The sequence below is a fragment of the Achromobacter sp. Root565 genome (assembly GCF_001427425.1).
In the GTDB taxonomy this organism is placed as follows: domain Bacteria; phylum Pseudomonadota; class Gammaproteobacteria; order Burkholderiales; family Burkholderiaceae_B; genus Achromobacter; species Achromobacter spanius_D.
Window position 1 is genome coordinate 851,048 of sequence record NZ_LMGO01000001.1, and the last position, 57,671, is coordinate 908,718.

Genomic DNA, 57,671 nt, shown 5'->3' on the forward strand with positions numbered 1-57,671 from the left:
TGTTGCCCTTCACCCGCAGCTGCAACCGATCCCCAGCCACGCAATCCTAGCCGTGGCGCTGACCAGGAATACCCATGACTGCATACCGCACTGTAGCGGCCGCACTGACGCTTGCAGCGCTGTCTGGCTGCTCCGCGCTCCAATCGACAGACCGCGTCAGCGCCCGTGCTGACCACGAAGGTTCAAAGGGCGCTTTCGCTATGGACGCCTTCAAAGGCATGGCAGGCGACACCGACCGGGCCAAAGGCCAGGTCGTCGAACTGCCATGGATCGCAGGCCGGCCCCAACCGCTTGCCCGCGATGTCACCCTGCCGCCGGCGCTGCGCGCTAACGTCAACACGACGCTGCTGTTCGAAAACAGCGCGGCCGACCTCAAAACCCTTGCCGACCGCATCCAACTCGCAACGGGAATCCTCACCCACGTGTCTGCCGACGCTTTGCTGCCGGCCGAGTATTTCCTTCCGCGCCTGGCGGTAGAACAAGGCGGTGCTACAGCAAGTGCGAACTTTGCTGCCGCGACGGCGGACACGCTGGTTCCAGCCCTTGTACCCGGGATTGCCGTCGACCGGATCGCAGGCCCCGTCCTGCCCCAAGGCGTTGCCCGCACGGAGATGGCCCCCCTGCCCCCGGGCCAAGCGCCCCTCGCCACCGTACTGGACTCGATTGCTCTGCGGTTGGGCGTCTACTGGCGCTACGACGAGAAAATCGGCGCGCTTCGCTTCTATCGCACGGAGACGAAAAGCTACGTCGTGCGCACGCCGACCCAGGCGGCTGAAGAGAACCTTCAGCGCGATATTAAGTCGGCAAATTCGACGCTCGCGGACAAGTCGACCAACAGTTCCAAGGAAGAGGCCCGCGAGCTCGCGGCGGTCGTCACCAAGGTCAGTCAATTCCTCAGTCGCGCCGGCGTGATCAAGTCTGCGGACGGCGCGGCCAACACCATCGTCGTCACTGACACAAAGGACGCGCAGGACCGGATCGGCGAATTTCTTGACGCGGAGAACCGCCAGATGACACGTCGCGTGCGGCTCGTCTTCGAAGAAATCACGGTCCAACGCGACCGACTCAACCAAGGGAGCATCGACTGGAAGATTCTGTTCAACAGCCTTGGGCGCGAAAACACTGCATCGGCAATTGGCGTCGGCCCCTTGCTCGACGCGGCCAAAGCTGCCGGCAGCGTGGGCGCATCGGTGGGCAGTGGTCCATTCGCCGGCACCAACATCGCACTGAGCGCGCTTTCGCAGCTCGGTTCGATCGTCAATCACAAGAGCATTCCGCTTCTCTCGCAAAACCGCCGACCCGCGAAGTACGACACGCGAAACACCTTTCAGTACATCAAGGATCTGCAACAAACTCAGAGCACGTCCGACAGCTCGGCTCCCACGGTCACGGTTACGCAAGACGAAAAGACGGTCGGCACCTTCCTCACCGTCGTACCCGATGCGCAGGACGACGGCCAGGTGCTCTTGACGATTGCCTACGACGACACCCGACTCATCGAAATGAAGAAAGAGCCGGTGGGGTCGCGTGATGATCAATCGTTCGTGCAGCAGACCAACATCGGTGGCCAAGGGCGCGTACAGCAGGTAATGGTTCGCCCCGGAGAGCAAGTGGTCATTGGCGGATATCAACAGTCTGCCGACAGTTCGACCCGCCGCCGTCTGGACGACAAGGCACCGATGCTCATGGGCGGGTCTGACGCCTCGCAAGAGCAGCAACTGCTGACTGTGGTGTTGGTAACCGCAATTCCAGAAGAAGGATTCTGACCGTGGCAACGCGACAGAAAGTCGCTCGGCGCACGAGCTACAAGCTCGTCGCGATACCGGGCTCGCCGAATCAACTTGTCCTCGGGCTCAAGTGGCGCACCGTCCTCGGGGAAGACCTGGAAAAGCTTGCCCTCAAGACCGCCCGCAAAGCACGGGCAACGCACTTTGTGCAAAGTGATGCGCGCAGTTCGTCGGTCGGCTTGTTGGCCGCCAAAGGAAGCGAAACGCGTGCAAAGAGCAGAGCAACGCTTTTCTCTGGCGCCTCTGCTTTTGCGCAGATGCATCGACATGGCACGCATATCGTTGCGTGCACGCTCCCCGACCAATCCGTATGGTTGGCGGTGGTCGTCGACGGGGTGGTGCAGACGGGCGGCGACACGATATTCCCCGACCAGGAAAAAGCAAAGAACGCTGTCGAAGAACTGACTGCGCGCTACCGGGAACACCAGGTCCACAGCAACTACATCACGCAAGCGCGTTTGTTCTCGTTGCAACAGCTCACTGCACACGTAAATGGACAGTCTGCTTTGCGCAGGGCGTCCTTTAGGCTGTTCATGGTGTCGCCCATATGGTGGGTGCTCATAGCTGCGTTCGTCGCCTATGAGGCATGGGACTACGGATCCGCTTGGTGGGACGAACGGCAGGCAAAACTTCAAGAAGAGGCCCAGGCGGCGCAGCCCCATTTCGACGCCAATGCGCTATGGGAAAGCGCTATCAGCGCTTGGGCTAAGTCGGTAAAGACCCAGGGCGGCGCGGGCATGACCGAACTTCTCAATGTCATCCTGACGGTACCAGTAGAGCCCGGGCGCTGGCGGTTGACGGAAGTCGACTGCCGACCGAGCGCGGGGTCGTGCACCGCCACATACCGCCGTACACGTCTGGCCGACAACCATACGCTGCGGGCAGCACTGGCCGAATCGTTTCGCATCGTCCATCCGGATTTGGATACTGCTACTGCAACATGGCCACTTCCGAAGGGGCGCTCGGCGCCAACTGTGGCCTTGCGGGACCTCCCGACGGCAGCTGCGATCCAGACAACGTGGGAACCAAGCTGGCAAGCGCTTCGGCCCGCATTGCAAGACTTCACGCTGGCAAAGCCGGCGAGCGTGCAGATTCTCGTGCCCAACATCAAGTTGCCCAACGGCCTGGAAGAACCTGTGCCGATGCCATCGGGCACGAAGCTGCCCGCTAGCCGCGCACTGGTGATCAATGCACCCCTGCGCTCGCTCTATGGCCTGGCCTTGCCGACGACAACCCAGATAACGCAGTTGCATGTGCGTTACCAGCCGGACTCAGCCCCCGGACTCGCCGCGAGCGCGTTCTCGGCCACCTTGAAAGGAGATATCTATGTACTCGCGCCGTGAAACTTCGCTGCGCAATCGGCCTGCCCTGTGTCTGGCGGGCCTCGCCCTGGCAATTGCCCTACCTGCCGGCGTATCGGCGCAATCCGACACTCTCGCCGTGGCGCCTGAAGCTCCGGCTGCGCCGCCAAGCCACCTGGTGCGCGAGCTGCTGGAGCATGACGCAAAACAGGCGCTCGCCATTGAACGCGAGAAGTCGAAGACTGCCTTTGCTGGCTCGCCGCTCGCAGTGCCGTCCGTGACAGGAATCACTCCGGCGGATGCGGAACAGGCAGCCGCGCCCTCAGCATCACCGCCGAAACGACGCCTGGCGCGGCTAATTGCCATCGTGGGCGTTGGAAGCCACCTCGCAGCGCATGTGCAACTGGAAAACAGACAGGCCGTCTATCTGACCGGGAAAGCAGCACCGGTCACAGGCGCAGGCCAGGGCTTGCGTCTGCTGGAGATTTCCTCTCCCTGCGCCACGTTCCTGTCTCAAGAGGAAGAGACGTTCACCTATTGCCTAGACGAGAGGGCACCATGAAGTTCAGCGTTTTCCAATGGGCTCGGCGAATAACGCGCATGTTGCGCGTCGGCTTTCGCGAAGAAGAGCCGGCGCCAGTCCTGAGCATGTCGCTGACGCCTATCCAAACTGACGATTCTCCGGAAGGCCATCTTGACTCTTTCGAAGACGTCGAGAACATGCGCCCCGCGTTCGAGCTGCTCCGCGTCGATTGGTGCGGTTCCGAAGCTGCCGCTAAAGCGTGTGTGGCAGAACTCGAAGGCGAGCGGTACGTAGTCTTCGTCAAACAAGGGGAACAGGACTCCGACCTGTTCCGTGCCGTTCTCCAACGCGCTCGGGAGGCCACAGGGCGTGGCAACGTGGACGTGTACACAGTTAACCCCGTCGTGTTGCTTGCATTAGTACGGGAGCGCATGCAGGCCAAGGACGTTAAGCAGCGCACTTCCAAGACGCGAGCGCTCGGCGCACGCTCCGCGGTGCGCGTCGGGTTCCATGACTTGGCCGCGTGGGCCGTCCGTAACGGTGCGAGCGACATGCACTTGAACATCGACACCACGGCGGCAATCTCTCACGTAAGCGTGACGATCGATGGGCAATACACAACGCCCAAACAGTTGGCGATGCCGACCGAACGCCTCATCGAAATGGGCAACGTCGCCTGGTTGGACGTCCACGGCGGCAGCGGGCTATTCCTCGATATGACCAATGAGCAGCAGGGTCGGCTTTACGAAGTTGTGGACGACCGCTCTTACATGCTGCGCTGGGGATCATTTGTGGCGGACAAGGGACCGTCCATCACCCTGCGGATTCTGGACATGGACGCCAAAGTTGAGCCGGTGGACATGGAAACCCTGGGCTTCCTGCCTTCGCACGTCGCAAAATTTCAACGCTGCCTGCAAAGCATGGGCGGCGCCATCGTGACGGGCGGCATTCCGGGATCGGGCAAAACCGTCACCAACGCCCAATTGATTGTGCGGTTGCCCGCGACACGCAAGGTCATGACGATCGAGGATCCCGTCGAACTGACCATTCCGCGCGCGTTGGCCGCCAGTGTCTCTCGATCGCTTGATGGCTCGGACCGCGACACGATGCGGTCCAAGCTCATGGCACTCAAGCGGGCTGCTGCGAGCGACGTGTTTCTTGGCGAAATCCGCGATTCACTCACCGGATCGGCGTTTCAGGACATCGTCTTGTCGGGAAGCAGTCTCTATACAACGACGCACGTTGGCCACGCGCTCTCAATTCCGCAGCGATTTGCTTCCAGCGAAATCGGCGTTCCGCGAACCACTTTGGGCACGCCCGGCGTTCTGAAGCTGCTCTCGCACCAAGCACTGATGCCGGTCACCTGCGACTGCGCACTGCCGGCAGATTCACTGCTGGAAGGCGCCGCCGATAGACTGGGATTGCGCCGATCACGCGATGACTGGGCCCGCTACCTGGACGTTATCCAAACCCTGTATGACTTCGGGAGCGGTCGCATCAAAGTTCGCAATCCGGACGGTTGCGAGAAATGTCGAATCAAAGGAATTCCGGAGCTGTTCGGATACGCCGGTCGGACAGTTGTCGCTGAAATGTTCGAACCGTCGTCAGATCCAGAAGCGCTTCGCGCCATCAGCAGCGGCGATGAGCTACGTCTACGGGAGATTTACGCCGGTCACAGGACGGCCGCATATGACCACCCCGACATGGAAGGCAAGACCACCATGGACTGCGCTGTCTACAAAATGAGTCAAGGCCTGATCGATCCACGGGACATCGAGCCGCATTTCCAGGCTTTTGCGACGCTATTACGTGAAAGGAAACCGGAATGAAACTGCCGTTCGTACTCACAAGAGTTGGGCAAGCTGCGCGAAAGTTCGCTCGAAAGCGAGCCGACTGGTATGAGTACCTGGCGGACATAGCCGAGGACACCCAGGGAAAGCGCACGATCTTGAACATTCTTGACGGAGACGCCCAGCGCTATGGGCGGAGCGCCCGGGGGGTCCTTTCGGCATACTGGGCACACAAGATTGTCGAAACGGGCAACATCGGGAAAACGCTCCACGGCACGCTCCCCCCAAAGGAAGTCGCCGAATTTGTCTCGTTACAGGGCCAAGACCAAGCGGTCCTATCAAGCGGCCTGCGCGATATGGCCAGCCTTGTACGGTTGAACTCTAAGCTCCGCTGGATCCTGATCACGACGCTGCTGACCTCCTTGATCGCAGTGATCGTGTTATGGCTCGTGATTATGGTCGCGCTTCCCTATGTCACTGCCCCGATGATCGTCGACACGTTACCTGCTGTCCCCCGCGCTTACCTGAGCGCGTCCACCCACGCATTCTTTGATCTTGCCGAATGGATACGGCAAAAGGGCATTCGTCTTTGGTTTGGGGCACTTGTTGTTGGAATTGCATTCAAGCTCTCGTTCCCGTACCTGGACGGTCCGATACGAAGGTTCCTAGATCGCTGGGGGCCCTACCGCCTGTATCGGGACGTTCAGGGCATTGGTGTCATCAGCACTGCGGCAACCGCGGTTAAACCCAGGACCGGAAAGACCATGCAGCTACGTGACGCCATCGAACTCCAGTTCGACGGGGCTTCTCGTTGGCTAACGGGCCGCTTGCAGGCCATTCAGCACCGACTCGAAGACTCGAAATCAGGCGCGCAGGTCTTTGACGTTGGACTGATGGACCGGGAGACCTATTGGTACCTCGAGGATCTTGCTGGCACCCAGGGCTTGGACGCCGCATTGCAGAAGACTCGTGTCCGAATGGAGTCCGTTGTCCTAAAGCATGTCGAAACGCGCGCGAAAGTGCTCCGCTGGGTCATTTTGATCCTCGCCGTCTTGGCAATGGCGGGAATCTTGGGGTGGCATCAAAGCGTGCTCTGGGATATGCAAAACGCCGCATTGCTCGACTCGATGAGCTAGCGTGCCCGACCCTCAATTCTGATCGCGGCCATCTTGCAGATGGTCACCACAAATCCTGAGTATCTGGAAATCAACATGAAGCACACCATCCTGCAACTGCAAGTCGTCAATACACGCGTTGCCCGCCAGCGCCTCCGCCAAGGAGGATTCACCCTTGTTGAACTCGCCGCGGTGCTCGTGCTTATCGGCGTCCTCATCATGATAAGCATGCCCTCCATCAAAGGATTCTTCGTCCAAACCCGGGTCGGGCCGGCGGCTGCCGAACTCCAGCGCTTCATGACGGCGACGCGCTTGCTGGGCGAAGGCGACTCCGTCACGCCTTACGCAGCCATCAACAATGCGTCCAATCTGGCGCCTGCAATGGCCGAGTCTTCCGTCTTCAAGGTGAACGGCGCCACGGTGGCGCACCGCCTGGGCGGCTCTGGCGTGGGCTCGAACGGAACCATCACAATCGGGCCGGTGGCTCTCGGGGGTGGTGCTATGGGCAGCGGTCTGGGGCTGACGCTAACCAATGTGAACCACAGGGCCTGCCCCGGTTTGGCCACCACGTTGAACTCCGTCTCCGAGATGATCAGTGTGAACGGAACAGCAGCAAAAACGCTAGGCACAAACAACGAACCAGGCTCCTTCAATGCGGTAACTGCTCAAGACCTATGCGTGAAGGGCGACAACAATACGTTTGTCTTCGCCACGCGATAAATCCGTAAACCCGCGAGCCGGGCCTGGCTTTGCCTCGCCTGGCATTGCATTGATGACGAAGCTGCCATGTGTCCTTCTGACGTTTCCGTGCCTCGATCAATACCCCGCCAGGCTGGCTTCACGCTTATCGAACTGATGGTAGTGATCGCGCTCGTCACGCTCGCCATCGTCCTTGGCGGACCGGCCCTTAAGCGACAAGTTGACGCGACCGCTGCGGAATCCACCGGCCGCTACCTTGCGCAACTTCGCGGTGCAGTAGTAGACCTTCAGGTCAAGCACGAAGCCTGGCTGCGCGGTGAGAATATCGCCAGCGCCCCAGCTGGCACCTACCCCCCACCACCAGCACTTAGCTGGGTCGCCGCCCCAGGAGCCCAGGTCGCACGAGGTGGTGTCGCGGATCTCGCAACGCTAGGCCTGCTGCCGCCTAGCACGCCACGCTTCCCATCCCTCGGAGAAACCGCCCGCTTCATCCTTGTCCGCGAAGGAACTTGCCCCGGCGAAAACTGCCGCACGGGCGCTTACGTATATACCTGCCAACCGATCAGCGATGTGCGGAGTCGTCGACTCAATGACACCTGCACCGCACCTGCCGGCAAGGCTGCGCGGTTCAATCAAGTTCTGCTTGGCAAGGTGATGGCGGCGTCCAATGGCTATGGCGGTCATGACGCCAACGGCGGGGCCAATGTGCGCGGTCCGCTTATGAACATTCCGCGCGGCTGGTTCGACTTCGGAGCAGAGCCCGGCCACGCCGTCCTGGCGGCAGGTTTGAGTGCCACGCCGTTCGGTCAGTTTGTCCGCCACGGAGAAACCAGACCAGTCACGTTCAACAACACCCTGACGGTGACCGGTGCGATTCAGACCAACACGGGCCTCCTGCTCAACACGGCCGTTGCACCTGGCTCGGCGTGCACGCCGGAAGGGTTATACGCATCTACCGCAAACAAGCTGCTTGCCGTGTGCACCGGTGGAGTGTGGTTCGCCCAAACCGGCCACGTCATTACCGGCACGTACGGCGATCTTCCCAACGACGCTGCAATCCCGGCTCTCACATGCCCGGCAGGGCTGTCGCGCTGGCGGCAAGTCGCTCTACAGGCGACCGACGCCACGGCACGCGGCAGCGACATCAATATCGGTGGCGCGATTGGCGGCAGCATCCAAGGCTCAGGCTACGTCAATGCAGCCGGTGCCGTGTCGGTTGGCGGCTCCTTCAGTGGCACATTCCAGAACTCGGGAAATAGCTACGTCCGCATGGCGCAGCGCGCCAGCATCGCCGGTGACCGCGTCGTGATTTCACCCCCAGACATGGGCGCCCGCGCCTCGGTGATTCAAGGCTGCAAGAACTAGCTCCTCCAGCAGGTCTTTCCCACAGGCCGCATATCGAGCGGCAAATCTATCGGAGATATCCATGTTCCTTCCCTCCACGCGAGGACAGGGCCGGGCTTTGCTCGCCCTGCTGTTCGCGCTGCTCGTGCCCACGGTCAGCCAGGCGTCTACCCCGAAACAGGCAGACGTACAGTTGCAGACCGATCTGAATACGATGGTCGTGCGTGTCGACCAAGGTGCGCCGCTACCGCCAGGCGGCTGCGTCGGTGGCTACTCCTGGCACACGACCTACGGCGGGTGCCGAATCGCCCAGACGCAGGCGGAGTATTCGCAGTGCCCTGCCGGGTACACCGGCAATCAAGTCCGCTACAGGACCTACTACGTTCTACAAGCCAACGCGAACGATGTGGCCTACGAGGGATGGGGGCCGTGGCAAGACAGCTGCACGGCATCCCGCGCCGGCGGCGTACTCGATGTTGTGATCGCGAAAGCCCGTGGCAACGAGACGGGCGAGACGTTCGACAACAGTTTGGGCGGGACGATAGCCGCACAGATGCAGGTCAACTACGGCACGATGTTCGGCGCCACCATCTATCGCCCCACCGCCGAACTGAACTGCATCCACGCTTCGGGCACGACGTCAGGGGACACCGCGCGGGTCTGGATGGGCCAGCTGATGCCGCCCGGCACTTCAGTGACCAAGGGCGTGTCCGGCTACTGCCAGCTCTCCAACGGAAACCGGACCGCCACTTTGTTCGGCAGCTGCGACACAGGAAGCGGTGGTGACGCTGACGTCTGCCAGGGCGCGACACGCGTGGTCAACATCACGGCTGTAAGCGGCTGCACGGTGACAACCGAGACTCGCTTGCGCGGCCAGCTCATCGCTGTCGGCAACTACGGCATCTGCAACTAACTAGGGAGAACCAATATGCGGTCTTTTCGCCGCCTGCTGACAATATTCCTCGTGGCGCTCTACCCTGCGCTTCCTTCGGTTGCTACCGCGCAGGGGACTGGTGATTTCGATCTGCTTGAGGGTGAAAAGAGGCTCGCTTGCGAGGCATTGATTTGCCTCTCCAGCGGGAATCGGCCCTCGGAATGCGACCCCGCGCTGTCGCACTTCTACGGGATCAAGAAGAAAAAGCTCTCCGACACATTGGATGCACGGCATGACTTTTTGTCGCTATGCCCGTCATCCAATCAATCCAAAGAAATGGCGTCTCTTGCTGACGCCATCGCTCGGGGCGCGGGTCGCTGCGATGCGGCCGCATTAAACGCGGGTCTGGGCGCGTGGCGGGGAACCGGCGACGATGGTTATCCGATCATTAGCAACAAGCGACCGGGGTACTGCAGCGTCTACGCTTCGCATGAGTACACAGCCTTTGATGACGACCTACCCCGCTATGTGGGCACGCCGGAAGAGCACGGCTACTGGGTCGAAGCGAAGGACTACGACCTGGAACTGGCCAAGTACGAAAAGGCACTTGCCGAGCGCAAAGAGCGTGAACAAAGCGACAAGGGCCCGGGCTTTGGCATGGTGGGGAATTGAAGCATGGACTTTCCCACCCTCGCCCGGCAATGCGCGCCTGACGTGCATATCAGTACGCTGAGCGCTGTAGTGCGACACGAGTCAGCCTTCAACCCGCTCGCCATTGGTGTCAACGCCAGACCGCATGTAAGCATCCGCCCGAAGTCCAAGGAGGAGGCAATCCAGGCTGTGCGCGATCTGATGGCTAAAGGCGTGGATTTCGACGTCGGCTACGGCCAGATCAATGTGCGGAACTGGAAGTGGCTCGGTGTCACACCCGAGAGCATCTTCGACCCGTGCGTCAACCTTGCATCTGCCCAGCGCGTCCTCGTTGATTGCTACAAGCGCGCCGCCAAGCTGCACGGCCCCGGACAGAACGCGCTGTATGCGGCATTCAGTTGCTACAACACGGGCAACCTGACCTCGGGCTTCAGGAATGGCTATGTCGGCAAGGTCATCGCCGGCGCTGGCCTGGCTGTACCGGCCATCGTGAAGGAGGGCGGCGCGCCCGCCAATGCTGACACCAAGACGCGTAGCCCCCCGCGTCCAAAGCCGTCCAAACCCGATGCCTTTCAGAAGTCGCGCGACGACGCTTTTGTGGCGCCGCGCAAAGACGCATTCGAACCGCGCCCAGATGCCACATTCGGCAGGCCGATCCCAACGCCGTCCTCGCGCCTGCCGGCGCAGTAGAAGCGCATCCCTCGCCAGTGTTTAACAGTTAAACACCGGCCCTCTCATCTACCTCAACGAATGCCGCCCCGCTCATCAGCCGGGTGGCGTCACCCATTGGAGTTTCAAATGACCGCAGCATCCAATATCTCCCCTGGCGACTCGCAGCCCAAGAGCTGCAGCACGCTTGTCGCCCTGGCATACGCGACCCTTGCATTGCTCCTCCTGCTCCAACCGGAACTGGCGATGGCGCAGTTCGAGAAGGCCACCACTACCGTGCAGAAGGTCAAAGACTGGCTGTGGCTCATCATCCCCGTCATCGGCCTTGTTTCCGCCGGCATTATCGGCATCCTTTATTCGTTCGACGTGATTCGCAAGGAAACCGCCTATCAGTGGGCAGTGGGTATCGTCTTTTCCGGTGCCATCGCCGGCGGCATCATTAAGCTGGTCTTCGGTTGATGGCCACCTCGCCCAAGCAAAAGGCCAAAGCCCCACCTGCAGCCGCCCCAGTCGCGGTGGGGTCGCACGCCCCCCCCAACCGCTTCCCCCTTTTCAAGGGTGCCACCCGCGTCGCCACCGTCCCCGGGGGAGTGCCCACACGGGCATTTGCTGGACTGGTCTTTGTGACCGTCACCGCCGCTTCATTCACGCTGTGGGGCTGGCTGCTCTTTCCCGTCCTTTATCCAGTGATGGCCATTCTGAGCCGCCATGATGACCGCGCCTTCTGGATCTGGGAGCTTTGGGTCAAGACGAAGTTCTTGGCTAAGAACATGCGCTTTTGGGGTGCGATATCCCTCACGCCAACACCCTACAGCCGGCGGCGCCCATGGGCCCGCTGGCTCGGAGTACACGACCGATGAAACAACAATCCATCGTGACGTTGCCGGCGTATGAGCCGCCGGTCAGCACGTACGTTCCCTACTCGCATCACGTCACGCCCACCATCATCGCAACCCGCGACTGGGAGTACCTCTCGGTCTGGCGCATCGACGGGCGCACCTTTCAAGGCTACAGCGATGAGGAGCACTACCGCTGGGTCGAGGAGCTCAACAACGTGTTCCGGGGGTTCCCAACGGGATTCGGGATCTGGTCGCACCTTGTCCGTCGCAGGGTCTTCGAGTACCCCGAAAGCGACTATCCGGACCAGTTCTCCCGCGATCACGATGCCGCGTATCGCAAGGTCTTCGCCGGTAAGCCGCCGATGATCAATGAGATGTACTTGACCGTACTGACACGGGCGCAGATCGATCCCGCCTTGCGCTTGCTGTCTAACTTCGAAAAGCGAACGGCGCGCTCGGCGCTTGCGTGGCAGAACCAGGCGATCGAACAGCTCGATGACGTCAACCGCAAACTTCGCGGATCGCTCAAGCTCTATTCACCGGAGCTGCTAACTATTGTCGAGCGGGAGTCTCCGCACGACATAGGCGGCGAGGAGTCTCCGCATGACATGAGCGGCGAGGAGGCTCCGCGCCGGAAATCGCGGTTCTCAGAACCGGCTGAATTCCTCGGCTTTCTGCTCAACGGCAAGATGCAGCCGGTGCCGTTGGTGAACGCGCGCCTGTACAACTATCTGCCCACCAGTCGTCAGTTCTTCTCCACGCATGGCGAACTCGCCGAGATGCGGGGGCCTGACTGGACACGCCGCTACGTGATGCTGGAACTTCGGGAGTACTCCAACAACACCAAAGCCGGCCACCTGAACTGCCTACTCAACCAGCCGCACGAGTTTGTGCTGGCGCAGTCCTTTGGCGCGATGTCCAAGCCTGATGGGCTCAAGGCGCTTTCGCGTCAGATCAAGTGGCTGGAAGACTCGGGCGACTACTCGGCGTCACAGATCGAAGATCTGAAGAAGGCCCGTGACGAGCTGGCCGCGGGTCGCTTTGTCATGGGAGACCACCACGCCACCATCCAGGTGTTCGGCGAAGACAGCGAGAGTGCCCTACGGGCTGCTGCGAGTATCAGCGGTGCGCTGGCTGACGAAGAGATCATCGGTCGTCTGTGTGATCGGTCTTCCTTGGCCGCGTGGGCCGCCCAGTTCCCGGGCAACTGGAAATGGCGCCCTCGCCCGGCACCGATCACCTCGCTGAACTTCTTGAGCTTTTCCTCGATGCACAACTACCTCTTCGGAAAGCCCGCAGGAAATCCGTGGGGGCCGGCGGTCACGATGCTCAAGACGACGGGCGGCACGCCTTACTACTTGAACTTTCACGCCTCGCTTCAGGACGTTGACGAAACCGGCAAACGCCGCCTCGGGAACACGTCCATCATCGGCCAGTCCGGCGCCGGCAAGACGGTCCTCTTGGGTCATCTGATCACCCAGGCACGCAAGTTCGACTACACGGGCATCGTGTTCGACAAGGATCGCGGCATGCAGGTGACCGTCATGGCGATGGGCGGCAAGTATTTCCCGCTGCGCCTGGGCGTGAAAACCGGCTGGAACTACCTGCAACTGCCTGACACCGCTTCAAACGTCGCGTTCATGGCCAGCATGACGAAGCTGTTGGGGGCAAACGGGGACGAGGAGGCCAGTCCTTCCGAGCAGAAGCAAATCGCCATGGCCGTCAACCAGCTTGTGAAGCACATCGACCTGGAGGATCGATGCCTGTCCAACTTGGTTAATTTTCTCCCCGCCGCGCCTGCACCTGAAGGTCAGCTGAGCCTGAAAGAGCGCCTCAAACGCTGGTGCGTGGGCGGCGAGTATGGGTGGTTGTTCGACAACCCCAAAGACGAACTTGACCTGGCGGCTAACAACCTCTTTGGCTTTGACTTGACGGAGTTCCTCGAACAAGGCCCCGTCCGTGACGCAGCAATAACGTACTTGCTTTACCGAACGGACCAGATGATGGACGGGCGGCGAATCGCCCTTTTCTTTGACGAAGTTCAGCACCCTCTAAAAGTGCCCTACTTCCAGGCGTCGATGCAGGATGCCAGCCGCACGGTTCGTAAGAAAAACGGCGTCCTGGTCTTCGCGACGCAGGAGCCCGCCGCGATCCTGGAGAACCCTGTAGGTCGCTCGCTTATTCAGCAGTCCGCGACCGCCATGTTTCTCGAGAATCCCAAGGCCACTGCCGAGGACTACGTTGACGGATTCAAGCTGTCTCCCGCTGTCTTCAAGATGGTCAAGGATCTGCCGCCGTTCAGCCGCCAGTTCGTCGTCAAACAAAACGAGTCTGCGGTCACGGCCGAACTGGACCTCGCCTCATGTCCCGAAGCGCTGCTGGTGTTCTCCGGATCCGAAGACCTGGCCGAAATCGCCGAAGCGGCAGTTGCCAAGCATGGTGACGACCCCGCCCTCTGGCTGCCCCACTACCTCAAGCTCGCCCAAGAGGCGACAAGGAGCTGATCATGTCCCAGACGCACACCCCCAACCACCGCCCGAACCGCGCCCTGCGCGCGCGGCTTACCGCATTCCTGGCTGCTGTCCTTCTCACCAACTCCCTGACGCCTGTCCACGCAAGTGGCATCCCGGTCGTGGACGCAGCGAGCATCATGGACCGCGCTCTCAAGCACGCCGAGACACTGGCCAAGTACGCGGAACAAATCACCATTCTCAGGAACCAGCTTGAAAGCCAGAAACGGCAGCTCGAAGCGCTCACGGGCACGCGTAACCTCGGCGATATCCTGAACAACCCGGCGATTCGCGATGCGCTGCCGGCAGATGCCCGGGATATTCTTCGCGCCTCCAACGGTGGTCTGGGTGGAATCTCGGACGTTGTAGAGCGCATTGAGCGCGAGGAACGGTTAACTGGCAACTACGAACAGGACAAAAAGAACCTGGACGCCCGTGCCGACAAGCTCGCCGTTCGCAGCCAGGCGATGATGGAGCAGACCCAGAAGGCGATGACTGCACGCGTCAAGCAGGTGGACCAGCTCCAGGCCAAGATCAATCAGGCACAGGATCCGAAGGCCATCGCTGACCTGCAGGCCCGGCTGCTCGTCGAGCAGGCGAACATCCAGGCCGACCAAACCCGAGCCGACATGCTCACCCGCCAGATTGAAGCGGAGCAGGCCCTGATGGAGCAGCAAGCCGAAAAGCTGGCAGACAGCTCCTTCAGCCTTGGTGCAATCCGCGCGCCGCTTCCTGGAGCGAGATAATGGCCACCACCGCGGTCAGTCTGGCCAGTCTTGGCGGGATCGCGAACTGGATCGACCAGTCGGTGACTAAGATGCTAACGAGCGTCATCACGCCAATGGTCGCGTCGGTCACCGCCAAACTATTGCCGTTCGTGTCCATTTCTCTGTCCGTCGCGCTGGTTTGGTACGGGTGGCTCATCTGCTCGGGCGCCATTCAAACTCCCGTCCTCCACGCATGTCGAAGAGTTGTCAACATCGCGATCATCGTGAGCATCGCCAGCGCAAATGGGCTGTACCAACAGCAGATTGTCGGCGTCATGCTGGACTTACCTACCTCCGTGGCTAAGGTGTTCACGGGCACCGTCAAAACTCCATCCGAAATGATGGACGACGCGGCGAACAATGGCGCAGAGATCGGCACACGGTTGCAGGAGCGCGCACCAAGCGGTCTCAAGAAAATAGCGCAGGCTTTCGTATTCGTCGTGGTCTCCGTAATCATTACGATCGTCTCGGCAGTTATGAGCGCAATCGGGATGCTCGTCTTGATTACGGTGAAGGTCGGCATGGGGCTGGTCGTAGTAGTAGGGCCGTTCTGCATCCTAGCTTTGCTTTTTGACGTCACTAAAGAGTTCTTCAAATCCTGGCTGCGGCAAGCCCTCTACTACTCGATATATGCAGGCCTATTTATGGTCATATTCATGTTCATCATGGGCATGTTCGGCATGCTGCAACAAGGACTGATTGATCTCACGAAGGCGGATCAGATAAACATCTTCTCCATGCTCACCGCGATCGTGTTTTTCATGATGTGTTCCAAGTACATGCTCGAACAGGTCTCCACCGTAGCGGCAAAGGTCACGGGCGGCGGTGGCGGCGGAATTTCCGTTCCGTTCCTCGGCAAGATCGGATAAAATTGATCAATAAATGCGCAAAGAGAGACTGAATCCATGCCTCCGATCACACCGCTGGGTAAGCCGCTATCCCAAAATGCGTTGATGAACTCGAGCGTGCCGCTTTCGCCCGCGTCGACAGTGGCCGCCGACCAGCCGATCTCTGCTTTTCAATGGGTCAGCCTGTTCAAAGCGGCATGGACCTGGATCGTCAGGCCTCTTTGGTACATCTGCTTTAAATGGCCCGCAATGATGGTCCTGCCTTCTGCCGCTTCGCGAGCCGGGCGGGAGGAAAGACTCAATAAGTTTTGGAAGGACCATAATCAACAGATGGACGACGAGTGGCGGCGTGAATACAACGACAGCCTAGATCGGGACCGCAACCGATAGGTTCAGTAGACGGTTCACTCCAGCACCAAATAGAAGTTCTCCAAGGCACAGCACTCGCTGTGCCTTTCTTATTCCGTCCCGCAGCTAGCGGGGCACGTCTGATCTAAATCCCCCATCTCTACGGAGAATCGATGAAGCACGCCATTCTGGCCGCGCTCGCCGCGGCACGCACTTTCACGCCCGTACGAAACGTGCGGCCCCTCAATCTCGTTCGGCAATCGGAGGACCGACATGTCCTTTGAAGACCCGAAGCTTTCGCTTCAGCAAGAGCTGGACAGAAACCGGAGCCTGGATCAAGACCTCCTCACGGAGGTCCTTTCATCCAGAGCGAAAGCATGGCGCGTGGCAGTTGGCGCATTCGTGCTGGCGTTCCTGGCGGTCGGCGCCCTGGCCTCACTGTTGCTGAGCTACACGCCCCAGCCACCTTATGTCGTGCGGGTCAACGATGCGACCGGCGAGGTGGAAAACGTATCCCAGCTCGGCGACGCACAGGAGGACTATGGCCCTCGGATCGCGCGCTACTTCGTCACTCAGTACGTGTTGTCGTGCGAAGGCTACGACTGGCGCACCCTGCAAAACATGTACGACCGCTGCGGACTGTTCAGCTCGCCGGACGTGCAACAGCAGTACCACGCCAAGTTTGAAGACGACCCCAGGACCGGCCGGGAAGCCCTGGACAAGAAGTATGGGGAGCACACACGCCTGGTCATCAACGTGCGGTCGATCACTCCGGGACCCAACCAGACCGCCACGGTCCGGTTTACACGCAGCGAGATGGGCCCCCAGCGCTCACCTAACACTGAGCAGTTCATCGCCACCATCGCCTACAGGTTTGTCAACGCGCCGATGCCGGAAAGCGTGATCCGCGACAACCCGTTGGGCTTTCAAGTCATTTCCTACTCGACCGCTGTCGAAACGCTGAGGTAATCGTCATGCAAAAAGCACAGATCAACGAACTCGCCCGCCGCCTCGAAGATGCAGGGCGCATGAGCAACGCAGAGCGCACGGCACTGTTGCGCGACATCGAACGGTACGCGAAGAGCGATCTCTACGGCGCCGCGCGTCTCTGCAAGGACCATCTTCACAAGGACGCGAACCTTCGTCTTCCCACGCCTGTCTTGGCTGCCGATCGTATCGGCAAGCACTTTGAAGAGCGCATCCGCGAAGCGCGTCGGCCCGTGGAGCTGTACGGCGAGCAGGACCGGCAAATCCGTCAGCCGGAAGATGGGCGCGAGTACAAGGGTCCGATAGTAGGCACAACGCCAAACTGCTTGATCCAGCGTGACAACGAAACGGGGGACCTCATCGTCCATGCCCGCAACACGCTGAACCGATCCTTTGAGATGAGCGGAAAGGAAGAGGCGCTCGCCATCAGCTACCCCTTCAAGGCGGTAGGCGGCGTGGGCCTGGTGCGCGACGCTGACCACGACAAGCAGGCGGGGATGGGGATGGACCATCAACGTACGGACGAGTCGGCGCGCCAACGTGAAAGCAACCTCGAGATGGGACACGCCCGATGAACATCCGCTTCAGGCCTTTGGCCGTGGCGGTGCTGTCGGTCGCGCTTTGCGCGGCCGCAGCGCCTGCCTGGTCGCTTGACCGACCTGCAGCTTCGCCCAAGGATCAGCGAATCCGCTGGACGGACTATGACGCCGCCGACGTCATTCAGGTCGATACAACGCTTGGTGTGGCCACTCAAGTCCAACTGAACGATGATGAGGACTACGTGACGCACGCCTTTGGCGATTCGGCGGCGTACGACTTCCAGCAAGTGGGCAAGCACCTCTTGCTCAAGCCCATCGTCGAGCAAGCCGACACCAACCTCCTTTACATCACCACCAAGCGAAACTACTCGTTCCTGCTGAAGTATGAAAAGGCGCGTAAGAACGGCGGCGTCTTTCGCGTGGTACTGCGTTATCCCGAACTGGAGCAGGCAAAATCTGCGGCCCAGGAGCAGCGCGACCGCGTGCAGCGCGATCTGGCCACTGCCGACGTCGCGATCAACTGGCAGGCCTATTCGATGAGCGGCGACACCAGCCTGGCGCCGGTCGCCGCATGGGATGACGGCGCGCAGACATGGCTTCGGTTTGCTCCTGGACAGGATCTGCCTGCGATCTATTTCGTAGACGCTGACGGCCAGGAAGTGATCGTGAACCGGCATATGGAGGACGAGCAGACCGTCGTGCTTCATCGGGTCGCTAAGCGCTGGCATTTGCGTATTGGAAACCAGGTCTTGGCCGTCCACAACGACGGGGCGCCCGTTACACGCAGTCTGGCCACCGGTACCGTCTCGCCGCAGGTCGAGCGCGTCATTCGTGAGGAAACTGCGCCATGAATCTCTTCAAAAGGCGAAAAAAACCCGGTCAAACCATAGACGCGGTGGCGGAGATCGAAGAGCACCAGGCGCAGATCGAGGGCCGCGGCCGCCCGGACCTGTCGGGTACTGCAAGGCCGATGCAACAGGGTGCGAAGGCCTTCATGTGGCTCATCACGTTGATGGCGTTGATGGTGATCGCCACGATGGGTTGGCGAGCATTCAGTACGCCTGCCGCCGAAGAGGCCGCACCGGCGATGCAAGCCAAGATCGAGAACGTGCTTCCCGGTCTGAAGCTCCGACCCGATCCACCACCACCCCCGCCAGCCCCGCCAGAGCCGCCTGAATCGGCGCCCACGGTGCCCGGGCCGGAAGGCAAGACGGAGCAGAAAGGCACGCTTTCAAACCTGGCAGAGACCGTTGCTGTCGATGCTGTCACACAACGGCGCCTTAGCAGCGGGCTGCGAAACAGCAAGGGAGAGGGGGACCAGCCCTCTGCTCAGCAAAGCTCATCCCAGCCGGAGCCTCGCGAAGCGGACAGCGGCCCGATGGCCGGCAAGCTCACCCCTATGAAGCTCTCCGCTTCTCGGGCTGGCCTGGTTGGCAATCGAGACATGTTGATCACGCAAGGATCAATGATCGATTGTGTGCAGGAAACCAAGCTCGTGACTGCGCAGGCGGGCATGCTCAGCTGCTTTGCGCCGCACGATATCCGCTCGACGAGCGGCCGCGTGGTGCTGATCGACAAGGGGACGCGATTCATCGGCTATCAGCAAGGTGTATTGGCACAAGGCCAGCCGCGTGTCGGCGTAGTGTGGTCACGTCTCGAAACTCCCAAGGGCGTCGTCATCCAGCTAGATTCTCCGGGCACGGGCCCCCTGGGTGAGGCAGGCTTGGATGGCTTCATCGACACGCACTTCGCTGAGCGATTCGGCGGAGCCATCATGGTCAGCTTGATCAGCGATTTGGGTACGTGGGCAACCTCGCGTGGCAGCAGCGACAACAGCCAGGTCCAGTTCAATACCACGGGCGAGGCGGCCACAAACGCAGTAACCACCGTGCTCGACAACACCATCAACATCCCGCCGACGCTTTACCGCAACCAGGGCGGCCGGCTGGGAATTTATGTCGCTCGAGATCTGGACTTCAGCTCGGTCTACACGCTCAGATCCGTCGCTCGGTAGCAGCGCGGTCGCGCGCCGCTACTGACGCCTCGCGCACAGACACCTCTTACTCGACCAAGCGCCTGGCCCCCTGACCATTCGGTCGCGGGTCCAGCGTACATTGACTAGGCATCCCATGAAAGATTCCCGCAACACATCGCCCATCGACTCGGACGGCCGTGACACGGCGTTACGCCAGATGATGCGACCCATCTCCGGCTACATGGCAGATGACGCCGTCCGCGAGATCACCATTACGCGGCCCGGCGTGATCTTTACGCGCTCTCACGGGCAATGGCACGAGCGCCATGATCCGAAGCTGACGTTCAGCTTCCTGGAAGCGCTGGTGTCGGCTATGGCCAGCTATAACAACGTCAACTTCAGCCCCATCATGTCGCTGCTGCTGCCCGACGGTGAGCGCGCTCAGGTGGCCCAGCCGCCGGCCGTGATCGACGGCTCGCTTTCGATCAACATTCGCAAGCACAGCAGTGAGGTTAGGACGCTGGACGAGTACGAAGCGGACGGTGCTTTCGACAACTGGGTGAACGTCAGCGGCGCGGTGGCCAATATGGATGCGCTCTCGCCGCAAGATCTGGAACTGTTGGAAATCTTGGAAAGCCGGGACATGCTGACATTCTTGAAGAAGGCAGTCCTTTACTGCCGCAACATCATCATCTCCGGGAAGACCGGTTCGGGAAAAACAACGGTTGCGCGCAGCCTCATTGAGTGTGTGCCCACGACTGAGCGGTTGCTAACTATCGAAGACGTCCATGAGCTTTTCCTGCCCAACCATCCTAATCGTGTGCACATGATCTACGGGGCCGGCGCTGGCCGAATGTCTGCCACGGACTGCATCGCGGCGGCCATGCGGAGCTCACCTGATCGGATCTTCCTGTCTGAACTGCGCGGTCCGGAGGCATGGGATTCCCTGAATGCGCTCAATACCGGCCACCCCGGATCGGTAACGACCACGCACGCCAACAATGCACGCGGCGCTTATGACCGTGTGGCGCTGCTGGTCAAGCGATCCGTCGCAGGGAATCAAATGGATCTCGACACCATTCGCCAGTACCTATTCTCGACGTTGGACATTTCCCTTTACTTCGCCAACTACAAACTGGTGGAGGTCTACTTCAATCCAGGGCGTGTCATATGACCAAAGGCGTTGACCTCCGGGTTCCATTCATATCGCCGGTAGGGCTGCCAGGTGTTCTGCGGCTCCGGCACGAATGCAGCAACGGAAAAACCGCACTTCTTTCCATGGAGTGCCGTGACATGCTTGGCGGGCCGACTGGATCCGCATCCCTTACCACTGCCGACATGCACCAACTTGTAGACGGATTGATGGAAGCGATCCACGCCATCGAACGCGAAGACCGGCTCTCAAGCTAACCCTCGCCAGAGCCCGTTTTTGGGCGCCTACCGCAGACGAGCACTGTTCAGCGCACGTTCTCTGTCCGGCCGTCCATGCACCCAAGTGCGTTTCAACGCTTTTTCCTTGTCCCTCCTCCTGCACCAAACGGCCCTCGCTAGCCGTGGAGAAAACCATGTTGAACAAGATCAAAAACCCCCTCATGTTCTGGCCAAGCCCAGCCGCGCTCGCATTGCTGCTCGTCTTCGCCGTGGGCACGGCCTTCGGCCTGCCGATGGTCGGCTTCGGAGCATGCGTGGCTAGTTTCGGCTTTATCTCGTACTTCGTCGCGGCGAACTATGACCGCCAGCTCGGAGTGCGCATTACGCAACCGCAACCTTGGGAATGGATAGTCCACGTGAATGGGGTCGAGGTCGGGACTATCCGCGATGTGGATTACGCCGCCATCCTGAGGAAAGTCCTACGCGACGACTACGTGGCAATCGATCAGCTGGCTTCTTTCCTGAAATGGGCTATAGCCATTGCCGCAAAGACAATGATCTACGTGCCCGTGATGGTGTTCTGGACGCTCGCGCTCATCGCTGCTGCCTTGCCCGATGAACTCGTGCCGTTCTTGCAAAAATTGTCTGCCGAGTGGCACGCCCGTCCGTCTGACGGCGTATTGCTGGGCAACATTATTGGCGTTATGGGTGTGTTTTCCGTTTTCTCTGCGTTCCTCACCACGCCAGCGCGCTCGCGGTGCTACACGCAAGCCGTCAACCTCTTGATACGCCAACATTTCGACATGCCTGCTGACGGAAGTGTGTGGGTTTATCGGATGCCTGCGCGAGGGACTCATGCGAGCGGCATATGAGAAGTTGCGGAAAGTGGTGCGTGGCAAGGCTACTCCTGGCAGCTTCAAAGGAGCACTGCGGCCGCACACCGAAGCGCTAGCGCTCGATGTCATCGATCCGCGCATCCGTGCGCTGGTGGCGGTGTTCAACGTCGACGGTGTCGTCTCATCAGTAAGCAGCTGCGAAGGGCATCGGCTGTGGTGCCTGCCGACGCGTCGAACGCCGTTCGTTATGTTCCGTACGGACGTCGCTCGAGCCGCGCGCCTTGCGGACAGAATCCTCTTGGACTACGGGCAGGGGTGCGAGCTGCAGCACTACTGGAGAATTGACGCGACGTTCAATGCTGACGGCGGCCTCGTCTTCTCTCTTCACAGTCCGGACCGACGATTCAAACGCCGAAAGCTGGACGCTGACATCTTGCGTCTCACGCAGTGGGTGCGGGACGCCTTTCGAAGCCAACCGTCCGAGCACGCTCGAAGTCTCGGCTGAGCTCGAGGCGCCAGTCCTAGCGAGCGCCGCCCGATTGCGGCCGGCGCGCGCTCTGTCCTCTCATTTTCCTAATTCCAGCGCACCCTCTACTCGGGGCTAGCGCCGCCGTCGGTCGACCATTCCACCGTCCCGACGCCATTTCCTCCCGGAGACTTCCATGACCCGAGCGAACCGCCAACGCGGCGCGCAGGAAGCACGCACCCGCATGGCTTACAAGATCATGCAAAGCGTCTTCGACCGCTGCCGCGCCGAAGGCCTCAGCGCCGAACAAACCCACCAGGCCATCAAGGACGCCTACCCCTGGGGCGAGCGCCGCGCGTGGCCCTACAAGGCGTGGCTGATGGCCCGCCGCGAGTTCTATGAAGCACACGGCCTGCCCCTGCGGGCCCGCCGCACCATCGCTGAATCACTGGAGACGGACTCGTGACCGGCACGCTGTACCAGCAAGACCCATTACCCGGCAATAACTCGCAGCAACGCAAGGGGCGAACATGAGCGTCGAAGCATCCAAATGGGCCAGAATGGCCGACGTCCAGAAATCCTCATCCAAGCTCGTGTTGCTGAACCTGGCACAGCTCGTTCGTTACGATGCCGACCACTGGACGGTTTTCGCATCGATCGACTACCTGGCCAAAGTCACCCATCTGAATCGCAAGACGGTTATCGAAGCCCTCGGCCGCCTTCGCGATTTGGGCGCGATCCAGGACACAGGGCGACGAGCGGGCGACAACCGTAGCAGCATCATTTATCGCTTGTGCCCGAATGCAGTCCCCCTGATCGACCTTGCGGCCTCTGGTGCCGTCGCCGGCGGCGAATCGCAGTCGACGCAGCAAGATCTCGCGCTGCAGGACGGGCTTGAGCTTGAGGATGGGATTGTGCCGCTGGCAGCTCCGGAGGGCGACCGCGGGGCGAATGCCGGCCAAAGCGAGCCGTCAGAGCGGGATGGATCCGCGATCGACGAATCGCTGTTTCCTCCCAAGGGCGACGCCTCGTCGCCGCACTGCGAGGGGACCGACGCGACATTCCTTCCCACGGGCGGGTCAATCGATGCAGCGGGCACTCGCGTCAACGCTGGCGGTCCTCCTACTTCCGATGCCACACGGCATATGCCCACCAGCAGAGCAGCGAAGGGGGGCAGGCGAAAAGGGCGACGACGCGAGCCTGATGGGCACCCGGCCGGCGCCGGCCCCACCCGGCTTCCAGCAACCTGGACCCTGCCGGAGCGGTGGCGAAGTTGGACGCAGGAGCAGCGGCCGCTCTGGACGCAGGAGAAGATCGACGCAATGGCCGCCACCTTCAGCGCCTACATGCGGTCCAGGCCCGGAGAACTGGGCATGTCACCCGACTGGTTCGAGTCATGGCGGCTCTGGGTTTTCCGGGAACGCGACGCCGGAGAGACGGCGGGCACTGCCTGGCAGAACAGTTGGACCGGCATCGTGGCCACCGGCAAGAAGCTCGGCGTTGAGCAGGCTCCGAACGAGCCGCCGCCCCATTTCAAGGCGCGCGTATTCCTCGCCGCCGGACTCGTGCCGTCCCATTAAAAGTTGTCCACAGCCTGGACCCATATCGGGACCAGTCCCAGATTTGGGCCTAGCCCGGAAAGTGTTTTTGCCCGTCCCAATTTGTTCGTTCGCCAGTACCGAAAACGGCTTTATGCCAGTGCCGAAAACGGTACCCAATAGGTATATATAGGTTTTATAGGTTTTAGAGAGAGTCGCGCGCGAGGCGCTGGCTCGTCGCGAACGCCGATCCGCCTACCCTTGTATCTTGGGAACGGTGACGGTTTGGCAAATCTCGTGCAGTCCGAATTCATTACCCTGGGGCTTACAGCCCGCACCGGAGTACTGGGCGCACGAGCTCTGCCACTCATCAAAAGCCCGAACAGTTGACCGACCCAAATTCGCATGTACAAGGAGGGGCAATGATGGCTACGCCGAACCGAAATCTCGCTACTCACGCTGTTGGTATTGACGTCTCAAAGGCGACGTTGGACATTGCTGTTGGCCCTGGGAACATCGCCTTCACAATTCCCAACAACCAAGTCGGCTTTGATATCTTGCAGAAAAGGCTCGAAGCTCTCGAAATAGCGATCGTTGTCATGGAGGCTACTGGCGGCTTCGAGGCGCCAGTAGCTTGTGCACTGCAGACCGCAGGCTACTGCGTCGCTGTTATCAATCCCAGGCAAGCACGCGACTTCGCACGGGCCATGGGCCAGCTTGCGAAGACCGATCGTATTGACGCAAACGTGCTCGCTCAATTGGGCGACGTCATAGAGCGGCATCCCGAACGGGCGAAATTCGTCAAACCACTGCCCACGTCTCAGCAGAAGGCATTAGCCGCGTTAGTTGCACGTCGCAGGCAACTGGTAGGGCTGTTAGGTCGCGAGCGCAATCGTCTATCACAGGCCCACGGTCTGATTCGAAGCAGCGTGCAGAACATCATCGACGTATTGACCGCCGAGCTCAAAAGCATCGAAGGCCATATGGCCAAACATGTCAAAACGCACTTTTCAGATCTTTCGACACTGCTTGCCAGCGTCAAGGGCATTTGAACCGCAACAATCGCCACGCTCATTGGCGAAATGCCGGAGCTAGGCCAATTGTCTCGCCGAAAAATTGGTGCTCTTGCCGGTGTAGTGCCCGTTAACCGCGACTCTGGAACCATGCGGGGAAAGAGAACAATTTTCGGCGGCCGAGGTAGCGTCCGACGCGTCCTATACATGGCCGCCCTAGTCGCATCTCGCTTCAATCCCGTTATCAAAGCGTTCTATTGTCGGCTCGTCGACGCTGGAAAGCCGAAAAAGGTTGCCCTTGTCGCGTGCATGCACAAGCTCCTAATCATCCTAAACGCCATGGTCCGATCGGGAAAACCATGGGCAGAACTTCCTGAGATTTAGCCAACGGAGAACTTGACTCTCAAGACAGTTACTCCGGTCGCTACGCTCCCTCCGCCCCGCCGCCTGCAGCGCCGGCCTGAACCCCTTAGCTTGAGTCCCCCTCCCCGCCGGCGCAATGCGCCGCCAGGCGGGGGAAAGACATCCCCCCCGGGCGTCGCGGGCCGTTGGCCTCGCCCCGCCCCGAGCGCCACGACCTGCCTGCTGAACACCGTCAACGCCACACCACCGCTGCAGCCCTCCGAGGCTACGCCGGTGTCTGCCGTGCGGGAGAAAGGTCCGTCCCCTTCCCGGCGAATCCGCCGGGTGGGGATCGGCACGCCCCAAAAGCGCGGGGGCTGCTGCCCCCCTGGCCGGCCGCCCGGCGGCGTCCGCGCTTCCGACCCCCCGGGGAACCGCAACGGTTCCCCCGCGCCCGCCCACGGGCGCGGCTCCCCCTCCTTCAACCCCACGGTTCTCCAGCCGGAGGGACGCCACCGCCAGCGTCAACTTAACCCCACGCCGGTGCACGGTCTTGACCGCTCCGGCACCATCACCCACCCGAGGAATCCACATGAAATTCTCCGACTGGAAGACCAAAATCCAGGCGATTCTCCGCCCCGCTCAGCACGAGCGCGCGCCGGCATCAAGCAATTTGCGCGGACTCGCCGCCGACACCGACCGCAAGCCGGTCGAGATCTCGATCGTCAGTACCGGCGAGCGATTTGTTCATGTCCCCGCGTTGGAAGACGCCGCACAGTCACGCGACCTGTCGCCCGACCCGTATTACGACGAACGCGAGCGTGACGCGGCCGACGAACTCCAACGCTGGGACGGAAAGTCCGTCCGCGATATCGATACAGAGCGCTTCTACGACTATCCGAGCTTCGAGACGCACACGGAGCTGCAGGCAAGCGTGCCCCTGAACGCCCGCGCAGAACTCTGGAATCCCGCTCCGGAAGATCCGGCCTATCGTTCCAGCATCACCGTGCTAGCCGTCGACAAGTCGGGGGAGTCTCTCGTCAAGAATTACGTGGTCGATGACTCTCGCAACGCCGAAGGGTGGTCCTATTCCGTCATGTCCACCGACCGAGCCGCCCAGCTCCTACGGAATTACGGCGCGGCCACAGATCTGACGCTCGGTACAGCCGAACGCCTCCAAAGTGGAACCGAGCTCGTGCAGGCGCCCATCATCGGTGCGACTTATCGCGGTGAGATCGTCTCCATCGAGGGCGACACTGCCTATCAAAGAGCCGAGCAAGGAATAGCAATCGCCCACAAGCTCGGAGCTTTGGCCGTCACGGACCCGCAGCAGTACGTGGGCAAGGAAGTCGAAATTAGCTACCCCTGCGGCAAAACCGGCCTACTACGCCAGGTCGACACTCTTGCGCTCGAAGCGACCGCTTTGCAAAAGCCGGGCGCTGAAAAGTCCGCAGGCGCCTTCGAGCGCTAGGCAAGCCTCTCGAACACCAGCAACGGTGTAGCGATTGATCATGGAAATAAAACACACATCGCGGCCCGACGGGCAGCCCGCCGCAGTTCAGCGGCTAAACAACCTGGCGGCCACAAACCGAAAGTCGAAGCTTCGCGAATTGCTCCCGACCCTGGACGCGCTGCAAAGACAGGGCGTTCCGTATAGCGAGATGGCCGCGGCCCTCGCCATGGAAGGGTTCGCACTGAAGGCTGAGTCGGTTCGCAAGGCCTTGATCCGCTGGCGCAAGCGTCAGATCGACGCTCCGCACCCCGGCACGGCACCGACGAATCCCCCACCGAACCATCGCTCCGGCGCCAAGCCGTACTCGAGTCCCCAAACGAAGCCGCCTGTGACGCCGGCGATCACAAGCAAGGCAGATCTTGTACGGCTTCGCATAGATTCGGATCCCATAGACCTCTACGAACTGGCCGAACTCGGCCGCAAGAAATAGGAAACGTCGCATGAAAATCGCAACCGTGAACTACTCCGGCTCCGTCGGCAAAACCGTCACGACCAGCCACCTCCTGGCCCCGCGCATCCCGGAAGCCGAAATCATCGCCGTTGAATCGACCAACGAGAGCGCGGCCGATCTCGGTCTGGATGTCGAACAGATGCGTGGCGGGCAATTCGGCCGCCTCTTTCGCAAGCTGCTGATGGCAGAAGCTGCAATCGTCGACGTCGGCGCATCCAACATCGAGGACTTTCTGGCCGAGCTGGTGAAGTACGACCAGGCGCATCTCGAGATCGACTACTTCGTCCTGCCCGTGGTCACTTCGGGTAAAGCGCAGCGGGAAACGATCAAGACGATTCAGGTTCTCGCGCAGATGGGCGTACCGGCGGACCGCGTGCGCGTGCTCTTCAATCGCGTCGATTCCGACGTGCGTGAGGAGTTCGCCGCCATCTTCGGATACGCCCAGCAGTCCGGCGACTTCCGGGCCAATCCGGAAGCAGCGATCTTTGATAACGAGGTATTCGATCTGCTGGCCAACAAACGCACCACGATCAAGGAGATCCTTGCCGACCCGCGCAATTACCGCCAGGAACTGCGCGAAGCTGATCGCGATGACGCCAAACTCATCAGCCATCTCAGCGACATGCACGCCCTACAGTCGCTGGCGCGTCCTGTTGACCGGCAGCTGGACAAGGCATTCGACGCCCTCTTCATGTAGGAGGCACTGTGACCGTAATTCCGCCCGAAAGCCCGGCCTCCTCCTCTGCTATCCCCCGCAGCAGGATGGAGCTTTTGTACCGCGACATGCTGCAGGAGAGCGCTCAACTTGTCGGACTGATGGAGCAGCTGACAGCACGGCAGGAGGGAATCGCCCAGGCTATGCAGGCGCTGCCCGCCACCGTGCGCCAAGCAGGCATGGAAGCAGCGGTCAATGCCGGTGGCCAAGCTGCCCGATCACTTCTTGAGGCAAGCCGCACACTGGCAAAGTCGACCTCAGATGCACGTATCGCGACGCGCGTTGCAACCCGAGCATTGCCCGCAGCCGCGTGGCGAGCTGGCGTGCTTTGCGGGGTATGCGCGCTCATCGGAAGCGGGTTCGGCGGGGCGTTGGTGGCCCTCGCACTTCACCACTAGCCCCCGCAGGCCCAAAGTCAACGGCGCCCCCGGGGCGCCTTATTCATTTTCCCAAAGGACTTTCATGGCACCCGACATACGCCGGCGAATCGTCAAGTTCGCAATCTTGTTCCTTCCGCTTTCAGCATGGCTGCTCACTGCCAAGCTCATGTCAGGCATTCCGTTCTCGCACATCACCTGGTTAGTGCTGTCTCACTGGGTCGTTTCCACGCCGGACTACACCGCTCTGATCGTCGCGCCGATCTTGGGCTTCGTCATCGCCCTTGCAGTGGCGCTTACGCTTAAACGGCACGCCACTAAAGCGGGCTTCGACGGCGCTGGCTACAAGATCCACATCCGCGGCACAGAAGCTGTACCGATCAAAGCCCTTCGCAAACTATGTAGGGAGCGGGGTAAGCAGCAGATCGATGTGGCAGGCGTGCCGATGCCCACCGACATTGAGAACCTGCACTTACTAGTAGCCGGAGCCACTGGTAGTGGCAAGTCTGTGTTACTGGGGGGCACGTTGCTGTCCACGCTCAAACGCGCCGATCGCGCGATCATCGTCGACCCAGACGGGGTGTTTTACAGCAGGTTTGGCCAGGCAGGAGACGTGATACTGAACCCCTATGATCAGCGGACAGAGGGATGGTCGTTTTTCAACGAGGTTCGCGCGGACTACGACTGGAAGCGACTAGCGCTTTCCATCGTTCCATTGGGTACAGACGCCAATGCGGAAGAATGGAATGGATATGGGCGCCTGCTGTTGCGGGAAACGGCACGAAAACTCTACGAGCTAGGAACGCCGTCCGTCGAGGAGCTATTCCGATGGACCACGATTGCGTCCGACAAAGACCTACGAACCTTCCTCGCCGGGACGCTGGCCGAATCCTTGTTCGCGGGCTCTACGGAAGCCAGCAAAGCACTGACCAGTGCTCGCTTCGTGCTTTCGAAGTATCTGGCGGAGCACATGAGCATGCCTGATGGAAAGTTCAGCATTCGTGACTGGATGGAGAACGGCACAGGATCGCTGTATATCACGTGGCGCGAGGATATGAAGGAGGCCATGAAGCCCCTGGTTTCTGCCTGGGTAGACGTGTTCGGTTCGTCGGTTTTGTCATTGCCGGAAAGTGAGGCGACGGCCTGGTGGATGAACCTGGAAGAACTCGCTTCTTTGGAAAAGTTGGCATCGCTCCAGGACGTCCTCACCAAAGGACGCAAGCATGGGGTCCGAGTAATCGCAAACTTGCAATCAGTCTCGCAGTTAACGGAAATTTATGGCCGGGAGATGGCAACTACACTGCGGGCCAGCTTCCGATCCTTGGTGGTCCTGGGCGGCTCGAAGACAGACTCCGAAACCGCCGAAGCGATGTCTCTAGCCTTAGGAGAGCATGAGGTTGCACGGCCCGAATATACCGACAGCCGCAATCCCGGTAGTGCTCGGAACACCAGCGAACGCATGGTTCGTTCCACGGAACGCGTGGTGACTCCAGCTCAAGTGCAGACCCTTCCAAACCTGACCGGCTGGATAGCATTCGCGGGAGATCGGCCGATCGCCAAATTCGTGCTCGAGCCACGCACCTACGCCGTTCGCAATGCAGCCTTTGTCGAGGCCAAGCGCAAGAGCGCACATCAAGTCGCGCACGGGAATGTTTCCCAGCCGCAGCCCTGGACCGACGTCGGCCTGCCCGAAGATCCGACCACGGCCGCATAACCATTTCACGCCGGACCGCCATCTTCCATGGCGGTTCCGCGCGTCTCGGAAATCTAATGATCTCTTTGAAATCGATCCATCGGAGCGCCGCCACAAAGGCGTCGCATTACTACGCGGACCAGAAAGACGATTACTACAGTCGCGATGGCACGGCCGCGCGATGGCAAGGCAAGGCGGCCGACGCACTAGGGCTTACCGGCGCGGTTCAACAGGAGGAATTTCTGCGTGCGCTGCGCGGTGACTTTGGTCCAGACGTCAAACTATCGCGTTCTATCAGGTTGGATGCTGAGGCACGTGCGGCACTGGATATGACGTTCTCTCCGCCTAAGAGCGTCAGCATCCAGGCGCTGGCCGGCAAGGATCCGTCAGTCATCGAGGCCCACGACTACGCGGTGACCAAGGCGCTGGAATTTCTGGAACATGAGTTGTTGCGCGCGCGTCAAACTGAAAAGGGGATTACGACTACGGAGCGCACAGGCAACGCGGTGATCGCGAAGTTTCGGCACGAGACGGCCAGGCCCACCGATGGTGCCTATTCGGATCCCCAGCTGCACACCCACGCACTGTTGATGAACCTCACCCAACGCGCCGATGGGCGCTGGGTCGCCATATCGAACGACGAAATTTATCGTTTGAAGTCGATGATGGAATCGGTGTATCACGCCGAGCTGGCCAGCGGCCTGGAGAACTCCGGCCATCAAATTCGCTACGAGGGCAAGAGCTTTGAACTCGCACATATCTCTCGGGACCACATCGAAGGATTCTCCAAGCGTTCGCAAGGCATCAATGCAGAGCTGGCGGCATTGGGAGAAACGCGCGAATCTGCGAGCAGAGCGCTCAAGCAAACTATCGCCCTCAAGACTCGCCTGGACAAGGCACCCGAAATTTCTCGCGAAGAGCTTCAGCGTGACTGGGAACGACAGGCGACTGAGCTCGGCATTGATTTTAATGGAGCAAAGCAACCACTGGAAAAGGATGCCGAATTGGAAAGCGGCAAGCCACCCCGTCGGGAATTGACGCCGGAGGCGGCTGCTCTGATTGCCGACGAGTGCCTTCGGTGGGCGATCGAGCACCACACCGAGCGCGAATCCGTGATGGACGGAAAAGAGATGCTCAAGACCGCGCTGCGCCGTTCGCACGGCATGGGCATAAAGCTGGGCCACCTCAAATCTGCCGTCAAGCGCTCACTTGATAAAGGCCATCTTATCCTTGGGACGATTCAGTACCGGCACGCGAAGGACATAGACGGCGCCGGCGAATCACGGTCGGACTTGATTGCCACCCTCGTCGTCGGTGGAATGAGCAAAAAGCACGCAGAAGAGAACATCCGAATTTCGATTGCTCGCGGCGAGCTTGTTCCGACCGGCGCAAGGTACACCACGCAGGTGGCTCGGGAGCGCGAAAAGCGAATCCTTCAGATCGAGCGAGAGGGGCGTGACCAGGTCGCCCCAATCTTGGATATTCAACCAGCCCAAGGCGCTATGGCTGGCCGCTCGCTGAAGCCAGGCCAGCTGGCGGCCGCCAACCTGATCCTGAGCACGCCACACCGATTCATTGGCGTCCAAGGCCTGGCGGGGACCGGCAAGTCGCACATGCTGGCCCAGGTCAAGGAGGCCGCTGAAGCAGCTGGCTTCAAGGTCCAGGCCGTAGCGTCCTATGGCAAGCAGATCGAGGCCCTGCGGGAACTCGGAATGGAATCCAGGACCGTGGCGTCTGTTCTGGAGGCACGTCAGAAAGACCGCTTCAAGCTCGACCAGAAAACCGTCCTGGTCATCGATGAGGCGGGCGTGGTTCCAGCCCGCCTCATGGAACGCCTTATGAAAATGGCCGAGGCTGACGGCGCACGCATCGTCATGCTGGGCGACACGGGCCAAACAAAGGCCATCGAGGCTGGCCGCCCATTTCACCAGTTGCAGGTCGCTGGCATGGAGACGGCCCTAATGGGCGACATCATTCGGCAGAAATCGCCTGAATTGAAGGCTGCAGTGGAACTAGCGGCGAAGGGTCAGGCGTCGGCCTCCCTTGGCGTGTTAGATGAGAAGCTAAAAGCCGTGCACACCATCAAGGACGACGGCGAACGATATGACGCGATAGCGACGCGATACGCAACGCTGCACGAAGATGAGCGGCGGGAAACGCTCATCGTGACCGGCACGAACGATTCGCGGAATGCATTGAACGAGGCTACTCACCAGGCGCTCGGCCTGGGCGGTCGCGGCTTTGAATTCAAGATGCTTACCCGACGTGACACTACGCAGGCAGAACGGCGCGTGGCCAAGTACTTCATCGCTGGGGATATTGTGCAGCCGGAACGGGACTACAAAACCGGAAATTTGCGGCTGGGCGAGATGTACCGCGTTATTGGCGCGCTTGCCGGAAAGCCGAATGACCTGCTCGTTGAGCATATGGAAACCAAGGTCCGGACCACCTTCAATCCTGCGCGTGCCGCCAAGTTGTCAGTCTATGAACCAGTCAAGGCAGAATTATCCGCCGGCGATTGGGTTCGGGCGACGAGGCACAACGCGGCTCTCGATTTGGCCAACGGTGATCGCTTTGAGGTGCTCGCCGTCACGCCCACGACGGTCACCATCGGCGGCAACGGCCGACGAATCACGATGAACGCGGCAACAGCGCCGCTGCATCTAGATCGGGCCTACGCGTCCACGAGCCACAGCGCGCAGGGACTGACCTGCGATCGCGCGCTGATCAACTGCGAGAGTTTTAGCCGCACCACGCAGCGCGACGTCTACTACGTGGCAATTTCCCGGGCCCGCTTTCACACGGAAATCTATACCGAGAATGCCGCAAAGCTGTCCGGCGCCGTGAACCGGCTGGAGGAGAAAACGGCGGCGTTGGACATCGGCTTGGAATCTACCCGTCCATGGCGTCCGCACAAGGCGCCCGCAGCAATGGACCACCACTCTAAATAGGGAACGCGATGCATTCCATTCAAGCGCCGTTTTCAATTGGACATTCGAGGGCTCTTTCCTTCACATCAAAAAAACGCGGGTGGCTGGAACCCAGGGGGAGACAGCTTTCGGCCGATTCTGTTGAAAAACTCGATTGCTCGTCGCGATTGGTCGCGCTTACAAGGCCGATGATCTGGCGGCTTTCGCCATTTTTTCGATTGGAACCGGGTACTGATGCCCGGTTGCCTTGTTAATCGGTGGGTTTCGCCTCAACTGGGCGCACCTGTGCCCTGAACCGGTGGCCCCGGAGAGGTAAGCATCGCAAGACGACGTAGGTTCTGAACGGCTGCTGCAAGCGTGAATTCGTCTGCTGCACCAGTAAGTCCGCGCAACCGCAAGCGGTCGATCTTCAAAATACGTTTGAGGTGTGCAAACAGCACCTCGACTTTCTTTCGTTCGTGACGTGAGCGCTGGTATTGCACGGTGGCGCCGATACGCCTGGCTACATCGCGTGCATCCTCGTGAATGCTGCGAGCGATCTTGCGCATCGGCGTATTGGGGCAGCATTGCGGCTTCATCGCGCACTTACCGCAGTCCGTTTTGCTGGCTCGGTAGATTACGGTGGCCGCCTTGGTGATGTGAGTGCGTTCGATCTTGAACATGCGCCGCTCGCTGCGCAGTGCATGCCCCTCGGGGCAACGATATTCGTTGGCCTCGCCATCCCATTCGAAGTCGCTGCTCGATAGACTGTCGTCCTTGCGCTGGGTTCTGTCCCAGACGGGGACGTGCGGCTCTATCCCCTTGTCTTGCACCATCCACGCCAGCATCGGAGCCGTGCCGTAAGCAGTATCGCCGATGAGCCGATCAGGGATGTTGTCGAATCGTTCCTCGACGCGATCCACCATCGTCTTGGTAGAGTCCACTTCTGCGGTGCGATGTGCAGGGGTGGCTTCGACGTCGAGGATCACGCCATGCTCGGTATCGATCAGATAGTTTGTCGAATAAGCGAAGAATGCGGGACCGCCAGGGGCGGCCGTCCACCGTGACTGCGGATCGGTCAGCGAGATTCGCCGGGGAACGGCTTGTTCGAACGCTTCGTCGTCGAGCGCTTGGAGATACTCGCGCACGGCACGCGTGCTGAGTGCGGGGTTCGACCAGTCGGTGGCCTCACTGGCAGGAACACCGCGCTGGCGGCTCGCATCAGCAGCCACGACGCTGGCATCGACTGCGAAGCCTTCGCCTTTTACTAGGCCCGCAGCCATGCAACGACGGACCACTTCATCGAACAACCAGCGGAAGGTATCGCTGGCGCGGAAACGTCCATGCCGGTTCTTGGAGAAGGTCGAGTGATCGGGCACTGCATCCTCGAGGCCGAGACGACAGAACCATCGATATGCAAGATTCAGTTGAACCTCTTCGCACAGACGACGCTCGGAGCGGATGCCGTAGCAATACCCAACGATCAGCATACGGATCATAAGTTCGGGATCAATGGACGGACGGCCCGTATAGCTGTAGTGCTTCGCCAGGTGTTGGTGGAGTTCCTTCAGATCCAGACAGCGATCGATGGCTCTAAGAAGATGGGTCCGCGGAACGACGTCTTCAAGGTTGAAAGCGTAGAACAACCGCTCTTGCCCGCTCGCTTGATGACCCATCATGTCGGTGCTCTCCGAACTCGTTGGCGCTTTGCAAATTCTGCCAGACGACGGAGACGGCCGCGAGTTTTTCAACAGAATCGGCCAAGAGCGGTCGTTCATGCACCAGATGAACGGCGACCGTCCATGGGCCAAGCGGAGCATGCCGATCAGTCGCGCTAGCGCTCATCCACACGGGTTTGGGTATCCGCCGGTGGATCCCAGTAAACGAACTATTTCCCAACGTCTTCGCCCCTTCGGCTTCTCGTATTCCTGCCACGCGGCGCTGGGTACGAGGTGGCACGCCACTTGCTACGTCCCTCCATGCGCTGGGAGTGCGAAAATGGCTATCAAAGAATTCTATGCGTTAGTCAAACAAACGGTGACGAACTGGCTGGACGACTACGCACCCAGCATGGGTGCCGCCATCGCGTTCTACACGGTTTTCTCGCTGGCGCCACTCCTTATTATCGTGATCGGAATCGCAGGGTTCTTTTGGGGCCGCGAAGCCGCGCAGGGACAGTTGTTAGACCAAGTCAGCGCCTTGGTCGGCCCTGAGGGCGGGAAGGCGGTAGAAAGTGTCGTATTGGGTGCGCAAGAGCCCGCGCAGGGCATTGCTGCCACGGTCATCAGCCTCGTGATGTTGGCGGTCGGGGCGACGACAGTGTTTTCGGAACTACAAAGCGCGCTGGACCGCATCTGGAAGGTCAACGCCCAGAAGCAGTCCGGCATTTGGGCCCTGATCCGCGCGCGTCCTCTTTCCTTTGGCCTGATTTTGACATTGGCGTTTTTATTGGTCGTCTCGCTTGTCGTCAGCACAGTGCTGGCAGCACTGGGCAGTTGGCTGGGCGGCGACATCCCCGGCTGGGGGATGCTGCTCCAAGCGGTTAACGCAGCAATTACGTTGGGCATCCTCACCCTGCTTTTTGGGATGATCTACCGGTTTATGCCTCAAGTCCCCGTCGCTTGGCGAGACGTTTGGGCAGGGGCGTTCGTCACCGGCGTTATGTTCGAAATCGGGAAGTTTCTGATCGGCCTGTACATGGCTAAGGCTTCCGTCGCCTCCTCGTACGCTGCGGCGGGATCCCTGGTGATCGTGCTGATCTGGGTTTATTACGCGGCCCAGGTGTTTCTGTTGGGTGCCGAATTTACCCGCGTTAATGCCGAAGCGCATGGATCCCGCCGAGAACGTAGCCCTGCCTCGCCTACCAGAAGCGATGCGTGAACCTAGCTCACCGGTTGCCTTGCAAACGGACAAGAGCCGCGAGGGTCAGGCGGAGCCTGAGGATCGACCATTCGTGTTAAGGTGGCGCGCCGCTCCACGCCTAGTTCAATTTATCGTCCTCAACACTCGCCGTTAGCAGTCGGGTGCTCGCAATGGACTAGCACCGCGATTAGGGTCAGCGGCCGACGCCCGCAAATCGTTGCCGTTGGGTAATCGCTCACTTTGGCCTGTCGCGATACCGAATCGCTGCTTCGATGTTGGAGCAAGGAAACAAGGAAATTCAACTGTGATAGCAGATCTTCTTACGCTGGCGAAATTGGTATCGGTTGGACTCGCGCTCATGCTCCCGCTGGCGAACCCTTTAACTTCTATGTCGTTGCTTCTAGCACTGGGAGATCGAATTCCCAGGCGCGAACGCGCACGTCAAGTAAGAGCCGCAGCGATATACGTAGTTGCGATTATGTTGGTGGTGTACTACGCAGGCTCTTGGATAATGCACTCTTTCGGCATCTCAATTCCAGGGATGCGAATCGCCGGTGGCCTTATTGTGGCGTTCTTGGGCTTTAACATGCTGTTTCCGTCGGCGGCACCGCCTTCGGTGGCCGAGGTCGATAACGCGGTTAGCGGGAACGGAGCGAAGCCGCCCAACATAGCTTTTGTACCTCTCGCAATGCCGGGAACCGCTGGGCCAGGGACCATCGCAATGATCATTAGCTTGGCATCAAAATATCACGGCCACACCGGCGCGTACGCCGACTGGGTTAGGTTGGCGGCCCCGGTCATTGTCGCGCTGTTGCTGGGAATTCTATTCTGGCTCTGCCTCCGGTTTTCTGCGCAGTTGGTACGCTTTATCGGTGAAGCAGGTGTTGAAGCAATTGCGCGGATTATGGGTTTTCTACTTGTCTGCATGGGAGTGCAGTTTGTTATCGACGGTGTGCAAGAGGTGGTTGAATGAACCGCCTTCCGCGGCTTGAGCCGGTTCACCCAGGAAACTCTATTTCAAGTATCGCCCGTACCCAGTGCGGGACCTAATTCGCCTTCCAGAAGACGAATTCCGCTTGAAACGCCACCGATGCTCGCTCACCTAAACTGGACTTTTGGCACGGCCTGCCCGGTGCCGCACCACCGGCGCTTACTAGCCGTTGCACATATGTCACTCCCGAGAGTAGGCCTGCAACGGGGCTCGGGCCAGCCATAACGAGTTGATCATACAGGCGGTCGGAACCGGTAGCGGCCCGCACGACTTCCATTCCCGTAAAAGACGACCCGTCCAAGGCATGCCAAGACTCGGGATGCGCCCTGTATGTGCCCTCCTCAGGCTTACCTCCATCCCCAAGACGAGCCTCAGCGCTTGCGATACCCCACGCGGGTATTGATTCATGGCCAAACGGTCGGCGGCATTCGTACTTTATGAAGCCAGTTGCGGGCGCCCTCCACGCCACAAAATTTCCAGCGGGTACCTCCATCAACGGAGGCAGCGCTTCGGAGGCAGTCGAAACTACCGGCATTACGGCGAGCGCTGAAACAATTGCGAGCCCGAAGGCAGGGCGCAAAATTTGAAGAATGTTACTCATGCTTCTCTCAATGATGTGGCTGTCCTAACCATTCTACTGTTGTGCCGGGAAAATCGGACACGATCATTAGCCAGAAGCGTAGCAATGCAGCGCCGGTCCAGCGATGCCCCATTACAACAGTTGTATTGCGTATCGCGGCGCACGAAGGTAACGTCGCAGCCGGGCCTTTTTGGCATTCGATTCACCTGGAGTGGAAGTTGGAGACGTTTACTGTTGTTGTGGCGATGCTGGTCGCCGTCTTGCTGAGCGGTGGGCTCGCGAGGTTGTCTCCAATTCCGATACCTTTGCCGTTTGTGCAAATTGCTCTCGGATTCCTGATTTCGGCCGTGTTTCAGCGGGGCGTCCTGATCGAGCCGGACATTTTCTTCCTTCTATTTCTGCCTCCGCTTCTTTTTCTGGACGGCTGGCGGGTATCTAAGCTCGCTGTGCTGCGCGAGTCATCGTCGATCATCCAGCTAGCCTTCGGCCTGGTCTTTTTGACCGTGATAGGCGTGGGTTATCTAATCCACTGGATGATTCCGGCCGTTCCGTTGCCGGTGGCTTTTGCCATTGCGGCCATCGTCTCGCCCACCGATCCGGTGGCCGTGGAGGCTATTTCGCGACGAGTGCACATACCCCGCCGCATGATGGCCATCCTTGAAGGGGAATCCTTATTTAACGATGCCAGTGGCCTCGTGGCGTTTCGTTTTGCGGTGGCCGCTGCGGCAACGGGAACATTCTCATTGTCAAACGCAGCACTGTCGTTCGTGTGGGTTTCTGTGGCTGGCTTGGCCGCGGGTGCCGGAATAACGTGGCTTGTCATGCGCACGAAGACCTTTCTGACAAGCAGGTTAGGAGAGGACCCGGGCGCTGAAGTGCTGTTGAGCCTGCTGACTCCATTCTTCGTCTACTTTGTGACCGAAAAAATCGGTGCTTCGGGCATTCTCGCTGCGGTCGCTGCTGGCATCATGATGAGCTACTCTGAACTGTCCGGGCGGGCCCTGGCCGCGACCCGCATGGAGAGGCGAGCGGTTTGGGACATGGTGCAATTCACGCTAAATGGCATGATGTTTGTGTTGCTCGGAGAGCAGTTCCCCACCATCTTGGACGGTCTATCCCGAGCCGCGCGCGAAAGCGGCGGGCATTCCGTCTATTGGTTGCCCGTATATGGACTAGTGGTTTGCATTGGCTTAGTTCTATGCAGACTGTTGTGGGTAACGGCTTCGCTAAAGATAAACGCCGCCCTGGCTCGGCGTCGTGGGACCGAGCCTCCAGAGATCGGTGCGCGGGTCATTCTTGCGGTGTCGGTGGCGGGTGTGCGTGGCGCGGTCACCCTAGCGGGCGTGATGACACTTCCCTTCGCGCTGGACAGTGGAGCGCCTTTTCCCGCGCGCGACCTTGCTGTTTCTCTCGCCGCGATGGTGATCGTGTTTTCGCTGTTGCTTGCCAACGCGACGCTTCCCGCCCTAATGCGTGATCTTCACTTCCCTGCCAACAGCCGTATTCAACGCGAGGAGGCTTTGGCGCAGGAGACGATGCTTCAGGCTGCGCTCGATAGTTTGGCGACAGGGGCTAAACGACGCGCAGCTGAAAACCCCGACAACGCGGCGATATATCTGTCGCTCGCTGACAACCTAACAGCTACGTTGCGACGTCAGTCTGGAGAAGATGCCGGGGGAGCGTCTGCCGAACAGCTGGCAAAGCAGTCGGCGATAGAGCGTGAGATGCGTTTAGACGCCATTTCAGCTTCGCGCGATGCCGTCTTCCATTTGGCCAGGGCACACCGAATATCCGACACGTTAGCGCGCGAACAAGCGCGTTTGCTAGACCTTCACGAGGCGCATCTGCGCTGACGTGGCCGGTGCTTAACGCTAATTCTGTAGTCGAAGGGTGCAAAACTTTATGGCCAGTGTGCGTTTGACCTGGATTGCGTGCGCTGTTTTCTTCTTAACGGGGTGTGCATCGCATCGCGCTCCGTATGTGACGGTGTTCGACTCCTATTTCCCCGCATGGATCCTTTGCGTGATCGTCGGAGTGACGGGTGCATCGATCATTCGCGTTCTATTGGTGCGTTGGGAGATTGATGAGGTCATGCCCTGCAGAGCCGCCGTATACATCTGTTTGGCTGTCGGCCTCGCCTTCCTCACATCGCTATTGTTCTTCTCCCGCTAGACATGCAAATCAAATCTTCTACCCATAGCAAACGACGTATTGCTTTGATCCTTGCTTTGGGAATTTTTGCGCTCACTTTGGCTGCGAGTTGGGCATATGTAAAGCGCCTCACCGCCAAGCCTTTGTCCGAAGACGCTGTGATCACCACTGACGTGGCTCGAGTGGCAGCCGCGGTGCCCGGGCGCGTCAGCGAACTGAACGTCCGCGAAAATGCCCTGGTTGCCCGTGGCCAGGTTCTGTTGTCCATTGAACCTGAGTTCTATCAGTTGCAAGTCGAACAAGCTGCGGCCGGTTTGAAGATGGCCGAGGCCGCCCTGAGCGCACGCGACCGCTCCGTTCTCGCCGAACGGTCCAACGTTGCTATCGCTCATGAGCAGGTAGAAAGGGCTCGCGCCAATGCAGAGTTGTCGGCACAAACTTGGCAGCGGCTTAGCGCGCTATTGCCAAAGGGGTATGTCACGGTGCAGCAGGTCGATGAGGCGGCGACGCTGAAGCGCAATGCTCAAACGAGCCTGAAGGAGGCCTTGGCGCAGTTGGCAGCCGCGGAGGCGCTGGTCGGAACGGCAGAAGGGGCGCATGCATTGGTGGAGGAACGACGCGCCGCACTCGCTATTGCCGAGCGGCAGCTGCGGCAAACCGAGGTAAAGGCGCCGTTCGATGGTCTCGTCGGGGGACTCTCGATAACCGAAGGGGACTATATGATTCCTGGACAATCAGCGTTCTCGTTGATCGACTCTACGCGCTGGTACGCCACTGCTACGTTCCTCGAAACCGAGTTGTCGGCAATCCAACCGGGCGATTGCGCAACTGTATATGTTGCTGCGGATCGCCGCTTACCGTTGAAGGGCGTGGTTGAGTCGATAGGCTGGGGGGTCAGCGAAGAGGATCTGATCAATCTGCCGCGCCGATTGCCGTACGTCCCCAAGTCCCTGAATTGGGTGCGGGTTGGCCAACGATTCCCCGTTCGTATCAAGCTCTATGACCCGCCTGCGGACCTCATGCGTGTTGGCGCCTCGGCGGTCGTGATGGTCGATCATGAAAAGCGTTGCTGAATCCAACTGGACAGGCCTGTTAGCCCCGTTCGAGGGAAGGCTAGCCACGACATGGCGGATCGCTCTGGTATGCGCGCTGACTGCCATGGTCGCCATGGTCTACGGCATCCCCGAGTCGGCTATCAGTTGCTACCTCGTTTTCTTCGTGATGAAACCGGACGCCGCCGAGAGCTCGATTTTGGCAATCGCGTTGTCGTTCTTGGTCGCAATTGTCGTGGTGGTGTTGCTCGTCTTGACCAACCTTACCTTGACCATGCCGTCCATGCGGATCGCGACGCTTGCGGTCTCATCAATGCTCTTGCTGTTTTTGGCCTCGGCCAGCAAGTTGGGCCCCTTGGGAGGCATCATTGCGCTAGTGCTGGCGTTTGCTATGACTCTGTTGAGCGACGTGCCGTTCGGCGAAGCGGCGACGCGGGGCATTCTGTATGCATGGCTGATGGCGACTATGCCGATGGGGCTGGTTCTCCTGGTCAGCGTGACGATCGGGAGGCGACCACTACAGCTGCTTCGGGATACGGTCGGTGGTCGAATGCAGGCTATTGCATGCCTTTTGGAAGGGGGTGATCACGCTAGGCGAGTCCTGCATGAAATGGTGGCTGAGGGGCAGGCGGAGCCAATGAAGCGCTTGGGGATGTTGAAGGCGTTGGCGCTAGCAGGACGCGCTGAAACGCGGCGTCTGGGCATTGCATTGCAAGAGTCTTATAGGATGGTCTTTGCCGTTCTGGAGTTCTCCGATAAAGAGCCCTCCAGCGTCAAGCATGAGCTGGCTGCACAGGCGCGAGAGGTTGGGCGAGCGCTGGCCGCAGGTCAGATGCCTCCGAGCGTGGTTGTTCCCCAGCAGGCAAGTGAGGTTGCCTCACGGGTATGGAGCGCACTGTCAGCCGTCTGCTCGCAATCGCCTGCTAAGCCGGTGGCGCAACCCGCCGAGCCATTTCTGTCGTCAGACGCGTTCACAAATCCCGATCACATGCGCTACGCCCTCAAGACGACATTGGCGGCGCTGATTTGCTATCTCATATACACGGCGCTGGACTGGCAGGATATACATACCGCCATGATCACGTGCTATGTAGCAGCGTTGGGGTCCGTCGCTGAAACCACCCAAAAACTCTTGCTCCGCATCATCGGATGCCTGGTTGGAGCTGCGATGGGCGTCGCCTCCATACTGTTCGTGATTCCGCACATGAGCACGATAGGTGGCCTGGTGGTGCTAGTGTTTGCCGGTAGTTTTTTGGCGGCCTGGGTGGCCGTAGGCTCTGAACGAATCTCTTACGCGGGAGTGCAGATTGCTCTGGCCTTCCTCATGACGCTCTTGCAGGGATTTGGACCGGATATAGATATGTCGGTGGCCATGGACCGCGTTATCGGAATCTTGCTTGGCAATTTTGTGCTGTACGCTGTGTTTACGCTGATTTGGCCCGTCAGCGTGGGTCGCCGGGTACGTAATGAGCTCGGGCACGCTATTGGCGATCTTGCGCAGATGGCCCGTGTTGGTGACGAGGGTCGCGATGCCATGGTGGCTCAAGCCGGTTCGATCGCCAAACGCCTCGCTGGCGCGCGCGAGGCTCTGCGGCTCGCTCGGCTCGAACCCCGGGGGATCCGGTTGGATCGGCATCATTTCAGAAGCCTGATCGCCATCACGCAATCAATTCAAGCGCTGTGCGCGCGACTGCTCGTGGAAACCAGCATTCCGGATGAACGCCTTGCTGCGCGCCTGGAGACGCTGGCGCAGGCCCTCAAGACGGAATCCTTCTATCCAACCTGGAGGGCAGCGTCGACGTTCGAGCGCGGCAGCGTCGGTCATCTTAGCCAACTCATTGGCGGACGGTGAGATGAAAGAACTTTCGACCTTCATCCTACGGGTTAAACGGCACGGTTTGCCGGCGTTGGTGCTTTCGCTGCCATTGGCAGGATGTGTATCAAACCACACCGTCCAAGCTCCACCATCAGCGAACTATTCTTGGCAGACGTTGGACATTCCGGAGGACTGGCGCCGACTTGCCTCATCCGGCCCAACGCGCGATGGCGGTGCCCACGTTGGTCTATCCGATTTGCCCGCCGCCGACGCTGAGCTCGACCTACCCGCGTTGATTGATATCGCGCAACGCAATAGCCCGGAGACCAGGCTGGCTTGGAGCCAGGCGCGTCAGGCAGCGTCGGCTGTTGGCATCGCGGAAGCTACGTTCTTGCCCATGTTGTCCGCGCACGTAGTCGGTGGCCGCACGTCGGCGCGCAACGAGCTGCCTCCGATCTTTGGGCAACGCTATGACCTTAATGCTAGTACCAGTGGCGTGGTGCCATTGGCGACGTTGCAGTGGTTATTGTTCGACTTTGGCCAGCGTAGCGCGCAGCGCGACAGTGCTTCCAATTTATCGATAGGTGCCAACCTGCTCTATAACGGCGCTCATCAAAAGCTGCTGTACAGCGTCATGACAGCCTATTACGAGTACGACGCAGCACGTAGTCGCCGTCATAATGCGGAGGAATCTCTGGAGAACAGTAAAGCTGTGCTGGCAGCCGTGGAGGCGAGGCGAGATGGTGGGTTGGCGACGACGGTCGAGCTCGCGCAAGCACGTCAGCTCGTCGCCCAGGGGCGCCTACGGGTTGTGACGGCGCAAGGATCCGAGCGCGGCGCGTATCAAGCGCTGGTGGCCGCCGTCGGACTTGACCCGACGATGACGGTACAGGTGGCCCGCATGCAACGTCGCACGCTTCCGCACGCTTCGACTCGCTATACCGAGGAGATCCTGCGACGAGCGCTTGCGACGCGGCCAGACGTGATGGCAAGCGTCGCAGCCCTGAAGGCAGCGGAACGGTCGGTGGACGCTGCCGAAGCCGACTTTCTCCCTAAGGTGTATCTGGCGGGATTCGTCGCATCGGGAAACCGAAATCTTGATGTGGGCAGCCTGCCCGTGTTGGCCGGACAGTCCAATGCAAACGGCGTCATCGTTGGAATCAGCGTACCAATTTTTGACGGCGGGCTGCGCAGCTCACGGCTGCAAGATGCACGCGATCGAGTGCATGCTTCACGGGCAGCGCTATCGGAACTGCAGATTGAAGCGATGCGGCAAATCGTGCTCGCATCGACCAGCCTGGAAACCGCGCTGCAAGCGCATGAAGCAGCCAGTAGCCTGGAACATACGGCTTTAGTGACATATGATGCCGCGCTCGCCGCCTATAAGCATGGCGTTGGCACGATCACCGCAGCGACCGAGGCGGCAAACGGACTGCTGGAGGCGCGTAGCGCATTGGTCGATGCATACTCCGGAGCTTTGACCGGCGCCGCTACGCTAGCGTTCGCACTCGGACGCATCGATGAAGGGCAGAGGCAATAGGCTCGCCCAAACAAGTACACACAGGAGAAACATTGCATGTTTGACGTCGATAGCGGGTCCTTCAATCGTCTAAGCCAAGTAAGTTGCGGCTGTCATAGCCCAGCTGCCGCACGGATCAGCGCCTTATATGCCATTCATGAGGTCCGCGACCAGCCGGGCGCCGTTGCAGGTACTGCAGCGCATCCCGCGTCAGGCGGAACGAAGCCCGTCGGCTCTCCCGACGCCGTGCTTCATGCAAACTCAGGGTCTAAGGCCGCTGCAGCAAGCGACCTCGTGGCGTTCGTGAATGTTCGGATTTTCGATGGAAAGTCTGATGGGCTTTTGACAGGCATGCGCGTAATGGTGCAGGGGCGTTTGATCACGGGGATCGAGCCGCAATCATTGCCGCTGCCAGAGGGGTGCATGGTGATCGACGGCAAAGACGGCGTATTGATGCCGGGACTCATTGATGCACACTGGCACTCAATTCTTGCACGCCCAAGCATGCTGATGGCTATGACCGCGGATTTCAACTATGTTCATACGCTCGCGGTAGTGGAGGCCGAAGCTACGCTGATGCGCGGATTCACGACGGTGCGCGATATGGGCGGCCCCGCCTTTGGGCTTAAGCGTGCTGTTGACGAGGGTTTGACCCCGGGCCCAAGAATTTATCCCTCCGGTGCATTCCTGAGCCAGACATCCGGGCATGGCGACTTCCGCATGCTATCTGACCTACCCCGGTCTTCAGAAGGCGGCCTAAGCTATGCCGAAAGAGTCGGCGTCACCGCCATTGTCGACGGCACGGACCAAGTCCTGATGAGGGCGCGGGAGCAACTGATGCGCGGCGCTTCGCAGTTGAAGTACATGGCGGGTGGCGGAGTTATGTCCTCGTACGATGGGCTGGATGTCACTGAAGGCTCAATAGAGGAACTTAAAGCAGCGGTAACGGCTGCTGAGAACTGGGGGACCTACGTCACCGTGCACGCTTATACGTCGCGCGCGGTGGGCATGGCTTTGGATGCGGGCGTGCGGTGTGTCGAACACGGGCAACTTATCGACGAGGATACCGCCCGCCGAATCGCGGATATGGGAGCCTGGTGGAGCCTCCAGCCCTTTCTGGACGACGAAGATGCTGTTCCGACACAGTCGCCCTTGCAGCGACAAAAGCAGCTTGCGATGATTGCCGGAACCGACAAGGCGTACGAGATGGCGCAACGGTTCGGCATTAAGACGGCCTGGGGAACCGACACGTTGTTTGACGCCAGGTTGGCGACCAGGCAGGGTGCGCAATTGGCAAAGATGAGCCGCTGGTATGGCGCGGCGCAAGTATTGCGGATGGCTACCAGTGTGAATGGCGAGCTGTGCGCATTAGCCGGACCTCGCAACCCATACCCGGCCAAACTTGGTGTGGTTGAAAAGGGCGCATGGGCTGACCTGCTGTTGGTCGACGGAAATCCTCTAGAGGACCTCCAGCTGCTTAGCAGGCCTGAGCAGTCTTTCCGTGTGATCATGAAGGATGGCCGGATATGCAAGCACATGTAGGTTTGGGACCTTTTTAGTACTCGTCCGATATCCTGACCCAGCCCCCCTGACGATACTGTCTTCATTGCATGCCGCACGAACAAGTAGCGCGGCGATCCATTGAACAGCCGGGGGGCGACATGAGATATCACGATTGCAAGCATGAGCGGCGGCATGCCTTAGCGCTCAGCGTGATAAGTATGGCGGTTGCCGAACCGGTGGGAAGCCAGCTGGACGTGTTGCTGCGCCGAGGCGTTTTCCAATCACTGCGCTACGCCTTAGACTGTGACGCGTTGTCCGCGAAGTTGCGGGAGCAACCCGCCGATCTCATATTGTGCGAGATAACTGCGACCTCCTGCGAGGGACTGTTGGTTTCCGCGCGTTTGGCCCGCGAGTCGAGCGTCGGCGGGCTTGGCCAAGTTCCGACGATACTGTGGGTCAGCGAACTGCCGCTGTGCGCCCTGGAATCCTACGCGGCCGAGCTACGACTGAAAGGCGCTGATATTCAGATCGCGCGCTCGGTGGAAGCAATTGAGGAGTCGCTAAGTCAGAATCGTGAGCCGCAGATGCCTGTGGAAAACGGGGAGTCGCTTGCGCGTTTTAGTGATGAAGACCTGATCCGTGCGCTTGGGCCGAAAGACGGCATCCGTGTCGTACTTCAACCGCAGATTGATCTGAGCTCGGGAAAGCTCATAGGCGCCGAAGCGTTGGCGAGGTGGCACCACCCGGTGGCGGGGCATGTTCCACCCCTAGAATTCGTCGATGCGCTCGACCGTCTCTCGATGGAACCGCTGTTCTTTCACATGGTGACCGAACGCGTCTTCGAGGCGCAGGCTGTTCTTTGCGAGTATGGTGGCCCCTTACGAATGTCGGTCAATGTGTCGGCGCCGGTGCTTGCAATGCCCGGGGTGACGCGCAGCCTCGAAGAGCGCTGCCATCGCCACGGGATCTCTCCGTCGCTCGTCACGGTTGAAATCACCGAAAACAAGACCATGGACGAAAAGACTCTTCTTGAGGCGGGCGTGCACAGACTGCGTAGCTGCGGATTCGGGTTGAGCATGGACGATTTTGGCACGGGCGCGTCAACTCTCGAACGCCTGAGCCGGTTACCCTTCAACGAAATCAAGATTGATAGATCGTTCGTTCAGCGCATTTTTCATGACTCCACCTCCCGCGCCATAGTGACGGTAGCTATAGACCTTGGCCGGAGCCTGGATATGACGGTTATCGCGGAAGGAATTGAAACCAGAGACCAGGCGCGCGAGTTGATGGGCCTGGGTTGTGGTGTAGGTCAAGGCTTTGGCTTGGGAAGGCCAATGGAAGTGCCCGACTTTATCAGCACGGTACGGGCGTTCCATGCATCTTAGGCCAGGTCATGAAATCTGCGCGGTAAACACCGCCGGGACGCCGCACAACTTTGAGTGATTACGTCTCGTCGGACGATGACGAGTCCGGCGTGCGGTCACTTCCTTCCGACGCAACGGCGATGCCGGTTTCAAAGGCAAATCGGAAGAGATCGGCATCACGCTCAACATTTAGCTTTCTCATGGCGCTCGTTTTCTGTGTGCTGATGGTTTGCTTGGACCGATTGAGCTGTGTCGCAATTTCGTTGACTGACATGCCGGACACGAAAAGGCGTACGACTTCCAGTTCGCGTTTGGTGAGGTCCGAAGCGACTTGGCTTCTCATTGCATGCAGATCGTTGGGCCGAGTCCGGTCGTCCGCGGGAAAGTAGCGCGCTCCCGCGTACACCGCGTGTATCGCGGAAACGAGCCGCCGAGTCGCGTGCGACTTGCCCAACACAGAATGCACGCCGATTTTGGAAAGCTCTTGCACGACCGCGGAATTGTCCAACATCGTGAACACGACAATCTTTAGATCGGGAAAAGTGCGTCGCAGATACGATATGAAGGTCAGCCCGTCGCCCAGTGCACCGCCGGGCATGGCGTAATCTGTGACCAACACGTCACAAGGTGTGGTTCTCAGAAGCTCCACCAGCTGCCCAGATTCTTGGGCCACCCCTTCCACCACAATTGACGGCACGGACGATAGTTCGTGCGTTATGCCGGAAAGAACAGCGGGATGGTCGTCGGCAAGCAAAATTCGGATTTTCATGGCGATCGCGGCCGCTGTTGGTCCGCGTACGGAGGAGATGTGGAGGAATGTAGCTTAAAACGCGTCTAGCAGCACGCTTGAGAGTCGTGTTTCAAGGGCGCGGGAAGCCGCTTCCCCTGCGGCCTCGGTGTGGGCATAATTTGCGATCATGCCCGGCCGCTTTTGGTGGTGTCGGTCTCGGCGCGACCCGTGGATGTTCGTATATGACTATGAAGCAGAGCAATGTTCTAGCCCGTTTAAGGCGTTATCAACACCTTTTGGTTATGGGCGGGGGGGCAGCAATCACGACCGTTGTGCTCGTGGCGGCTAGTCTGGAAATTGGCGCTTCGATCAATGCGCATGTACTGAGCACGAGAGAAGAGGTCTCCATAGACGTGCGACGTTCCATGGACTTCGCAGCACGCGCAGTAGCGACGCTCCGCAATAACGTCCAAAACATGGAGCTAGCTTGGCAAAGTGTGGCGGGTACGGGAGGAAGCAGTGGCGATCCGTTCCAAAACTCGGACACGCTGCGCGTGCAGCCAAGTTCGGACGACCCGCCGCTGCTAGTGTTGCGCGACCCCAAGAAATCCCCGGCGGCGCCGATGTCCGAGTCCTCAGCATATGCGGGATTGGCGGAGAAAATTGCGCCAACGACTGCAGCGATCGCGGCCCGGAACGCCGGGGAGCTGACCGTATATTTTTTAAGCGCAGACCGTCGATACCTAATTTTGTCACTCTTGCCTTGGGGCAGCGTCGAATGGCAAAGACGCGAAGCGCTGGATGGCCGTGCACTGTTTGATGTGGTCACCTCGTCCATGACCTCTGCCATTTCCCCGCCCGCCGGGGGCTGGCGAGACGCCGCCACAGGGTTGCCGCGCTTTCTGTGGATGCCCCCGTCGACTAGTCCGCTAACGGGCAAGCCATCTATTCGCGTAATCACCGGATTGATGGACCGAAAGGGGATATCTTTCGGGACGTTGGTCTACGAATTGCCCCTCGCAACGCTTACGGGAACTCTCCCCACGACGAGCTTCGCGGGCGCTTGCATGGTCTTAGCCCCCGATGGCTCCTTGGTAGCGGCCTGCGATAAGAGGCCCGATGCCGACATGCAGCAAGTCGCGCGGCGGGCCCTGGACCAAGGCGTCGGTAGCTCGTCGGGCTCCTTCATTGGCGGCTATACGCTCTTCGGCTGGCCACTCGGGCCAACGGGGTGGACGCTAATTTATGCCCAGTCGTGGCGCGACATCCTGGCCGAAGTGCGTCCTCAGATAACCCTGACAGTGGTGACGTCCGCAGTCATCGTCTTCCTGACCTGGGTGTTACTTCTGATGGTGAGGTTGGGTGTCCTGACGCCGGCAGTGAAGCAGGCGCAACGCGTCTTCGAAAGCGAAAACTTAAGTCGGAAGCTGATCGAAACGGCGCCTGTTGGACTCGGGCTGATAAAACTCGGCGAAGGACGGACGCTCCTGCAAAGTCCGACCATGGGGGACGTCGCTGACCGTGTTTTAGCGGATGGTCGCAATCTTCCAAGTACCCTACTTGACCATTATCACGATCGTGCACCTCAGGCTCCGTATGACAGTTCAAGTACCTTCAACGTCATTGAAGACGATATAAGGTTTGCCACCCGTGACGGAACTTCAATTGACCTCTTGGTACGAATGGCTCGCGCTCGATACCAAGATGAGGATGTGCTTGTCGTAGCGATCACAGACGTTACCGACAAGAAGCGGATGGAACAAGAGCTTCGTCGAGCGCGCCGGGCGGCAGACGCGGCAAGCGCCGCCAAAACCGCATTCGTGGCGGCAATGAGTCATGAAATCCGCACCCCGCTGAATGCAATATTGGGGAATCTGGAGCTGCTGGCTTCTTCATCGCTCGACGACGTGCAGCGCGACCGACTCACCACAGTTCGCACGGCATCCGACGGCCTGGTTGCCGTGATAGGCGACGTTTTAGATTTTTCCAAAATTGAAGCTGGCGAGTTGCAACTGGAGGACCTCGACTTCGATGTCATCGAGTTGGCGGCCAGCACGCTTGCGATGTTTGCACCAGCGGCAAGACTGAAGGGCATAGAGCTAGTTGGCGAGTTTGGCGTTCACCTTACGCAACCGATGCGCGGCGACCCTACGCGATTGAGCCAGGTGCTTAACAACTTGCTTTCGAACGCCATTAAGTTCACCGCAGCAGGCCACGTGACATTGTCCGTCGCAATGGATGAAACGACTTCAGACGTCGTTATAGAGGTTGCCGACACGGGCATCGGCATGACGGGCCAGCAATTGACGAATCTGTTCAAAGCGTTCGGCCAAGCGGATTTGTCCATCCACAGGCGTTTCGGGGGAACGGGCTTAGGACTGGCCTTGTGTGAGGGACTGGTTAAAGCTATGAATGGCGTGCTGCGCGCACACAGCGAAGCAGGCGTCGGCAGTCGCTTTACCGTTCGCATGCCGCTCGGCTCGGACATGCGTCGGGAAGAACTTCCGTGCTTTGATGGACAGAAGCTTCTGTTGATTACAGCTTTCCAAGTTGGGCGAGATTACCTTCTGCGAACGTTGAAGACATGGAATCTACAGGTTCACTGCTATCCACATCCTGCGATGGTGCAGCAGGAACAAATTGAAGACGCTGCGGCGCTTGTTTTATGGGGCGACAGGAGCGCTTGGCACGTTGACGATGAGACGATCCTCACCGAGGAAGCGTCTTGGGTCATTGACTGCCGTGGTGACGGACCCGCGCAGCCTGTGCGTAATGGGAGAATTATCCGTACTTCGACATTCGGCCTGGTGGGTTTAGGCAGGACTATGTTGTACATCCTGTCGGGCCAAAAGCTGCCTGCTGTGCAGCCGGAAGGGGCGCCGGCTATGGACCGACGTTTACGAGTTTTGGTAGTGGAAGACAATGCTGTGAACTGTAAACTGTTTGTGGAACAGCTAAAGTTGCTGGGCTGCGATCCAACACCGGTCCAAGACGCGCAAGGGGCGCTGCAACACATGGAGAACGGCATGTTCGACGTGCTTCTTACAGATATCTCCATGCCAGGGACAGACGGGTTCGAACTTTCCAGGCGCGTGCGCGCTCGTTGGCCGGTGATTCCAATCCTGGCCGCCACAGCAAACGTGACACCACAGCAGAAGGACGAGGGTAAACGGGCAGGCATGACGTGCGTTGTTGGAAAACCACTCTCGTTAGCCGGACTAGCAACAGCACTGTCGGACTGCACCGGAATAACAACGAAGCGTGAGGTCGGCGCTGATAGTACTCCGCTGGGCGGAGCGTCATTCCCGCCCGAAATAATGCAGGAGTTTTTGCAACTCTGCAGAAATTCGGTGGACGTACTGCGGCGAGCGCTCGACGCTGATGATGCGCATGCGTTGCTGGCAGAACTACACTCGCTGGCGGGCGCGAGCCATGTCTTCCGTCTTCAAACGTTGGCTCAACAGTGCGAAGCACTGAGCATTGCCTTAAAGCAAGCGAGCGTTGGGTCCTGTGCCGCGGACGTTCAGGCGCTTTGCAACGAACTGCACGACATCTCGAGTGCTGGCAGTACCCACAGTCCGACGTCCACTTCCCCTTCTTCCAAGACTTCATAAGTTGACAAGTGGACACCCAGATGCCACGCGATTTCGCTTTTTGTTTTCTGCCTAAGGTGACGCCATGCCCGTAGCGGGGTCCATCCATGTTCGAGTATGAGGGATTCAATTTCTGACGGTCGAGGGGCGAAGCCTATGTCCGTCGAGATCCGCTGCGAAAGCAAGGCACTTGGGCTTAAGAGTTCAGCCGCCGCAGGGAGAGCGTTCGGCGAGCCTCGCTCGTGCTCAATGCGTCGGTCCCGCGAGTAGGTTTTTTTTGGCATGGATCGAGTCTTCTGTTGCTATACATCGCCGGCCAGCCAGGAAGAACACTAGATCCTCCCTGCTGTGCCGAAAAAAAATTACAGGTAAACGATCTCTAGCGTGGCGAGGCCGTTGAGCTCGATTTCGTCGTTCAGAGGCAAGGCTTCACCTTTGTTGAGGACGGCTTGAACCGAAAGAGACCCGTTCAGCTGCGTGAAGCTGATGGGAGCACCACCATCGGAATCGGACCAGGACTGCAGATTCTCTGCTCCGCCTTGCAGAACGCCTTGAGTGGAAGCATCCCAGGAGTCACCATTGGATGCACTGCCCGTAGCGAACACCGGCGCTCCGTCTGCCGTAAAGGTGCCCTTGGCAAAACGCAACACATACCCGCCAATGTTCGCCTGTCCCGCTGTGCCAAGGCCGAAGTTGGCCTTGTCGTCCGACACACCAGCCAGGTTGGAAACCACGCCCGCAACCTTGCTGTCGGCGCGATTGTCGATCGCGCGGATCGCCACTTGGACCGGAGCGTCGCAGGTAATGGTGAGGGGCAGCGTCTGCTCGCGGAGCTGGTTAAATGAGGTCGGGCTGAGCGAGGATGCCGCGATGAGTCCGTAGTCGACCACACCGCCGTTGCCGACCGTAGGCACGCATGCTGCGGGAGTAATAGTGCCAATGACGCGGATGTCGACAGACTGCGCGTGTGCTGCCGAGGCGCTCGCCAAAGCTGCGACGACGAAAGCGGCTGCGGTAATTTTCTTGGTAAACATTTTTTATTTTCCTTGGAAAGGTGGACGAAGGAAAGTCCTTCATTTGATCGTGCTGATCGCTAAGATCGGCACGCGGGATCGGGCGGTTACCCAATTGGATCGACGATTGCAAACGATCGCTCAACAGTTACCTATGAAAAAGCCGTACGGCTCACTGAGCACTGCCCGTGCCGATGGGCGCTTCATAAGAGTCCACGGCGTAGCCATACACAGTGGCCGGCTGAATCCTGACGGAGATGTCCTTGGCCTTGCCCTTAATCGGTACTGAAAGCGTCTCACCCGGCAGCACATAGGTCTTTGGCAACGTAAGCAGTTCGCCCGAGGGCTGCAACGTCATCTCCTGTGCCATGCGGACCACGTAGGGGCTGTCATTTACGAGCTGCAAGCGACCATCGGAAACCGACCACTTAAGCAGCTTCCAAGGTTCGCGATCGCGCTCCAAGCCTTTGGGATGGATGATCAAAGGAAGATTCTGGCGGACTGTGACGCCGACGGTGCTCTTGCCGTCAGCGTTTGGGCGCATAGGGATGCCTTCGAAGACCACTCGTTTCAAGCGCTGCGTCTTGGAAGGCGCGCCGTCCTGTCGGATCACACGTACCAGCTGTGTTTCACCGGGCTCCACCCGTGCAACGGGCGGTGTCAAAACGACGAGCGTTTCCGTGTCCTCGGGTATGTCTTCGACAGTCGAATAGAGGAGCGATGCGAGATTGTCGGTGTTCGTGACGTTGATGCTGGTCTCGCCTTCACCTTCGTTAAGGATTACGACGGACGTTTCGGGCTGCATACCCGCTGCCACAGCGCCAGTGCAGACTAGAGAAACACACGCGCTGAGGAGTGCGGTATGCAGACGGGACTTGAAAGAAATCTTCATATGGAGCTCCTGTGTTTTTTGGGCAGCCGGTCTCGTGTAGCGGTGCCGTACGATGTTCAACTAGATGTCGAAATTATGGTTTTTCTCGTGCGGCGGTTGAATCGTACTGGTCCGAAATACGCGTGATGTCCCATGACGGGGGGGCTCAATCGATGGTGTTGCTCAAAGCAAGTCTGTCTCGTACGCGTAGGAGTAGAGGTCGGCATCATGCGCGACGTCTAACTTGCTCATCACGTCGGCCTTGAGCTGCGAAATTTGTTCCCGCGGTCGTTCTAGGCATATCGCTATGTCGTCAATCGACCAGCCTCGGCTGTATAGCCGAATAAATTCCCTTTCGAGGCTGGTGATATCTCCGCCGGATGGTCGAGAAATGGAATGAAGATTTGCACGATCTCCGCGCTCTCGCGGGTAGAAGCGCGCGCCTCGGTGTGCAACAACGACTGCGGACACGAGCAGAGCAGGGTCCGCCGCTTTGTTCACCACCGCATGAACACCCAACTCCGCAAGAGCTTGGTTGACGGTGCAATTGTCTAGAGCTGTGAAAACGATGATCCTGAGATTCGGAAAGCTCTGCCGTAGATAGGCAAGAAATTCCATGCCGTCGCCGTACGCACCTCGGGGCATTATGTAGTCGGTCACCAATGCGTCGACTAGTCCAGCAGTCAACATGTTCACTACTTCACCGGAGTCACATGCAGTTCCGACTACGTGTATTGACGCAGTACGACCAAGTGTGTGCCGCACGCCCGAAACAATTGCAGGGTGATCGTCTGCTATCAGGGTGCGAATCCTCATTTGGAAGGATGAAGCTCGAGCGCGCCGTGACCGGTCAGAAGCGTGACGTCTCGTACTCGGGTCATCTGTTCGTCAATTTGAGTATCGATTTCAACTTTGGCCGTAAATACGCGGCCAGTAGCGGGCTTGCCGTGCCCCCAGGCAGAGACGCTGGCGCCGGGAACGACGAACTTCGTATTGGCGGGGGCTTGCAATGGCGCCCCATGCCCCTCGGTGAGGGCAAGATCCATCTTTTGTCCGTCCACCGTGGCGCCGGTCATGCGAACGGTAAACTCGCCGCGGTTTGCGAAACGATAGCTCTTGGAGGTGGCTGCCTCCCCCGTAAAACGGAATGTGAATGGCGTGGGGCTGTTGCAGGTCGCGATTAGCATCAGTTCGCGCTTTCCCAGCGGCAGGGTCGAGCCGCTGCGGCCCGAAAGAAGCTCGCCACGATATAGCGCGCCATAGTCGACCTCGGGATTGCTGAGCTGCAGTCGGCATTCCTCTGCAAGCGCGCTGCCCGCAGACATCGACAGAGCGCCTATGGCAATCAGCCGACCCCATCCGCTTCCATGAAGATTAGGCGGGAACACAGAGCGCGGGAGCTTTCTCATAAAAGATGTCATCGTTGTTCTCTTCGCGGTAGTCAATTTTTAGATTGCAGGTCTTTTCGTTTGGTAGGGAAACTTTGAGTGCCTGTTCGGGGTTCGCGTCCGTTAGGAAAACCACACCTTTGTCCAGAACCGTCGTTATGAAGTTGCCGTTTGAATCCAGAACCGATGAACCCTTTGGCAAAGGCTTACCGTCTTCATTCACCGCATCTATCAAGATTCTGCGCGCCTTGATGACGTCAAATTGAAGATGGTTGACAGATCCGCGGCCTGCCTCGACGGACTGAAATCCGTTCCTCAGGTCAACGCGTCGCGGCAAAGACTTCGGCTGCACTTCGACGCGATTGCTGCGGTATGCATGGAGATGCGGTATTACGGCTTGCCCGGTTGCGTCAGTCCAGACGGGACCATTTGGCGTCGTGAGCTTGACGCCCGACAGATCACCAACCGCGACGATGCCGAACGTATCCTGCACTGCATAGGGTGACAGGGTGACGCCCGATTTGTGAGCGACCGCCGCGCCGGATATGCGGGCGCTTTGGGTGCTACTGGATCCGCCTTGCGAATATCCAAGGTCAAGGCTCGTGTAGCGGGGAATCGCGGAGACATTCGCGGAGGCGTACGTATCCTGATTTGCACTGTTTCGTTCCGCAGCAAGCCGGTAATTGAGTTGGTCGCTAACGATGTCGGACATCGCTACGCCGGTGCGCGTCGAGTCCCCGCGTTTGCTCACGTAGGCTCGAGCGCTACGAGTACCGATGGGGATGCTGACGTTTACATAAGCGGCATTGTTGTTGCTCCCCTTTCGGCTGCCGCGAGTGGACTGGCCGCGGTCGCTATTGCGAGCAGATCCCAGTGCGGTTTCCACGCTTGCGGTTACAGTCGCGCGGTCAAACGACTTCCCCCAGGAGCCGACGAGGCGGTTGCTAGAATTCCCGTTGAATGCGCGGCTTGTGCTGTAGGTAGCATTCAAGCTTCCCACGGTCGGGTTGGACCAGCCAGTCGTGGCACTGTATTGGCGCTTGTACTGGGATGCCATCCAATCGGGCGACTTTCCAACTAAGGTGTCGGAGAGATTGCGATAGCCTGACGACTGCTGAGTGGTGGAGACCCCTACAGTGACCGATTCTGCTGGCCGCAGGTTAAAGTTGGCACCGACTTGTGCCCCTTTTACACCTTCTTCGGATGCGTTCGAAAATGTGGTGCGCAGCGCAGCGTTAGCGTTGGGGAAGCTAAAGTCCAGGCTGGAGCCGACAGTGCTATAGCGAGCTGAAGCCATGATTCCTGCTGAACCGACCGTGCTTGGGTTCAAGTTCCACGTACCGTTTGCGGCGGCGACCACCGGCGACGCGCCTTTTTCTGTAGCAATCTCTCGAACTTTCCCCACCGCGAGGCTGTATCCCGGTTGACTGGAAACACTGCTTCGAAAAGTAGCCGCAGACACAGTGAAGGTTCGGGATTGGCCGTTAGTTTCCTGTACGGTTACCTCCAAGTCAGCGCCGGTATTCATGAGCGGAATATCGGTGAGCGCGAAAGGTCCCTCCGGGACCATCGTCGTGTAGATCAACACGCCGGCCTGGCGCACTTCGATGGTTGCCTGACTTTGTGCGATACCTTGTACGAGCGCGCCGGAGGCAGTAGACGAATACAAAGCGCCTTCGGGCAGCAGCTGGACGCCCGTGATTGGCGCGCCGACGAAGACCGGGCTGTTGACGTTAATCTGACCCGCTTGCAGAACCGCCTTCTGATCCGCAAACGTGCGCTGAGCGTAGGTGTACAGATGGTTGAACCGTTGTTGGTCGCCGTCCTTGCTGTAGAGTTGGCGGCTGCGAACGATCCAGTCGCCAGCATTGAATCCGGCTTGTGTGGTTGCATAGGTGGCCGTGCGCTTGTTGTCGCCGAAACGGGACCGCACGCTCATGACGTCATAGTTCAAAATGCCCGCCGTTCCACCAGTCGTGAAGTCTCTGGCCTCCGGTGCGTCGCCCAGCATTGCATCTTGAGGCACGACCAGGAATATCTGCTCGCGATTTGGCCGGAGCGTTAATGATGTCTGGGGGTAGGCGGCAACAAAGTCATAGCACGTGTCGCCGGCAACAACGTTTCCGAGGCGGTATGACGAGGCAGGCACGCGGAGGCGGGCTTTACGTAGAAAGTTCTCGTCAAAGCACAACTTCCCTTCAGAGCCAAAGCGAGCGTCGACCTTCCCCAGTTTGACGCCGTTGACGATCAGATCAACGACGCGCAGGCCTGGCGAAAAGCGTGGAGCTTCGCTTAAGTACTCCGCAAGTTTAGGATCGATGCCCCGCTGGCGAAGCATTTCTAAGTCGAACTGCGCGGCTGCGCTCGCCGATTGAGTCGAAGACACCGAAGCTGATGCCTCGGGCAAGGGCGCGAGAAATAGAGCGCCGCCGAGGGCACAGACCAAAGGTGTTTGCACCCACGATTTGCGACAATGCGAACGAGTTACGGCCCGCATGGGCATGCCGCCCCGCGGGGCGACCCGAATAAATTTAGACATTGTCGTTACCGTGAGAGATGGCGGGCTACGCCGTGCCAGACGAGAAAAATTGGCCTTGCATGCGGTGCGCGGTTGAGGAAATAGAGGCTTTCACAAGGCCGCCAAATTCGTTACTTGGATTCTCGTATTCTTCTCTCGCTCTTGATGTAGGACGTGTACGAATATGATGTTTGTCTCATCAGCACCGTCGCTTGGACAGGAATATCAGCGGCGTCTCCTCGCGCACCATCGGCATGTTGGCCGCAAACTATCCCCGAGCCATACTTAGAGTTTGCTCGTGCGAACGCCATGGGAAGAGTCTTGCATCAGCGTCGGCAAGATGAGCGGCAGCAGCACGTGTCATCTCGTTCGCGGCGGGTATCAGTGCGTGTTTGAGCGCGTCGCCGACGTAGGCGCGGGGCCTCTCTTCGCTGTTGTCATCCTGTTCTATCGCGAGGGCGGAAGGACCGGTATTTTTCCCGCCATCCGCTCGAAGTCTCCGGGGGGGTACTTGCCAAGCTCCCGAAAATTTGCAGGCGGAAGGCATGGCGTCCGATGCCTGGGAGGGCCGGAATGGCGCCGTGATGACCACGACCGCCTCATTTTCTCAACGGGAGGCCCGTCAATCACCGAAGACGGCACGCGCCGGGAGGCGCTGCTGCAACCGCCGTATGGTGAATCCAGATCTCCCTTGTTCGGGTGTCGCTTTATGTGCGCGACTTATAGTTTGGCTGTTTGCTTGTGGCGTGATGCGCTGGTGCAGCGCCTGGCGCCGTCGCCTTTGCGAAGCCTTCGCTGGGATGACGTCTTCGTCCTTCAAGCTCAGGAACAATGCCATATCGTCGCCGTGCTTCGGGTTGATCGGCTTGCCCACGCCTCGTCTGGCGGTCCACTGCAACGAGTCGACAAGGCGCGCCAATTTGCGAAAAT

The 57,671-nt window shown here is 59.4% G+C and carries 48 protein-coding genes and 1 pseudogene (1 of these 49 cut by a window edge); 41 read left to right on the forward strand and 8 right to left on the reverse strand.

Annotated elements, in window-relative coordinates; genetic code table 11:
- The 31 genes and pseudogenes from ASD71_RS28130 to mobF all read left to right on the forward strand — a co-directional run.
- Window positions 1-50, forward strand: the 3' end of a protein-coding gene (locus ASD71_RS28130) for a TcpQ domain-containing protein (RefSeq protein ID WP_162253542.1). The gene continues 256 nt to the left of window position 1, outside the view; 50 of the gene's 306 nt are visible here — the last part of the coding sequence; its start codon lies beyond the left edge, outside the window; it ends in the stop codon at window positions 48-50.
- Window positions 51-74: 24 nt separating this feature from the next.
- Window positions 75-1,766, forward strand: a complete 1,692-nt coding sequence (locus tag ASD71_RS03795) for a type II secretion system protein GspD (protein WP_082578773.1) — start codon at window positions 75-77, stop codon at window positions 1,764-1,766.
- 2 nt (window positions 1,767-1,768) lie between these two features.
- Window positions 1,769-3,130 carry a hypothetical protein gene (locus ASD71_RS03800; RefSeq protein ID WP_056560002.1) on the forward strand — a complete coding sequence of 454 codons (1,362 nt, stop codon included), beginning with the start codon at window positions 1,769-1,771 and terminating at the stop codon, window positions 3,128-3,130.
- Window positions 3,114-3,650 (forward strand): hypothetical protein, encoded by a 537-nt coding sequence (locus ASD71_RS03805; RefSeq protein WP_056560004.1) that lies wholly within the window; start codon window positions 3,114-3,116, stop codon window positions 3,648-3,650. The genes ASD71_RS03800 and ASD71_RS03805 overlap by 17 nt, the downstream gene beginning before the upstream one ends.
- Window positions 3,647-5,440, forward strand: coding sequence for an ATPase, T2SS/T4P/T4SS family (locus ASD71_RS03810; protein ID WP_056560006.1), 1,794 nt, complete (start codon window positions 3,647-3,649; stop codon window positions 5,438-5,440). The genes ASD71_RS03805 and ASD71_RS03810 overlap by 4 nt, the downstream gene beginning before the upstream one ends.
- A complete protein-coding gene (locus tag ASD71_RS03815) occupies window positions 5,437-6,537 on the forward strand; it encodes a hypothetical protein (RefSeq protein WP_056560008.1) in 1,101 nt (366 codons plus the stop codon). The genes ASD71_RS03810 and ASD71_RS03815 overlap by 4 nt, the downstream gene beginning before the upstream one ends.
- Window positions 6,538-6,612: 75 nt before the next feature.
- A complete protein-coding gene (locus ASD71_RS03820) occupies window positions 6,613-7,236 on the forward strand; it encodes a type 4 pilus major pilin (RefSeq protein ID WP_056560010.1) in 624 nt (207 codons plus the stop codon).
- 66 nt (window positions 7,237-7,302) lie between these two features.
- Window positions 7,303-8,580: a type II secretion system protein gene (locus ASD71_RS27420; RefSeq protein WP_082578775.1), complete on the forward strand. Its 1,278-nt coding sequence runs from the start codon at window positions 7,303-7,305 to the stop codon at window positions 8,578-8,580.
- A gap of 61 nt (window positions 8,581-8,641) precedes the next feature.
- A complete protein-coding gene (locus tag ASD71_RS03835; RefSeq protein ID WP_056560016.1) occupies window positions 8,642-9,472 on the forward strand; it encodes a hypothetical protein in 831 nt (276 codons plus the stop codon).
- 15 nt (window positions 9,473-9,487) lie between these two features.
- Entirely contained in the window at window positions 9,488-10,105 is a 618-nt protein-coding gene (locus ASD71_RS03840; RefSeq protein WP_056560018.1) for a TrbM/KikA/MpfK family conjugal transfer protein, read from the forward strand.
- Window positions 10,106-10,108: 3 nt separating this feature from the next.
- Window positions 10,109-10,774 carry a lytic transglycosylase domain-containing protein gene (locus tag ASD71_RS03845; RefSeq protein WP_082578776.1) on the forward strand — a complete coding sequence of 222 codons (666 nt, stop codon included), beginning with the start codon at window positions 10,109-10,111 and terminating at the stop codon, window positions 10,772-10,774.
- A 108-nt stretch (window positions 10,775-10,882) separates the two neighbouring features.
- Window positions 10,883-11,212, forward strand: a complete 330-nt coding sequence (locus tag ASD71_RS03850) for a TrbC/VirB2 family protein (protein ID WP_056560022.1) — start codon at window positions 10,883-10,885, stop codon at window positions 11,210-11,212.
- Complete coding sequence (locus ASD71_RS03855; protein WP_056560024.1) at window positions 11,212-11,613, forward strand: type IV secretion system protein VirB3; 402 nt, start codon at window positions 11,212-11,214, stop codon at window positions 11,611-11,613. Before ASD71_RS03850 ends, ASD71_RS03855 begins: the two co-directional genes overlap by 1 nt.
- Window positions 11,610-14,096 carry a VirB4 family type IV secretion/conjugal transfer ATPase gene (locus ASD71_RS03860; protein WP_082578777.1) on the forward strand — a complete coding sequence of 829 codons (2,487 nt, stop codon included), beginning with the start codon at window positions 11,610-11,612 and terminating at the stop codon, window positions 14,094-14,096. Before ASD71_RS03855 ends, ASD71_RS03860 begins: the two co-directional genes overlap by 4 nt.
- Before the next feature lie 2 nt (window positions 14,097-14,098).
- Window positions 14,099-14,848 (forward strand): P-type DNA transfer protein VirB5, encoded by a 750-nt coding sequence (gene virB5, locus ASD71_RS03865; protein WP_056560026.1) that lies wholly within the window; start codon window positions 14,099-14,101, stop codon window positions 14,846-14,848.
- Window positions 14,848-15,738 (forward strand): type IV secretion system protein, encoded by an 891-nt coding sequence (locus ASD71_RS03870; RefSeq protein WP_056560028.1) that lies wholly within the window; start codon window positions 14,848-14,850, stop codon window positions 15,736-15,738. The genes virB5 and ASD71_RS03870 overlap by 1 nt, the downstream gene beginning before the upstream one ends.
- 36 nt (window positions 15,739-15,774) lie before the next feature.
- Window positions 15,775-16,107 (forward strand): hypothetical protein, encoded by a 333-nt coding sequence (locus ASD71_RS27895; protein WP_156395068.1) that lies wholly within the window; start codon window positions 15,775-15,777, stop codon window positions 16,105-16,107.
- 231 nt (window positions 16,108-16,338) lie between these two features.
- Window positions 16,339-17,034 (forward strand): virB8 family protein, encoded by a 696-nt coding sequence (locus ASD71_RS03875; RefSeq protein ID WP_056560050.1) that lies wholly within the window; start codon window positions 16,339-16,341, stop codon window positions 17,032-17,034.
- 5 nt (window positions 17,035-17,039) lie between these two features.
- On the forward strand, window positions 17,040-17,627 hold the full coding sequence (locus tag ASD71_RS03880; protein ID WP_056560051.1) for a hypothetical protein: 588 nt from the start codon (window positions 17,040-17,042) through the stop codon (window positions 17,625-17,627).
- Window positions 17,624-18,442, forward strand: a complete 819-nt coding sequence (locus ASD71_RS03885) for a TrbG/VirB9 family P-type conjugative transfer protein (protein WP_056560052.1) — start codon at window positions 17,624-17,626, stop codon at window positions 18,440-18,442. Before ASD71_RS03880 ends, ASD71_RS03885 begins: the two co-directional genes overlap by 4 nt.
- A complete protein-coding gene (virB10, locus tag ASD71_RS03890) occupies window positions 18,439-19,605 on the forward strand; it encodes a type IV secretion system protein VirB10 (protein WP_056560053.1) in 1,167 nt (388 codons plus the stop codon). The genes ASD71_RS03885 and virB10 overlap by 4 nt, the downstream gene beginning before the upstream one ends.
- A 115-nt stretch (window positions 19,606-19,720) precedes the next feature.
- Complete coding sequence (gene virB11 / locus ASD71_RS03895; RefSeq protein WP_056560054.1) at window positions 19,721-20,740, forward strand: P-type DNA transfer ATPase VirB11; 1,020 nt, start codon at window positions 19,721-19,723, stop codon at window positions 20,738-20,740.
- Window positions 20,741-21,131: 391 nt separating this feature from the next.
- Window positions 21,132-21,809, forward strand: a complete 678-nt coding sequence (locus ASD71_RS03900; RefSeq protein WP_056560055.1) for a hypothetical protein — start codon at window positions 21,132-21,134, stop codon at window positions 21,807-21,809.
- 626 nt (window positions 21,810-22,435) lie between these two features.
- A complete protein-coding gene (locus ASD71_RS03910; RefSeq protein ID WP_056560060.1) occupies window positions 22,436-22,705 on the forward strand; it encodes a hypothetical protein in 270 nt (89 codons plus the stop codon).
- A 64-nt stretch (window positions 22,706-22,769) separates the two neighbouring features.
- Window positions 22,770-23,819 carry a helix-turn-helix domain-containing protein gene (locus ASD71_RS03915; RefSeq protein ID WP_156395069.1) on the forward strand — a complete coding sequence of 350 codons (1,050 nt, stop codon included), beginning with the start codon at window positions 22,770-22,772 and terminating at the stop codon, window positions 23,817-23,819.
- Between the two features lie 383 nt (window positions 23,820-24,202).
- A pseudogene (locus ASD71_RS03920) lies at window positions 24,203-25,174 on the forward strand (IS110 family transposase).
- Between the two features lie 550 nt (window positions 25,175-25,724).
- Window positions 25,725-26,603 carry a hypothetical protein gene (locus ASD71_RS03925; protein ID WP_056560062.1) on the forward strand — a complete coding sequence of 293 codons (879 nt, stop codon included), beginning with the start codon at window positions 25,725-25,727 and terminating at the stop codon, window positions 26,601-26,603.
- A gap of 40 nt (window positions 26,604-26,643) precedes the next feature.
- A complete protein-coding gene (locus ASD71_RS03930) occupies window positions 26,644-27,075 on the forward strand; it encodes a hypothetical protein (RefSeq protein WP_156395070.1) in 432 nt (143 codons plus the stop codon).
- 10 nt (window positions 27,076-27,085) lie between these two features.
- Window positions 27,086-27,793, forward strand: a complete 708-nt coding sequence (gene stbB / locus ASD71_RS03935) for a StbB family protein (protein ID WP_056560064.1) — start codon at window positions 27,086-27,088, stop codon at window positions 27,791-27,793.
- A gap of 480 nt (window positions 27,794-28,273) precedes the next feature.
- Window positions 28,274-29,902, forward strand: coding sequence for a type IV secretion system DNA-binding domain-containing protein (locus ASD71_RS03945; RefSeq protein WP_056560072.1), 1,629 nt, complete (start codon window positions 28,274-28,276; stop codon window positions 29,900-29,902).
- 56 nt (window positions 29,903-29,958) lie between these two features.
- Entirely contained in the window at window positions 29,959-32,832 is a 2,874-nt protein-coding gene (gene mobF / locus ASD71_RS03950) for a MobF family relaxase (protein WP_056560073.1), read from the forward strand.
- Window positions 32,833-33,080: 248 nt separating this feature from the next.
- Here mobF and ASD71_RS03955 read toward each other — a convergent pair whose 3' ends face one another.
- Complete coding sequence (locus ASD71_RS03955; protein ID WP_056560074.1) at window positions 33,081-34,469, reverse strand: IS1182 family transposase; 1,389 nt, start codon at window positions 34,467-34,469, stop codon at window positions 33,081-33,083.
- A 319-nt stretch (window positions 34,470-34,788) separates the two neighbouring features.
- Between ASD71_RS03955 and ASD71_RS03960 the strand changes: the two genes are divergently transcribed.
- Both ASD71_RS03960 and ASD71_RS03965 read left to right on the forward strand, forming a co-directional pair.
- Window positions 34,789-35,670 carry a YihY/virulence factor BrkB family protein gene (locus ASD71_RS03960; RefSeq protein ID WP_056560075.1) on the forward strand — a complete coding sequence of 294 codons (882 nt, stop codon included), beginning with the start codon at window positions 34,789-34,791 and terminating at the stop codon, window positions 35,668-35,670.
- 286 nt (window positions 35,671-35,956) lie between these two features.
- Window positions 35,957-36,625 carry a MarC family NAAT transporter gene (locus ASD71_RS03965; RefSeq protein WP_056560077.1) on the forward strand — a complete coding sequence of 223 codons (669 nt, stop codon included), beginning with the start codon at window positions 35,957-35,959 and terminating at the stop codon, window positions 36,623-36,625.
- A 73-nt stretch (window positions 36,626-36,698) separates the two neighbouring features.
- On the opposite strand, the gene ASD71_RS28585 is transcribed toward ASD71_RS03965, so the two are convergent.
- Entirely contained in the window at window positions 36,699-37,244 is a 546-nt protein-coding gene (locus ASD71_RS28585; RefSeq protein ID WP_082578778.1) for a DUF3455 domain-containing protein, read from the reverse strand.
- A 197-nt stretch (window positions 37,245-37,441) separates the two neighbouring features.
- Between ASD71_RS28585 and ASD71_RS03970 the strand changes: the two genes are divergently transcribed.
- The 7 genes from ASD71_RS03970 (at window position 37,442) to ASD71_RS04000 (ending at window position 46,649) form a co-directional block, all read left to right on the forward strand.
- Entirely contained in the window at window positions 37,442-39,076 is a 1,635-nt protein-coding gene (locus ASD71_RS03970; RefSeq protein WP_056560079.1) for a Na+/H+ antiporter, read from the forward strand.
- Between the two features lie 49 nt (window positions 39,077-39,125).
- A complete protein-coding gene (locus ASD71_RS03975; protein WP_056560081.1) occupies window positions 39,126-39,395 on the forward strand; it encodes a YtcA family lipoprotein in 270 nt (89 codons plus the stop codon).
- Window positions 39,396-39,397: 2 nt separating this feature from the next.
- Window positions 39,398-40,447 (forward strand): multidrug transporter subunit MdtN, encoded by a 1,050-nt coding sequence (gene mdtN / locus ASD71_RS03980; protein WP_056560082.1) that lies wholly within the window; start codon window positions 39,398-39,400, stop codon window positions 40,445-40,447.
- Entirely contained in the window at window positions 40,431-42,278 is a 1,848-nt protein-coding gene (locus ASD71_RS03985) for an FUSC family protein (protein WP_082578779.1), read from the forward strand. Before mdtN ends, ASD71_RS03985 begins: the two co-directional genes overlap by 17 nt.
- A gap of 1 nt (window position 42,279) precedes the next feature.
- Entirely contained in the window at window positions 42,280-43,782 is a 1,503-nt protein-coding gene (locus ASD71_RS03990; protein ID WP_156395071.1) for a TolC family protein, read from the forward strand.
- A 36-nt stretch (window positions 43,783-43,818) separates the two neighbouring features.
- A complete protein-coding gene (locus ASD71_RS03995) occupies window positions 43,819-45,303 on the forward strand; it encodes an amidohydrolase family protein (protein WP_056560085.1) in 1,485 nt (494 codons plus the stop codon).
- A gap of 119 nt (window positions 45,304-45,422) precedes the next feature.
- Window positions 45,423-46,649: an EAL domain-containing protein gene (locus ASD71_RS04000; protein ID WP_162253543.1), complete on the forward strand. Its 1,227-nt coding sequence runs from the start codon at window positions 45,423-45,425 to the stop codon at window positions 46,647-46,649.
- A 58-nt stretch (window positions 46,650-46,707) separates the two neighbouring features.
- Here the strand turns inward: ASD71_RS04000 and ASD71_RS04005 are convergent, their stop codons facing one another.
- Complete coding sequence (locus ASD71_RS04005) at window positions 46,708-47,397, reverse strand: response regulator transcription factor (RefSeq protein WP_056560087.1); 690 nt, start codon at window positions 47,395-47,397, stop codon at window positions 46,708-46,710.
- 209 nt (window positions 47,398-47,606) lie between these two features.
- Between ASD71_RS04005 and ASD71_RS04010 the strand changes: the two genes are divergently transcribed.
- A complete protein-coding gene (locus tag ASD71_RS04010; protein WP_162253544.1) occupies window positions 47,607-50,972 on the forward strand; it encodes a hybrid sensor histidine kinase/response regulator in 3,366 nt (1,121 codons plus the stop codon).
- Window positions 50,973-51,313: 341 nt separating this feature from the next.
- Here ASD71_RS04010 and ASD71_RS04015 read toward each other — a convergent pair whose 3' ends face one another.
- The 5 genes from ASD71_RS04015 to ASD71_RS04035 all read right to left on the reverse strand — a co-directional run bounded on the left by ASD71_RS04015 (window position 51,314) and on the right by ASD71_RS04035 (window position 56,681).
- Window positions 51,314-51,985 carry a DUF1120 domain-containing protein gene (locus tag ASD71_RS04015; protein WP_056560090.1) on the reverse strand — a complete coding sequence of 224 codons (672 nt, stop codon included), beginning with the start codon at window positions 51,983-51,985 and terminating at the stop codon, window positions 51,314-51,316.
- Between the two features lie 151 nt (window positions 51,986-52,136).
- A complete protein-coding gene (locus ASD71_RS04020; protein ID WP_056560092.1) occupies window positions 52,137-52,856 on the reverse strand; it encodes a fimbria/pilus chaperone family protein in 720 nt (239 codons plus the stop codon).
- 162 nt (window positions 52,857-53,018) lie between these two features.
- A complete protein-coding gene (locus tag ASD71_RS04025; RefSeq protein ID WP_056560094.1) occupies window positions 53,019-53,651 on the reverse strand; it encodes a response regulator in 633 nt (210 codons plus the stop codon).
- Window positions 53,648-54,160 carry a hypothetical protein gene (locus ASD71_RS04030; protein ID WP_056560099.1) on the reverse strand — a complete coding sequence of 171 codons (513 nt, stop codon included), beginning with the start codon at window positions 54,158-54,160 and terminating at the stop codon, window positions 53,648-53,650. The genes ASD71_RS04025 and ASD71_RS04030 overlap by 4 nt, the downstream gene beginning before the upstream one ends.
- A gap of 49 nt (window positions 54,161-54,209) precedes the next feature.
- Window positions 54,210-56,681, reverse strand: a complete 2,472-nt coding sequence (locus tag ASD71_RS04035) for a fimbria/pilus outer membrane usher protein (protein WP_162253545.1) — start codon at window positions 56,679-56,681, stop codon at window positions 54,210-54,212.
- Window positions 56,682-57,671 lie beyond the last annotated feature (990 nt).

Bases quoted from the DNA above. Each gene is read 5' to 3' on its own strand.
- ASD71_RS03795 (WP_082578773.1), top strand. From the start codon at position 75: ATGACTGCATACCGCACTGTAGCGGCCGCACTGACGCTTGCAGCGCTG.
- ASD71_RS03805 (WP_056560004.1), top strand. From the start codon at position 3,114: ATGTACTCGCGCCGTGAAACTTCGCTGCGCAATCGGCCTGCCCTGTGT.
- ASD71_RS03810 (WP_056560006.1), top strand. From the start codon at position 3,647: ATGAAGTTCAGCGTTTTCCAATGGGCTCGGCGAATAACGCGCATGTTG.
- ASD71_RS03815 (WP_056560008.1), top strand. From the start codon at position 5,437: ATGAAACTGCCGTTCGTACTCACAAGAGTTGGGCAAGCTGCGCGAAAG.
- ASD71_RS03820 (WP_056560010.1), top strand. From the start codon at position 6,613: ATGAAGCACACCATCCTGCAACTGCAAGTCGTCAATACACGCGTTGCC.
- ASD71_RS27420 (WP_082578775.1), top strand. From the start codon at position 7,303: ATGTGTCCTTCTGACGTTTCCGTGCCTCGATCAATACCCCGCCAGGCT.
- ASD71_RS03835 (WP_056560016.1), top strand. From the start codon at position 8,642: ATGTTCCTTCCCTCCACGCGAGGACAGGGCCGGGCTTTGCTCGCCCTG.
- ASD71_RS03840 (WP_056560018.1), top strand. From the start codon at position 9,488: ATGCGGTCTTTTCGCCGCCTGCTGACAATATTCCTCGTGGCGCTCTAC.
- ASD71_RS03845 (WP_082578776.1), top strand. From the start codon at position 10,109: ATGGACTTTCCCACCCTCGCCCGGCAATGCGCGCCTGACGTGCATATC.
- ASD71_RS03850 (WP_056560022.1), top strand. From the start codon at position 10,883: ATGACCGCAGCATCCAATATCTCCCCTGGCGACTCGCAGCCCAAGAGC.
- ASD71_RS03855 (WP_056560024.1), top strand. From the start codon at position 11,212: ATGGCCACCTCGCCCAAGCAAAAGGCCAAAGCCCCACCTGCAGCCGCC.
- ASD71_RS03860 (WP_082578777.1), top strand. From the start codon at position 11,610: ATGAAACAACAATCCATCGTGACGTTGCCGGCGTATGAGCCGCCGGTC.
- virB5 (WP_056560026.1), top strand. From the start codon at position 14,099: ATGTCCCAGACGCACACCCCCAACCACCGCCCGAACCGCGCCCTGCGC.
- ASD71_RS03870 (WP_056560028.1), top strand. From the start codon at position 14,848: ATGGCCACCACCGCGGTCAGTCTGGCCAGTCTTGGCGGGATCGCGAAC.
- ASD71_RS27895 (WP_156395068.1), top strand. From the start codon at position 15,775: ATGCCTCCGATCACACCGCTGGGTAAGCCGCTATCCCAAAATGCGTTG.
- ASD71_RS03875 (WP_056560050.1), top strand. From the start codon at position 16,339: ATGTCCTTTGAAGACCCGAAGCTTTCGCTTCAGCAAGAGCTGGACAGA.
- ASD71_RS03880 (WP_056560051.1), top strand. From the start codon at position 17,040: ATGCAAAAAGCACAGATCAACGAACTCGCCCGCCGCCTCGAAGATGCA.
- ASD71_RS03885 (WP_056560052.1), top strand. From the start codon at position 17,624: ATGAACATCCGCTTCAGGCCTTTGGCCGTGGCGGTGCTGTCGGTCGCG.
- virB10 (WP_056560053.1), top strand. From the start codon at position 18,439: ATGAATCTCTTCAAAAGGCGAAAAAAACCCGGTCAAACCATAGACGCG.
- virB11 (WP_056560054.1), top strand. From the start codon at position 19,721: ATGAAAGATTCCCGCAACACATCGCCCATCGACTCGGACGGCCGTGAC.
- ASD71_RS03900 (WP_056560055.1), top strand. From the start codon at position 21,132: ATGTTGAACAAGATCAAAAACCCCCTCATGTTCTGGCCAAGCCCAGCC.
- ASD71_RS03910 (WP_056560060.1), top strand. From the start codon at position 22,436: ATGACCCGAGCGAACCGCCAACGCGGCGCGCAGGAAGCACGCACCCGC.
- ASD71_RS03915 (WP_156395069.1), top strand. From the start codon at position 22,770: ATGAGCGTCGAAGCATCCAAATGGGCCAGAATGGCCGACGTCCAGAAA.
- ASD71_RS03925 (WP_056560062.1), top strand. From the start codon at position 25,725: ATGAAATTCTCCGACTGGAAGACCAAAATCCAGGCGATTCTCCGCCCC.
- ASD71_RS03930 (WP_156395070.1), top strand. From the start codon at position 26,644: ATGGAAATAAAACACACATCGCGGCCCGACGGGCAGCCCGCCGCAGTT.
- stbB (WP_056560064.1), top strand. From the start codon at position 27,086: ATGAAAATCGCAACCGTGAACTACTCCGGCTCCGTCGGCAAAACCGTC.
- ASD71_RS03945 (WP_056560072.1), top strand. From the start codon at position 28,274: ATGGCACCCGACATACGCCGGCGAATCGTCAAGTTCGCAATCTTGTTC.
- mobF (WP_056560073.1), top strand. From the start codon at position 29,959: ATGATCTCTTTGAAATCGATCCATCGGAGCGCCGCCACAAAGGCGTCG.
- ASD71_RS03955 (WP_056560074.1), bottom strand. From the start codon at position 34,469: ATGATGGGTCATCAAGCGAGCGGGCAAGAGCGGTTGTTCTACGCTTTC.
- ASD71_RS03960 (WP_056560075.1), top strand. From the start codon at position 34,789: ATGGCTATCAAAGAATTCTATGCGTTAGTCAAACAAACGGTGACGAAC.
- ASD71_RS28585 (WP_082578778.1), bottom strand. From the start codon at position 37,244: ATGAGTAACATTCTTCAAATTTTGCGCCCTGCCTTCGGGCTCGCAATT.
- ASD71_RS03975 (WP_056560081.1), top strand. From the start codon at position 39,126: ATGGCCAGTGTGCGTTTGACCTGGATTGCGTGCGCTGTTTTCTTCTTA.
- mdtN (WP_056560082.1), top strand. From the start codon at position 39,398: ATGCAAATCAAATCTTCTACCCATAGCAAACGACGTATTGCTTTGATC.
- ASD71_RS03985 (WP_082578779.1), top strand. From the start codon at position 40,431: ATGAAAAGCGTTGCTGAATCCAACTGGACAGGCCTGTTAGCCCCGTTC.
- ASD71_RS03990 (WP_156395071.1), top strand. From the start codon at position 42,280: ATGAAAGAACTTTCGACCTTCATCCTACGGGTTAAACGGCACGGTTTG.
- ASD71_RS03995 (WP_056560085.1), top strand. From the start codon at position 43,819: ATGTTTGACGTCGATAGCGGGTCCTTCAATCGTCTAAGCCAAGTAAGT.
- ASD71_RS04000 (WP_162253543.1), top strand. From the start codon at position 45,423: ATGAGATATCACGATTGCAAGCATGAGCGGCGGCATGCCTTAGCGCTC.
- ASD71_RS04005 (WP_056560087.1), bottom strand. From the start codon at position 47,397: ATGAAAATCCGAATTTTGCTTGCCGACGACCATCCCGCTGTTCTTTCC.
- ASD71_RS04010 (WP_162253544.1), top strand. From the start codon at position 47,607: ATGAAGCAGAGCAATGTTCTAGCCCGTTTAAGGCGTTATCAACACCTT.
- ASD71_RS04015 (WP_056560090.1), bottom strand. From the start codon at position 51,985: ATGTTTACCAAGAAAATTACCGCAGCCGCTTTCGTCGTCGCAGCTTTG.
- ASD71_RS04020 (WP_056560092.1), bottom strand. From the start codon at position 52,856: ATGAAGATTTCTTTCAAGTCCCGTCTGCATACCGCACTCCTCAGCGCG.
- ASD71_RS04025 (WP_056560094.1), bottom strand. From the start codon at position 53,651: ATGAGGATTCGCACCCTGATAGCAGACGATCACCCTGCAATTGTTTCG.
- ASD71_RS04030 (WP_056560099.1), bottom strand. From the start codon at position 54,160: ATGTCTGCGGGCAGCGCGCTTGCAGAGGAATGCCGACTGCAGCTCAGC.